Source organism: Methylobacterium sp. W2, from assembly GCF_020662345.1.
Taxonomy (GTDB): domain Bacteria; phylum Pseudomonadota; class Alphaproteobacteria; order Rhizobiales; family Beijerinckiaceae; genus Methylobacterium.
Window position 1 is genome coordinate 1 of record NZ_VMOA01000042.1, and the last position, 48,142, is coordinate 48,142.

General features: G+C 66.6%; 47 protein-coding genes and 3 pseudogenes. 30 read left to right on the forward strand and 20 right to left on the reverse strand.

The genetic code is table 11. The features are described from left to right. Positions 1-115, reverse strand: a pseudogene (locus FPV16_RS20020) (IS3 family transposase); the annotation flags it as partial. A gap of 129 nt (positions 116-244) precedes the next feature. Here FPV16_RS20020 and FPV16_RS20025 point away from each other — a divergent pair. The 12 genes and pseudogenes from FPV16_RS20025 to FPV16_RS20080 all read left to right on the forward strand — a co-directional run bounded on the left by FPV16_RS20025 (position 245) and on the right by FPV16_RS20080 (position 12,044). After that, complete coding sequence (locus tag FPV16_RS20025) at positions 245-1,582, forward strand: TonB-dependent siderophore receptor (RefSeq protein WP_227440124.1); 1,338 nt, start codon at positions 245-247, stop codon at positions 1,580-1,582. Positions 1,583-1,784: 202 nt separating this feature from the next. Beyond that, positions 1,785-3,893: an ABC transporter ATP-binding protein/permease gene (locus FPV16_RS20030; protein ID WP_227440125.1), complete on the forward strand. Its 2,109-nt coding sequence runs from the start codon at positions 1,785-1,787 to the stop codon at positions 3,891-3,893. 43 nt (positions 3,894-3,936) lie between these two features. Beyond that, positions 3,937-5,058: a PLP-dependent cysteine synthase family protein gene (locus FPV16_RS20035; protein ID WP_227440126.1), complete on the forward strand. Its 1,122-nt coding sequence runs from the start codon at positions 3,937-3,939 to the stop codon at positions 5,056-5,058. A 224-nt stretch (positions 5,059-5,282) separates the two neighbouring features. Continuing rightward, positions 5,283-6,305 (forward strand): tonB-system energizer ExbB, encoded by a 1,023-nt coding sequence (gene exbB / locus FPV16_RS20040; RefSeq protein WP_227440127.1) that lies wholly within the window; start codon positions 5,283-5,285, stop codon positions 6,303-6,305. Positions 6,306-6,311: 6 nt separating this feature from the next. Beyond that, positions 6,312-6,749: a TonB system transport protein ExbD gene (gene exbD / locus FPV16_RS20045; RefSeq protein WP_227440128.1), complete on the forward strand. Its 438-nt coding sequence runs from the start codon at positions 6,312-6,314 to the stop codon at positions 6,747-6,749. After that, positions 6,746-7,609, forward strand: a complete 864-nt coding sequence (locus tag FPV16_RS20050; RefSeq protein ID WP_227440129.1) for a TonB family protein — start codon at positions 6,746-6,748, stop codon at positions 7,607-7,609. Before exbD ends, FPV16_RS20050 begins: the two co-directional genes overlap by 4 nt. A 43-nt stretch (positions 7,610-7,652) precedes the next feature. Beyond that, entirely contained in the window at positions 7,653-8,966 is a 1,314-nt protein-coding gene (locus FPV16_RS20055; RefSeq protein ID WP_227440130.1) for a M16 family metallopeptidase, read from the forward strand. Between the two features lie 20 nt (positions 8,967-8,986). Further along, positions 8,987-10,270, forward strand: coding sequence for a M16 family metallopeptidase (locus tag FPV16_RS20060; RefSeq protein ID WP_227440131.1), 1,284 nt, complete (start codon positions 8,987-8,989; stop codon positions 10,268-10,270). Between the two features lie 218 nt (positions 10,271-10,488). Beyond that, positions 10,489-10,743, forward strand: a complete 255-nt coding sequence (locus FPV16_RS20065; RefSeq protein WP_227440132.1) for a hypothetical protein — start codon at positions 10,489-10,491, stop codon at positions 10,741-10,743. Between the two features lie 243 nt (positions 10,744-10,986). Then, positions 10,987-11,259: a transposase gene (locus FPV16_RS26460; protein WP_227440133.1), complete on the forward strand. Its 273-nt coding sequence runs from the start codon at positions 10,987-10,989 to the stop codon at positions 11,257-11,259. Continuing rightward, positions 11,208-11,494 (forward strand): annotated as a pseudogene (tnpB, locus tag FPV16_RS26330) (IS66 family insertion sequence element accessory protein TnpB). The gene FPV16_RS26460 and the pseudogene tnpB overlap by 52 nt, the downstream one beginning before the upstream one ends. Positions 11,495-11,606: 112 nt before the next feature. Next, positions 11,607-12,044, forward strand: coding sequence for a transposase (locus tag FPV16_RS20080; protein WP_227440134.1), 438 nt, complete (start codon positions 11,607-11,609; stop codon positions 12,042-12,044). On the opposite strand, the gene FPV16_RS20085 is transcribed toward FPV16_RS20080, so the two are convergent. Beyond that, positions 12,028-12,270: a hypothetical protein gene (locus FPV16_RS20085; protein WP_227440135.1), complete on the reverse strand. Its 243-nt coding sequence runs from the start codon at positions 12,268-12,270 to the stop codon at positions 12,028-12,030. The genes FPV16_RS20080 and FPV16_RS20085 overlap by 17 nt on opposite strands. A 144-nt stretch (positions 12,271-12,414) precedes the next feature. Between FPV16_RS20085 and FPV16_RS20090 the strand changes: the two genes are divergently transcribed. The 5 genes from FPV16_RS20090 to FPV16_RS20110 all read left to right on the forward strand — a co-directional run bounded on the left by FPV16_RS20090 (position 12,415) and on the right by FPV16_RS20110 (position 17,933). Further along, entirely contained in the window at positions 12,415-13,494 is a 1,080-nt protein-coding gene (locus tag FPV16_RS20090) for a YeiH family protein (RefSeq protein ID WP_227440136.1), read from the forward strand. A gap of 126 nt (positions 13,495-13,620) precedes the next feature. Next, positions 13,621-15,501, forward strand: a complete 1,881-nt coding sequence (locus FPV16_RS20095; RefSeq protein WP_227440137.1) for an MHYT domain-containing protein — start codon at positions 13,621-13,623, stop codon at positions 15,499-15,501. 35 nt (positions 15,502-15,536) lie between these two features. Further along, complete coding sequence (locus tag FPV16_RS20100; protein WP_319802260.1) at positions 15,537-15,950, forward strand: response regulator; 414 nt, start codon at positions 15,537-15,539, stop codon at positions 15,948-15,950. Between the two features lie 10 nt (positions 15,951-15,960). Next, positions 15,961-17,010, forward strand: coding sequence for a response regulator (locus tag FPV16_RS20105; protein WP_227440139.1), 1,050 nt, complete (start codon positions 15,961-15,963; stop codon positions 17,008-17,010). A 95-nt stretch (positions 17,011-17,105) separates the two neighbouring features. Then, complete coding sequence (locus FPV16_RS20110; protein WP_227440140.1) at positions 17,106-17,933, forward strand: 3-keto-5-aminohexanoate cleavage protein; 828 nt, start codon at positions 17,106-17,108, stop codon at positions 17,931-17,933. A 59-nt stretch (positions 17,934-17,992) separates the two neighbouring features. On the opposite strand, the gene FPV16_RS20115 is transcribed toward FPV16_RS20110, so the two are convergent. The 5 genes from FPV16_RS20115 to FPV16_RS20135 form a co-directional block, all read right to left on the reverse strand. Then, positions 17,993-18,412 (reverse strand): FKBP-type peptidyl-prolyl cis-trans isomerase, encoded by a 420-nt coding sequence (locus FPV16_RS20115; protein WP_227440141.1) that lies wholly within the window; start codon positions 18,410-18,412, stop codon positions 17,993-17,995. Positions 18,413-18,470: 58 nt separating this feature from the next. Further along, a complete protein-coding gene (locus tag FPV16_RS20120; RefSeq protein ID WP_227440142.1) occupies positions 18,471-19,622 on the reverse strand; it encodes a GNAT family N-acetyltransferase in 1,152 nt (383 codons plus the stop codon). Next, a complete protein-coding gene (locus FPV16_RS20125; RefSeq protein ID WP_227440167.1) occupies positions 19,619-20,938 on the reverse strand; it encodes a lipopolysaccharide biosynthesis protein in 1,320 nt (439 codons plus the stop codon). Before FPV16_RS20125 ends, FPV16_RS20120 begins: the two co-directional genes overlap by 4 nt. A 224-nt stretch (positions 20,939-21,162) precedes the next feature. Then, positions 21,163-22,113, reverse strand: coding sequence for an SGNH/GDSL hydrolase family protein (locus tag FPV16_RS20130; RefSeq protein ID WP_227440143.1), 951 nt, complete (start codon positions 22,111-22,113; stop codon positions 21,163-21,165). Further along, complete coding sequence (locus tag FPV16_RS20135) at positions 22,083-23,171, reverse strand: OpgC family protein (protein ID WP_227440144.1); 1,089 nt, start codon at positions 23,169-23,171, stop codon at positions 22,083-22,085. Before FPV16_RS20135 ends, FPV16_RS20130 begins: the two co-directional genes overlap by 31 nt. 228 nt (positions 23,172-23,399) lie before the next feature. Between FPV16_RS20135 and FPV16_RS20140 the strand changes: the two genes are divergently transcribed. Continuing rightward, complete coding sequence (locus FPV16_RS20140) at positions 23,400-24,944, forward strand: ATPase domain-containing protein (protein ID WP_227440145.1); 1,545 nt, start codon at positions 23,400-23,402, stop codon at positions 24,942-24,944. Further along, complete coding sequence (locus FPV16_RS20145; RefSeq protein ID WP_227440146.1) at positions 24,931-25,971, forward strand: sensor histidine kinase; 1,041 nt, start codon at positions 24,931-24,933, stop codon at positions 25,969-25,971. Before FPV16_RS20140 ends, FPV16_RS20145 begins: the two co-directional genes overlap by 14 nt. Positions 25,972-25,981: 10 nt before the next feature. Here FPV16_RS20145 and FPV16_RS20150 read toward each other — a convergent pair whose 3' ends face one another. The 6 genes from FPV16_RS20150 to tpiA form a co-directional block, all read right to left on the reverse strand. Next, a complete protein-coding gene (locus tag FPV16_RS20150) occupies positions 25,982-26,368 on the reverse strand; it encodes a hypothetical protein (RefSeq protein WP_227440147.1) in 387 nt (128 codons plus the stop codon). Continuing rightward, complete coding sequence (locus FPV16_RS20155) at positions 26,365-27,969, reverse strand: S10 family peptidase (RefSeq protein WP_227440148.1); 1,605 nt, start codon at positions 27,967-27,969, stop codon at positions 26,365-26,367. The genes FPV16_RS20150 and FPV16_RS20155 overlap by 4 nt, the downstream gene beginning before the upstream one ends. A 31-nt stretch (positions 27,970-28,000) precedes the next feature. Further along, complete coding sequence (locus FPV16_RS20160) at positions 28,001-28,453, reverse strand: DNA polymerase III subunit chi (protein WP_227440149.1); 453 nt, start codon at positions 28,451-28,453, stop codon at positions 28,001-28,003. A 341-nt stretch (positions 28,454-28,794) separates the two neighbouring features. Then, positions 28,795-30,423, reverse strand: coding sequence for a CTP synthase (locus FPV16_RS20165; RefSeq protein WP_027172415.1), 1,629 nt, complete (start codon positions 30,421-30,423; stop codon positions 28,795-28,797). Between the two features lie 159 nt (positions 30,424-30,582). Beyond that, positions 30,583-30,951 (reverse strand): preprotein translocase subunit SecG, encoded by a 369-nt coding sequence (gene secG, locus FPV16_RS20170; protein WP_227440150.1) that lies wholly within the window; start codon positions 30,949-30,951, stop codon positions 30,583-30,585. 155 nt (positions 30,952-31,106) lie between these two features. After that, a complete protein-coding gene (tpiA, locus tag FPV16_RS20175; RefSeq protein WP_227440151.1) occupies positions 31,107-31,868 on the reverse strand; it encodes a triose-phosphate isomerase in 762 nt (253 codons plus the stop codon). A 194-nt stretch (positions 31,869-32,062) separates the two neighbouring features. On the opposite strand from tpiA, the gene FPV16_RS20180 reads away from it, so the two are divergent. Together FPV16_RS20180 and trpE are read left to right on the forward strand one after the other, a co-directional pair. Further along, positions 32,063-33,964 carry a peptidylprolyl isomerase gene (locus tag FPV16_RS20180; RefSeq protein WP_319802258.1) on the forward strand — a complete coding sequence of 634 codons (1,902 nt, stop codon included), beginning with the start codon at positions 32,063-32,065 and terminating at the stop codon, positions 33,962-33,964. Between the two features lie 7 nt (positions 33,965-33,971). Next, positions 33,972-35,492 carry an anthranilate synthase component I gene (trpE, locus tag FPV16_RS20185; protein ID WP_227440153.1) on the forward strand — a complete coding sequence of 507 codons (1,521 nt, stop codon included), beginning with the start codon at positions 33,972-33,974 and terminating at the stop codon, positions 35,490-35,492. Positions 35,493-35,496: 4 nt separating this feature from the next. On the opposite strand, the gene FPV16_RS20190 is transcribed toward trpE, so the two are convergent. Then, positions 35,497-35,826, reverse strand: a complete 330-nt coding sequence (locus tag FPV16_RS20190) for a hypothetical protein (protein WP_227440154.1) — start codon at positions 35,824-35,826, stop codon at positions 35,497-35,499. A 533-nt stretch (positions 35,827-36,359) separates the two neighbouring features. On the opposite strand from FPV16_RS20190, the gene FPV16_RS20195 reads away from it, so the two are divergent. The 7 genes from FPV16_RS20195 (at position 36,360) to glp (ending at position 42,917) form a co-directional block, all read left to right on the forward strand. Beyond that, positions 36,360-37,247, forward strand: coding sequence for an alpha/beta hydrolase (locus tag FPV16_RS20195; RefSeq protein WP_227440155.1), 888 nt, complete (start codon positions 36,360-36,362; stop codon positions 37,245-37,247). 3 nt (positions 37,248-37,250) lie between these two features. Then, positions 37,251-38,606 carry an MFS transporter gene (locus tag FPV16_RS20200; RefSeq protein WP_227440156.1) on the forward strand — a complete coding sequence of 452 codons (1,356 nt, stop codon included), beginning with the start codon at positions 37,251-37,253 and terminating at the stop codon, positions 38,604-38,606. A gap of 71 nt (positions 38,607-38,677) precedes the next feature. After that, a complete protein-coding gene (locus FPV16_RS20205) occupies positions 38,678-39,292 on the forward strand; it encodes an anthranilate synthase component II (RefSeq protein ID WP_227440157.1) in 615 nt (204 codons plus the stop codon). A 34-nt stretch (positions 39,293-39,326) separates the two neighbouring features. Then, entirely contained in the window at positions 39,327-40,340 is a 1,014-nt protein-coding gene (gene trpD / locus FPV16_RS20210) for an anthranilate phosphoribosyltransferase (RefSeq protein ID WP_227440158.1), read from the forward strand. Positions 40,341-40,351: 11 nt separating this feature from the next. Further along, a complete protein-coding gene (trpC, locus tag FPV16_RS20215; protein WP_227440159.1) occupies positions 40,352-41,209 on the forward strand; it encodes an indole-3-glycerol phosphate synthase TrpC in 858 nt (285 codons plus the stop codon). Then, on the forward strand, positions 41,206-41,691 hold the full coding sequence (gene moaC, locus FPV16_RS20220; RefSeq protein WP_227440160.1) for a cyclic pyranopterin monophosphate synthase MoaC: 486 nt from the start codon (positions 41,206-41,208) through the stop codon (positions 41,689-41,691). The genes trpC and moaC overlap by 4 nt, the downstream gene beginning before the upstream one ends. Then, positions 41,688-42,917, forward strand: coding sequence for a gephyrin-like molybdotransferase Glp (glp, locus tag FPV16_RS20225; protein ID WP_227440161.1), 1,230 nt, complete (start codon positions 41,688-41,690; stop codon positions 42,915-42,917). Before moaC ends, glp begins: the two co-directional genes overlap by 4 nt. 23 nt (positions 42,918-42,940) lie before the next feature. On the opposite strand, the gene FPV16_RS20230 is transcribed toward glp, so the two are convergent. The 3 genes from FPV16_RS20230 to FPV16_RS20240 are packed head-to-tail and all read right to left on the reverse strand — an operon-like array spanning position 42,941 to position 44,506. Then, a complete protein-coding gene (locus FPV16_RS20230; protein WP_227440162.1) occupies positions 42,941-43,636 on the reverse strand; it encodes an alpha/beta hydrolase in 696 nt (231 codons plus the stop codon). 34 nt (positions 43,637-43,670) lie between these two features. Next, positions 43,671-44,039, reverse strand: a complete 369-nt coding sequence (locus tag FPV16_RS20235; protein WP_227440163.1) for a YybH family protein — start codon at positions 44,037-44,039, stop codon at positions 43,671-43,673. Positions 44,040-44,062: 23 nt separating this feature from the next. Next, a complete protein-coding gene (locus tag FPV16_RS20240) occupies positions 44,063-44,506 on the reverse strand; it encodes an OsmC family protein (protein WP_227440164.1) in 444 nt (147 codons plus the stop codon). A gap of 405 nt (positions 44,507-44,911) precedes the next feature. On the opposite strand from FPV16_RS20240, the gene FPV16_RS20245 reads away from it, so the two are divergent. After that, positions 44,912-45,355 (forward strand): PAS domain-containing protein, encoded by a 444-nt coding sequence (locus FPV16_RS20245; protein WP_227440165.1) that lies wholly within the window; start codon positions 44,912-44,914, stop codon positions 45,353-45,355. Between the two features lie 125 nt (positions 45,356-45,480). Then, positions 45,481-46,731, forward strand: coding sequence for a formyl-CoA transferase (frc, locus tag FPV16_RS20250; protein ID WP_027172399.1), 1,251 nt, complete (start codon positions 45,481-45,483; stop codon positions 46,729-46,731). Positions 46,732-47,028: 297 nt separating this feature from the next. On the opposite strand, the gene FPV16_RS20255 is transcribed toward frc, so the two are convergent. The 3 genes and pseudogenes from FPV16_RS20255 to FPV16_RS20265 form a co-directional block, all read right to left on the reverse strand. Next, on the reverse strand, positions 47,029-47,400 hold the full coding sequence (locus FPV16_RS20255) for a DUF2867 domain-containing protein (protein WP_319802259.1): 372 nt from the start codon (positions 47,398-47,400) through the stop codon (positions 47,029-47,031). A 99-nt stretch (positions 47,401-47,499) separates the two neighbouring features. Then, entirely contained in the window at positions 47,500-47,817 is a 318-nt protein-coding gene (locus FPV16_RS20260; protein ID WP_227440166.1) for a hypothetical protein, read from the reverse strand. Between the two features lie 106 nt (positions 47,818-47,923). After that, positions 47,924-48,142: pseudogene (locus FPV16_RS20265) on the reverse strand (oxalate/formate MFS antiporter); the annotation flags it as partial.

Below are 48,142 nucleotides of genomic sequence, written 5' to 3' on the forward strand. Positions count from 1 at the left end.
AGATCCCCGCCTCCCGGCACGCTATCGCCAAACTCTTACCCTGGGCCGTCTGCACCTCAATCTGGCGCAGCTTCAGCACCACCTGCTCCGCACCCGTCTTCTGACCTCGCTTCATGTCCAGCTCCTTTAGTCCTGGCTGATCCTCTCAATCAGCCCGGTCCAAAGCCAGCCGGTCAGGTCACAGGCTCCGAACCTGTACACGATCATTCCGAACCGGGCCTTTGGCGGCACGAGCATCGCGAGAGTGCGGCGTGACGCCGGATTGATCAATGAAAGATTACACGCGGATATCGAGTCGACGACAATCTACTCGAAATTCTCCCATAATCTCGGGACGTTTGGCGGACTGGACCTCACGATCAACAACAGCTTCAATAAGAACTGGAGCTTCAGCAACGGTATCCAGCCAAATATTTATGATGCCAATCGTTTTTTCGAGGGTCCGGGGATCGGTGCCGCTCAATTGGCGCGCTCGGATCGCTACACCGACCTGACCAACCAGTTCGACATCACCGGAACCTACGATGCCGGCTTCGCCAAACAGACGCTGAAGGTCGGATACGATTTTCAACGCGGCGACCAATTGTTCAAATCGTCGCTTAACTTTGAGGATAGGGCCATCGTTCAGAGTATCAATCTGATACCGCGGCAGCCACTTTTTAGGCCAGACGAGCTGTACTTTGGTTTCGACACAAAATACACGACGCAGGGCGTTTATTTCCTCGACAAGATCGATACGCTCGACAACCGACTCCATATTCTGGGAATGGTCCGCAACGACTGGTTCCTGCAGTCGCTCGGTCAGAACCAGTTCAATCAAGTTGGCGACGACTTCGTGCTTTCCTACGGGGTCGAAAAGAACAGGGCCTCGACCTTATCCTGGACGGCTGGAGCGGCCTTCGACGTCACGGACTGGCTGACCGTCTATGGCAGCCGTAACACTGGTTTCAAGGCGAACCCCATCAGCCGTTCCGGCGTCCTGCCGCCGCAATACAGCGACCAGGCAGAGGCGGGCCTGCGTACCTTCTGGTTTGACAAGCGCCTCACCGTCAGCGGCGCCTTCTTCGACATCGCCCTGACCAACGTGGCCGTGCCGGACCCGTTCGACATTGAGCGGGCACGCTACATCCTCGTCGAGGGCCAGAAGAACCGCGGTTTTGAGGTCGAGGCACAGGGCGAGATCCTGCCGGGCCTCAACCTCATCGCCAGCTACGGCTTCGTCAACGCGACCTACAGCGGCAAGGTGAATGGCGGCGCGCCGGCCAGCGGCATCCCGAAGAACACGTTCAGCACTTGGATCACCTACACGGTCCAGGATTCGCCCTATGCCGGTCTCACCTTCGGCTTCGGCTCGCGCAGCCTGACGGACAGCATCATCAACGAGTTTACCGGGGTCCTTTACAAAGTCCCCGGCTACACGGTCTTCAACGCCATGATCGGATACGAGAAAGACGACTATTCGATCAGTCTCAAAATCAACAACCTGACCAACGAGTATTATTTTCAGCCTTCCTACCTCGGTGACTACGTCGGCGTCGGCCAGGGCCGTAGCGCACTGCTGACGGCGCGGTACAAGTTCTGAGGCCTCATCGCGTCGGGCCAGGCTTGGCCCGACGACACGACGACGTTCCGTCGATGTCGCGGACCTCCCGGGGAGGCCGCCGCTTCGGCGGTTTTCGGGCGGTCCGGCCCTCAAAGGTCTGCACAGCCTGACGGAAAGCCACACGAAACCGGGGCGCCGTCGCGCGCGGTCTTCGCGCGTGGATCCTCCGCGAGTGGGACACATGATCATCATCGCTTCGGCCATGGCCTGTCTCGGTCTTCTGACCTGCCTCGTCGCCGATCAGGCCGTACGCCCGGATCTCTACATCGTCGCGGGGTTCGTCGCCGCCGCCGCCGCCGCGGTCGGATGGTCAGGCGGCCTCTCCATCTATCTGAAGATCATCCTCCGCTTCTTCGCGATCGAGACGCTCGTATTCGGGCTCTGTGCCTGCGCGGACGCCGCCGGACTTTGGCCCGAGAGCCTAGCGGGCCTTCGGGTTCCGGCGAGTCTCGTCGGCTCGGTCGCGATTTTCAGCATCCTGGTCCATCTCGTGACGCGTATCGCAATCGTGCGGCGCGCCATGACCGTGGTCGACCGGTACTTTCGCAACGACGATCGTCTCAAGATCCGCTTCGTAGGCGCCCTGCGCGAGCGCTCCGTCGCCGCCACCCTCCTCGCCCTGAGCATCCTGTTCGTCCAGCTGAGAGTCTTCTTCTCGATCCAGCTGCTCCTGCTCTTCAGTTCCACGTCCGATGCGATGATGACCGGTGATTCGGCTACGTATTGGCGCACGCTCCTTTGGGACCTTCCTGTGCTGCTGGTCCCCTTCATGATTTCCGAGACAATCGATTACTACACGACCCAGCATCTGGCGTTCCGCTGGCGCAACTGGCTTACGACGGACTACGCAGATCGCTGGCTCGGGTCCGATGCCCATTACCGCCTGTCCCTTGGCGAATTGGAGGCCGACAACCCGGATCAGCGGATTCAGGAGGACATCCCGCGCTTCATCAATGGCGGACTGCACGGCGGACACGGCGTCCATAGCCTAACGATCGCGCTGATCTCCCAGGTGAGTTCGCTGTCGGCCTATACGATCATTCTGTGGGGGCTATCCGCCAAGGTCACCGATACCATCCCGGTGCCGGGCTTCTTCTTCTGGATCGCCTTGCTCTACGCCATCGTCTCCACAGCCGGCATGCTGATCGCCGGTCGGCGCTTGCCGGTCCTGGCCTTCGAGCGCCAGCACATGGAGGCCGATTACCGCTTCGGCCTCTCGCGCTTGCGGGAGTACGGCGAGCAGATCGCCCTCATGAAGGGGGCGCCGACCGAACTCCAGTTGATGGCCGGTAAGTTCGGCTTGGTCCGAGCGAATTTTTACGCGTTGACGAGAGTCAATACGTTGATTGACTTCTTCCGCTCCCTATTCGAACGAACTAACGTCTACATACCCCACATCGTGATCGGTGCCTTCTTCTTCACCAAGCAGATCACCCTCGGTGAGGCCGGTCAGGTGTCGAACGCCTTCTTCGCCGTTACGATGGGCCTCTCCTTCCTGATCTCGGCGTTCCCCGCCATGGCGGAACTCAAATCCGTCCTCGATCGGCTCACCTCCTTCGACACCGCCCTCTCAGTGGTCCACAGGCCGATGGGCGGGACCGTGACAACCGGGGAGGCCGACGCGATCACCCTGACCAATGCCGAGATCCGGCTGCCGGACGGGACGATCCTCTCGCGGATGCCGTCGCTGCGCCTCGCCGCCGGGGAGAACGCCCTGATCACGGGCCCGTCCGGCACCGGCAAATCCACATTGTTCCGGGTCCTGGCCGGCATCTGGCCTTCCTGGAGCGGAACCCTGACCCGGCCGCGCGACGCCGACATCCTGGTCCTGCCGCAGAAATCCTACCTGCCCTCCGGCACTCTCCTGACCGCCGTCAGCTATCCTCGCCCCGCCGGGGCCTATGACGATGACGCGGTGGTCGAGGCCCTGCAGGATGTCGGGCTCGGCCATCTTGCGCCGGACCTCGACCGCGACGACATCTGGGCGCAGCGCCTCTCCGGCGGCGAGCAGCAACGCCTGGCGATTGCGCGGGCGATCCTGAGCCGGCCCGCCTGGCTCTTCCTCGACGAGGCCACGGCCGCCCTGGACGACGCCTTCGAGCAGCAGATCTATGCCGCCCTGGCGCGCCGTCTGCCCGAGACCACCCTGATCTCCATCGGCCATCGCGAGAGCCTCACGGCGTTCCACCCACGCCGCATCGCACTGAAACCGAGCCTCGATCCCGCGCTCGATGCGCCACGCGACGGCCGTCAGGCGGCCGAATCCGCGCGAACCGTCGCGGCCGAATGAACCACCGCACACACTGTCCATCTCGCGAAACCCGGAACGCAGCATGTCCCCGACCGCAATCCCCGCCCGCGCGGACGGCGCCCCCGTGGAGCGGGCCTGGCTCTCCGAAGCCCTCGCGCTGATCGCAGCCGAGGCCGCCCGGAGCGCCGATACCCACCTGCTCCGGGTGCCCCTGGGCGGCCTGCCGGGCATCGATCTCTACGTGAAGGACGAATCCGCCCACGCCACGGGTAGCCTGAAGCACCGCCTCGCCCGCTCGCTCTTCCTCTACGGCCTCTGCAACGGCTGGATCGGCCCACGCACCACCATCGTGGAGGCATCGAGCGGCTCGACTGCCGTCTCGGAAGCCTATTTCGCAGAGGCTCTCGGCCTGCCCTTCGTCGCGGTCATGCCATCGAGCACGGCGGCCGAGAAGGTCGCGGAGATCACCCGCTACGGCGGGCGCTGCCACTTCGTGGAGGATCCAGGCGCGGTCTACGTCGCGGCGGCCCGGATCGCCGCCGAGACCGGCGGCCACTTCATGGACCAGTTCACCCATGCGGAGCGCGCCACCGACTGGCGGGGCAACAACAACATTGCCCAATCGATCTTCGACCAGATGTCCCGCGAGCGATTTCCAATTCCGCGCTGGCTCGTGGTCGGCGCCGGTACCGGCGGCACCTCGGCCACGATCGGCCGATTCGTGCGCTACCGGGGCCATCCCACGCGACTGTGCCTCGCCGATCCGGAAGCCTCGGTGTTCCACCGCCATCTCTCCGATCCGGCGGTGACGACGGTCTCCGGCCCCTGCTCGATCCTCGAAGGCATCGGCCGTAGCCGCCTCGAACCCTCGTTCCTACCCCAGCTCATCGACCGCTGGATCGCCGTGCCGGATGCCGCGAGCCTCGGCGCCGCCCGCGCCCTCGCCGAGAAGCTCGGGCGCTCATGCGGCAGCTCCACCGGGGCAAATCTCTGGGCGGCCGCCCTGCTGATCCGTGACATGGCGGAGCGGGGCGAGACTGGTTCGGTGGTGACGCTGCTCTGCGATTCCGGCGATCGCTATCGCAGCACTCATCTCGACGAGGCCTGGACGCGGGCGCGCGGCATCGACTGGAAAACCCCGTATACGGGCATGGTGGCCTTCCTCGCCCACGGCAGCTCCCCCGACACGAAGACCGACGCCTGAGACCCGCGAGATCGGCGCGCCCAGGTGGTCGTCGATAAGGCCAAGCCCTGCACGTGCGATTCCGGCGCCCCGTTCAGTCGCCGCCAGCTCACGTGAAACCCCAAGTCCGGATCTGTTCCGGGCAAGGGATAAAAAATCGTTCCGGGCGCTGTCGCTTCCGCCGTCTCGTCTCACAACAGCATTGAAACCCTGATGACGGCAGGATTGACGGAGGTTGGAACGCGATGCCGATTTCGAAGCGCGCAAACCCGAACGGGCCGGAAAGCACCGTCGTCCGATCCATCCTCCGGATTGCGGCGGTGGTCTTGCTGGTGAGTGGAGTCGGTCTCGCCCCAGTCCTTACCCCAGCCCTGGCACAGGATGTCCGCCCAGTTGGGACGGCCGAGGCGCCCGCTGTCTCGAGCGGTCCGGCCATCCCCGTTGCGACCATGGAGCCAGCCGTTCCGGTGGCCCCGGAGGCCGCTCCCGCAGCGCTTTCGTCCGGTCCTGTCGCGGTCGCCGGCGAGGCCCCCGCGTCCGCCAAGGCGGTTCCGGTTAAGCAGAAGTCCCACGACCTCTCCCCGATGGGTATGTTCTGGAACGCGGACCCGGTCGTGAAGGCCGTGATGATCAGCCTGGCGCTGGCCTCGGTGGCGACCTGGACCATCCTATTCAGCAAGATCGTCGGGCTGGTCCTCGCCAAGCGTCGCCTCAACCGGGCCGTGGCCTCCATCCGCACCGCCGCAAGCCTGTCCGAGGCCTGTACCCGCGTGCATCGCGGCGTCGGCCTACGCCTGCTCGTGGAGACCGAGGAGGAACTCGGGCTCTCTCAAGGCCTGCCCAGCGAGGGTATCAAGGAACGCGTCGCCATCGCCCTCCATCGCGTTGAGGTGGCCGAGAGCAAGAGCATGGCAAGCGGCACCGGTATTCTGGCCTCGATCGGCTCGATCGGTCCGTTCGTCGGCCTCTTTGGCACGGTCTGGGGCATCATGGGCAGCTTCATCGGCATCGCGAATTCCAACACGACCAACCTCGCCGTGGTGGCACCCGGTATCGCCGAGGCCCTGCTGGCGACCGGTATTGGCCTCGTTGCCGCCATCCCGGCGGTGGTCATCTACAACGCCCTGACCCGCTCCATCGGCGGCTACCGGACCCGGATGGGCGACGCGGTGGCGCTGATCATGCGGCACCTCTCCCGCGACCTCGATCGGCGCGAATCCGGTCTCTACCAGAACCGGCACGCCGGCGTGCGCCTCGCAGCGGAGTAACCGAACATGGCCGTACGTCTTGGTTCCGATAGCAGCGACGATTTGGTGGAGAATTCCGAGATCAACATCACGCCGTTCATCGACGTGATCCTCGTCCTCCTCATCATCTTCATGGTCGCCGCTCCGCTCTCCACCGTCGACGTGGCGGTGGAACTGCCGACCTCGGCCGCCCCCCAACAGCCCCGGCCGGAAAAGCCGATCTTCGTCAGCGTCAAGTCCGATCTCGCCCTCGCGCTCGGTGAGGAGATCGTCGCCCGTCCGGCCCTGGGACCTGCGCTGGATGCGCTGGCCAAGGGCAACAAGGACGAGCGTATCTTCCTTCGGGCCGACAAGGGCGTCCCCTACGGCGAGCTGATGCAGGTGATGAACCTGCTGCGGGCCGCCGGATACCTCAAAGTGGGCCTCGTCGGTCTCGAGGACGTTTCAGGCGGCACGCAGCCATGATCCAACCGCCGCCCGGGTCCTTCATCCTTCCGCGGGTGACGCCGCGGGTTCTCGATGACGAGGCCTCGCGTCTGGTGCGTTTCCTGATCTGGGGCGCCACCGCCTCCGTGACCCTCGGACTGCATGTGGGGCTCTATCTGTTCCTCACCCGCACGGGGACTCCACCGGAGCCGACGCCGCAGATGCCCGCGGCGGTGATGATCAACCTCTCGCCCATCGCCGTCTCGGCCAAGTCGGAGGTCGACAACGCCTCCGAGACGCCGCCGACGGCGGAGAGCCAGAAGGTCGAGACGATCGAGGCGGAGGAGCCACCCCCGCCAGCGCCGGAACTGATTCCCGACGCGCCGCCCCCGCCGCCGGACGTGGTGTCACAGGCCGTGCTCGCGCCGAAGCCGCTCGAACCCCCGAAGAAGAAGGTCGAGAAGCCGCCGGAGAAGCCGATCAAAAAGCCGGTGGAGAAGAAGGACAAGCCGAAGAAGCCCGAGGAAAAGCCCCGGGTGGCTTCGAAGAGCGGCGGCGGTCCGAAATCCGACCGACAGACCGCCGACGTCACGGCCGCCTCGGCTGCCGGCTCCGCAGTCAGCGAGGCGTCTCGCGCAAGCTGGCAGAACGAAGTCCGCAGCAAGATCGTGCGGGCGAAGCGCTTCCCCTCGGATGCATGCGGGCAATCCGGCGTCGCCGTGATCAGCGTAACCTTCGGCGCAAATGGCGGCGCCTCGGGTGTCCGGCTGGTGCGCTCCTCGGGGAACGCCTCTCTCGATGCGGAGGCCGTCGCGGTGATGTACCGCGCCGCGCCCTATCCGTCCCCGCCGGGGGGGAAGACCACCGTGCTGACGGTACCCCTGAACTTCCGCCAGTGAGCGGCACCCCACACATTCACCAATCGCGAGACGTGAGTTTTCGATGACACAGTCCCTGACGCGCCAGACCCGACCCAGCCCCGCCCAGGGCGAGGCCGACCCGGTCGCTGTCGCGACCCGCCGCCTCGAGAACGGGATGGACATCGTGGTCATCCCCGACCGGCGCAGCCCGATCGTGACGCACATGGTCTGGTACCGGAACGGTGCGGCCGAGGATCCTATGGGCCAGTCGGGCATCGCCCACTTCCTGGAACACCTGATGTTCAAGGGCACCGAGCGCTATCCCCCCCGGCAGTTCAGCGATCGCCTCGCCGCCATCGGCGGGCAGGAGAACGCCTTCACGTCGCATGATTTCACGGCCTATTTCCAGCGGGTCCCGGCGCCGTACCTTACGATGTGCATGGAGTACGAGGCCGACCGGATGACCAACCTCGTTCTCAGCGACGCGGTCGTTGCCTCCGAGCGGGATGTCGTCCTGGCCGAGCGCGGGATGTCCTGCGAGGCCGATCCCGCCGGTCTCCTCGAGGAAGCCGTGCAGGCGGCGGCCTTCCCGGCCCATCCCAGCGGCCGGCCGGTGATCGGATGGCGGCACGAGATCGAGGCCCTCGGACGCGCCGAGGCACTGGCCTATTACCGGCGCTACTACACTCCCTCGAACGCCATCCTGGTCGTGGCCGGCGATGCCGATCCGGAGGCGGTGTTCGACATGGCGGCCCGCATCTACGGTGCGAAGGCCGCGGCCGTGGCCGCCCCCCTGCGCGGACGCGTGCAGGATCCGCCGGTACGGACCCATCGGGCGATCACCCTGCGGGACGCTCAGGTTCAACAGCCACTCCTGCAGCGGCTCCACGCGGTTCCCTCGTCCCGTACCGGAGCGCCCGGCGAGGCCGAGGCCCTGGAGGTCCTGGCCTTCCTCCTCGGCGGCGACGAGACCTCCTTGTTCCACGAGCGCCTCGTGCGCGGCCTCGGCTGCACCAGCATCCATGCCGTCTATTGGGGTACGGCCTACGATCAGGCGAGCTTCCACATCCACGGGACGCCCGCCGCCGGGATCGCGCCAGACGTCCTTGACCGGGCCGTCGACGGGGCTCTGCTCGCCGCGCAGACCGACGGCTTCGCCGCGGAGGACATCGCGCGGGCCAAGACCCAGATCGTCGCGAGGGCCCTCTATGCCCGCGACAGCCAGGTCCAGCTCGCCGAATGGTACGGCATGTCGCTGTGCTGCGGCCTCTCGATCGCCGACCTCGACGCCTGGCAAGACACTATCGAGGCCGTAACACCCGAAGCCCTAGGCCATGCACTCCGGATGCTCGACCGGCAAACCGGTGTGTCCGGCTACCTCTTGGAAGCGGCCTGATCCGCATGAGACCCCTGACCATGAATCTTTCCGTCGATCCGGCCGCCATGGTCAGATCCTATGCCGATCGTGTGCAGCGCGTGACGAGTCCCGGGGGCGTGTCGGCCTGGCTCTTCGAGGATCACACCCTCCCCATCCTCTCGATGGGCTTCGGCTTCCGTGGCGGCGCCGCCCGTGACCCCGCCGGCAAGGCCGGCACGGCCCGGATGCTCGCCGACCTATTGACCGAGGGAGCCTCGAACCTCGACGGCAGCGCGTTCCGGCGCGCCTTGGGCGACAGCGCCGTCCAGCTGTCCTTCTCGGCCCAGACCGAGAGCCTGCGGGGATCGCTTCGGACCCTCGCCCGCAACGCGAACCAGGCCTTTCACCTTCTCGGCTTGTCGTTGCGCGATCCGCTCCTGACGCAGACCGATCAGGACCGCATACGGGACGCGGCCTGCGCCCAGGTTCGGAGTGCTCAGGCACAGACCGATCACGTGGCGATGACCGCGCTGTTCGCGCAAGGGTTTCCCGACCATCCTTATGGGCGCCCGACCGGCGGTGACCTCACCTCCCTCCCGGCGATCACCCGGACGGACATCGTCGCGCTGAAGGAGACCCTGCTCACACGGGACAACCTGGAGATCGCGGTGGTCGGCGCCGTCAGCGCCGATGCCCTGGGACAGCTCCTGGACAGCGCCTTTGTCGAGCTTCCCGGCGGCGCGATGCCCCCCTTGCCATCCTGCGCCCTGGCGCATGTGGGGGAGCGCTTCGTGATGTCGATGCCCTCGCCGCAGACGGCGATCTATTTCGGCCGCCCCGGCCTGCCGCGAGCCGACGAGGACGCCATGGCCTCCGTGGTGGTCAACCATTGCCTCGGCGGCGGAGCCTTCAGCTCCCGCCTGTTCCGGGAGGTCCGCGAGGCGCGCGGGCTCTGCTACTCGGTCTGGTCGATACTGCGCTTCAATGACGGAGGCACCACCTTCCTCGGCGCCACCGCGACGCCGAACGAGCGGGCGGGGGAGGCCCTAGGCGTGATCCAGGGGGAGGTCGCTCGGCTCGTGCAGGAGGGGGTCGGCGCCGATGAACTCGAAGCGGCCAAGAGCTACCTCACCGGCTCCTACGGCCTCAACTTCGACACGTCCCGCTCGATCGCCAATTTGCTGCTCGGGCTGAAGTTTGACGGGCGCGATCCGAGCTGGCTCGACGAGCGCAACCGGCGGATCGCGGCCGTGACCGAGGCGGACGCGGCCCGCGCCATCGAACGCCTGTTCGGCGACGGGGCGCTGCTCGTGACGGCCGCCGGCGAGCCGGCTGGCTTGTGAACCGGACGACGCCCGGTCTGGGCAGTCTCGACAGTGGGCAACCATCCTGGCCACGGCCACGGAACGGAGAGTAAGATCATGAAAACGATCATGACGGCAAGCCTGGGCATGATGATGGTGCTGCGAGCGCGGCCCTGGCGCAGAACCGGACACCGCCGCGGCCGCCGGAACTCGCCGAGGCCGAGCGCACGGGGATCGAGCGGACGCGCAGCGCCCTCGTGTCGAACCCGGCCGAGGTTCCGCTGGAGGCGCCGGTCGGCAAGGTGGGCCGTTCCTTCGGACCCAACGTGATGGGCGCGATCTTCGCACCGGTCGGTATCATCGTCGCTCCGATCAACGAGGGCCTGCGCGCCATCGATACGGCCATCGCGCCGATCAACGTCGCTCTTCGGCCGCTGACCGGCCGCATCGCGGTCCCGGCCGGCGAGCCCTCCGTGATCCCGGCTGCTACGGTCCCCGGCCCACGCAAGTAGCGTGATCCGATCACTCCTGAAGCCGTTTCCATCGAGGGAGCGACAGCCAAGTCGTCGACGTATCCAGCGTGGGCATCCGGCGATGGCCGCGCTCGACGGCATCGCGCACTCGGCTGAAGGCTGACCTGAATGCTGGCGTTGAGGTCAGCGGGTCGGGTTATTGGTGGGGACCGAACGACGGCGGCGCGGGTCGTTTGAGGACAAGGTGCGGATCGTCGAAGCTCGTACGCGGTCAGGGTATCGGTGTGTTCGGTGGCACGCCGGCACGGGATCGCCCAGGGTCTGCTGTCCACGTGGCGACGCCAAGCTCGGCAAGGCCGTTTGGGCGGGGACGAGCAGGCCCCGGTCTTCGTGCCCGTTACGATCACCCCGGAGCCGTCGCCGGTACTTCCGGCTTTGCCGTCGAATGCCCCTGGTGCTGCGGCCCAGCGCCGTCGCGCGCGGCGTTTAAGACCGGTGTCTGGCTGGCGACCGGCCACACCGACATGCGCAAGGGCTTCTCCAGTCTGGGCCTGATCGTCCAGAAGACGTTGAAGCGCGATCCCCATTGCGGGCACCTGCTCGTGTTCCGGGGCTGGCGCGGCGAAAGGCGATCTGGCACGATGGCCAAGGCGCGTGCCTGTACACCAAGCGACTCGACCGCGGCCGTTTCCTGTGGCCAACGGTGGCGGACGGAGCCGTGGCGATCTCGACGGCCCAACGCGGCTGCCTCCTCTCGGGTATCGACTGCCGGATGCCTCAGCAGAGCTGACGTCCAAGCGCCGTTGACTGAGGATAACGCATTACAACAACTGAGCAATATGCTCTTCGCGGTGCGTGCCCGACGCGCCTGAGCCGTCACCGATCTCGCCGCCGCCGACGCCATGATCCTAGCCGAGCGGGCGGCGCGGCTTTTGTCCGAGATCGCGGTCGAACGGCTGAAGCAGGAGGTCGCCCGGCTGCGATGGAAGCGCTTCGGGACCTCCTCGGAACGCAGCGCCCGGATCGACCGGCTCGAACTGACGCTGGAGGATCTGGAGGACACGCTGGCCAACATGGACGCGGAGGCGACCAGCAAGCCCAAGGCACACGCCGCCACGACGTCCTCCCTGCGCAAGCGTGCGCGTGGCCCCTGCCCGAACATCTGCCGCGCTAGCGCCTCATCCATCCCGGCCCGACGACCTGAGCCTACTTTGGCGGAACACGCCTGCGCCCTCTCGGCGAGGACGTCATCGAGACCCTGGAGCCGATCCCGGCACGCTGGGTCTCGCAGCCCCCTGTTGATCGGTGGTCCTACACGTCACGTCAGCGGATTGCCGTAACAAACGACTCAATCTGCGCCTGGGCAAGGGCCAGGGTCTGGCCAAGTGGATGATCGCTAAAATAGATCCGGACCGTAATCAGTGTCAGGGCCAAGGTCCAGAAGACAACGATAGCGGCATTGCGTGCCCGCCAATCACCCTGCACCATGAGTGGGGTGCGATCTTCTCCCAACGGCTCACCGTATGGGTCGAAGCTGATGGCGTTGACGTTTGAACGCGTGGTCATGACCAGAACATCGGGCTTTGCCTGCTACCGATCAATGGATGAGCTTTTTGAATTTCCGACGGTATAGAGAGTGGTTTTCTCTTTTTAACGATCGGGGCAGAAGTTCCTTTCTGGCGAGCAGGCAGGCATCTCCGAGCAGGTAGAATGTGCGTGAAGGCAACCTCGAATCCGACCGTCTCGGCAAGGGCAGCCACATCGCGCAGGCGATCGACGCTTCTGCCAGGCATCGCCCTCTGCCTCGCCGTGACCGGAATCGCCATGACCATCCAGGCCTGGGAGGAGCGCGCTACCGGGCATCCTTATATTGAAGCGCTGGTCATCGCGATCCTGTTCGGCATCGCGATCCGCACCGTCTGGATGCCGGGCGAGCGCTTCCGTACGGGGATCGCCTTCAGCGCCAAGCAGCTGCTCGAACTGGCCGTGACGCTGCTGGGAGCCTCCGTCAGCCTCGGCGCCATCGTCGCCTCGGGACCGGCATTGCTCACCGGCATCGTCGGCACGGTGTTCCTTGCAATCACCGCGAGCTACGCCATCTGCCGGGGCCTCGGCCTGCCGGCCCGGATGGCGATCCTCGTGGCCTGCGGCAATGCCATCTGCGGCAACTCGGCCATCGCCGCCGTGGCGCCGGTGATCGGGGCCGACAGCAAGGACGTCGCCGGCTCCATCGCCTTCACCGCCGTGCTCGGTGTGCTAATGGTCCTCGGCCTGCCCCTCTTCATTCCTCTCGCCGGTCTATCGGACCACCAGTACGGAGTGCTGGCGGGCCTTACAGTCTATGCCGTGCCTCAGGTGCTCGCCGCCACCGTGCCCGTGGGGCTGCTCAGCACCCAGGTCGGCACCTTGGTCAAGCTGGTGCGGGTGCTGATGCTCGGGCCCGTCGTCATCGCGTTCTCGCTCATCGCCCATCGGCTGCCCCCGGAAGACGGTGTTCGGACGACGCCGCCGGCGCGGCTCGGCTTCACCAAGCTCGTGCCCTGGTTCATCCTCGGTTTCCTCGGGCTGGCGACCCTGCGCTCCCTCGGCCTGATCCCCGAGGCAGCCTCCGGTCCGGTCAAGCAATTCGCCGGTTTCCTGACGATCATGTCCATGGCCGCCCTCGGTCTCGGCGTCGATGTCCGGGTCCTGGCGCGCATGGGCGGCCGGGTGACCCTGGCCGTCACCGGCTCTCTCGCCGTCCTCCTGGCCATCAGCCTGATCCTCATCCGGGTCCTCGGCATCTCCTGACCACTTTATCTGCGGTGAGAAGACAGCGTGCCGAGCCGACCGGGAGTGGTGACGTTGGCGGCGACCGGGTACGGATCGCATCTCCGTGCGCAACGCGAACCCGCATCTTGCTGAATCGGTCGTCCGATGGTCCATACCGCCTACAATCCCGCCCTCGTCGCCCTGTCCATCGCCATCGCCATCTTCGCCTCCTACACCGCCCTGGACCTCGGATCGCGGGTGAACGGTGCGTCGGGAGGGCGTCGCTTCGCCTGGATCGGCGGAGCGGCGTTAGCGATGGGCGGTGGCATCTGGTCGATGCATTTCGTCGGGATGCTCGCTTTCGAGATGGGGATACCCGCCGCTTACGATGCTGGTCTCACCCTGATCTCGCTGCTCATCGCCATCGGCGCCACCGGCGCCGCCTTCGCCTGGGTCGGCCGGACGGGCGCCGGGACCCGCGATGTCCTGGTGAGCGGTCCCCTCATGGGAATCGGCATCGCCGGCATGCACTATACCGGCATGGCGGCGCTGCATGTGCCCGGGAGCCTGGCCTACAGCCTCTCCATCGCCGCGTTATCGGTTCTGATCGCGGTGACGGCGGCGACCGTGGGTCTCTGGTTGACCTTCCGGCATCACGGAGTCTGGCAAAAGATCGTGGCGGCCTTCGTGATGGGATTCGCGGTTGCCGGGATGCATTACACAGGCATGGCCGCCGCGACCTTTACCGCCGGGGAAGCAGGCGCCCATGCAGGCCATGTCTCCGCCCTCGCGCCGAACCAGCAGAACCTCGCCCTCCTCGTCGGCGGCGCGACCTTCCTCATCCTGTTCCTCGCCATGCTCGCCTCTTCCATCGACCAGCAGCGCGTCCAGCGTGAGCTGAGCGCCAGCGAAGCACGGTTCCGTGCCGCGGTTCAGGCCGTGCGCGGCGTGCTCTGGACCAACGATGCCAAGGGTCGGATGGTCGGAGAGCAGCCGGGTTGGTCGGCGATCACCGGCCAGTCGCGGGAGGAGTACCAGGGTTTTGGATGGGCCGACGCCGTGCATCCGGACGATTCCGGGCCGACCATTGAGGCCTGGAACGCAACGGTGCGGGATAAGCGCACCTTCGTCCACGAGCACCGTGTCCGCGCGAGCGACGGGACGTGGCGGCATTACGCCATCCGCGCGGTCCCGGTTCTCACCCCTGACGGGGCTATCCGCGAATGGGTCGGCGTGCATACCGACATCACCGAGCAACGCCAGGCCGAGGCGGAACTTCGGGAATCGAACGAGGAGATCCAGCGATACGCCTATATCGTCAGCCACGACCTTCGCGCACCGCTGGTCAACGTCATGGGTTTCACGAGCGAACTCGATGCGACGCGGGATGAGATCCGCTCCGCCCTCAAGGGTCACGTGGACGCGGCCAGGATCGATGCGGATTTCGGCGAGGCCCTCGGCTTCATCAGCGCGGCGGTCACCCGCATGGAGAGTCTGATCGCCGCCATCCTCAAGCTGTCCCGTGAAGGGCGGCGGAGTTTCAGGCCGGAATCCCTCGATCTGAACGCGCTGTTCCAGCGTCTTGCCGATGCGCATCGCCATCAGACCGACGCCGCCAGTGCGGAGGTGATCGTCGCATCCGATCTGCCGAAAATCACCGCCGATCGACTGGCAATGGAGCAGATCTTCGGTAACCTTCTCGATAATGCGGTGAAGTATCTCGATCCCGCGCGAACCGGCCGCATCGCCATCACGGCCACGGCCGTCGGGGCGAGAATCCGCATCGACATCAGCGATAATGGCAGGGGCATCGCCGAGCGCGACCATGCCCGGGTCTTCGAACTCTTCCGCCGCTCGGGCACACAAGACCGGCCGGGTGAAGGAATCGGTCTCGCGCATGTGAAGGCCCTGGTCCGCTCGCTGGGCGGACGAATCGACGTCACCTCCAAGCTCGGGGACGGCACCACCTTCAGCGTGACGCTGCCTCGCGGGAGCGCTACAGCATTGAATGAGGGTGCCCGAGCGACGTCCCTCGCAGCAGAATGAGGCGTGGTCCGAACGTGCAACCCGTCAGTATCGTGATGATCGAGGATGACGAGGGCCATGCCCGCCTCATCGAGCGCAACATTCGCAGAGCGGGCGTCAACAACGAGATCATCCCGTTCCGGGATGGGACGTCGGCACTTGCCTATCTGCTCGGCCCGGATGGCTCGGGGGAAGCGAGCGCCAAACGCGCGCTTCTGATCCTGCTCGATCTCAACCTCCCCGATATGACCGGCATCGATATTCTAGAGAAAGTGAAGGCGAATCCCCATACGCGGCGCTCGCCCGTGGTCGTCCTCACCACCACCGATGACAACCGCGAGGTGCAGCGCTGTTACGATCTCGGCGCCAACGTCTACATCACCAAGCCGGTGAATTATGAGGGCTTCTCCAACGCCATCCGTCAGCTCGGGTTGTTCCTTTCCGTGATGCAGGTGCCCGAGAATCCATGACGGTTTCAGCATGAGCGCCCCCGTCCCCCCGGAGCGCGGTCGCATCCTCTACGTCGACGACGATCCCGGTCTCGGGCGCCTCGTGCAGAAGGGCCTGAACGCGCGCGGCTATTCCGTGGAACTCGCTGCCACCGGCGACGAGGGGCTTGCGCGCCTGAGCCGGGGCGGTATCGATCTCGTGGCCCTCGATCATCACATGCCCGGCCAGACCGGTCTCGACGTGCTGCCCGCCATCCGCGCCATGCCCTTCGCCCCGCCGGTGATCTACGTCACCGGGTCCGAGGACAGCCGCGTCGCGGTCGCCGCCCTGAAGGCCGGGGCCGTCGATTACGTCTGGAAGGATCTGCAGGGACAGTTCCGCGAACTCCTTGGCGAGGCGATCGACACCGCGTTACGCCAGGAAGCCATGCGGCGCGACAAGGAACGGGCCGAGGCGGAGGTCCGTGAAGCCCGCGACCGGGCGGTCATGCTGCTGCGCGAGGTCAACCACAGGGTCGCCAACTCGCTCGCCTTGGTAGCGGCGCTGACACATATGCAGACCAATGCGGTCTCCGACCCGGCAGCGAAGGCGGCCTTGCGTGAAATGCAGGCGCGGATCTCCGCAATCGCCGGCATTCACCGCCGACTCTACACCTCGGACGACGTCGAGGCGGTGGAACTCGATGCCTATCTTGCGAGCCTCGTCGAGGAGTTGCAGGGGGCCATGAAGGCGGCGGGTCGCGACCACGCCATTCGCCTCATCGCGGAGCCTATCCGCCTCCCCACCGACAAGGCGGTTTCCGTCGGAGTCGTCGTCACCGAGCTCGTCACGAACGCCTACAAATACGCCTATCCACCGGACGTTCTGGGCGAGATCCGGGTCGTGGTAGGCAGCGATGGCGCGGAGAGCGTGCGGCTGACCGTGGAGGATGACGGCATCGGCTGGACCGGCGAGGGCCAGCCTCGCGGGACCGGTCTCGGCTCCCGCATCGTCAAGGCCATGGCCTCCAACCTGCGCTCTGCGCTGGTTTATCGGGAGACGGGGATCGGAACCAAGGCGACGCTACTGTTCCAGGGGTGAACGGTCAGCCCATTTGAAGGCGAACCCGGCGCTTCGCTTCCCGCGTGAAATGCCCTATTTCCTGTGCGCTCTCCGTTAGATATCCGGGGCAGATCATGAGACCTGTTGTCGTCGCCGTCGCCATCACCGGCTCCGTCCCGCGAAAGGCGGACAATCCGGCCCTTCCGGTGACGGTCGCCGAACAGATTGCATCGACGCGCCAAGCCTACGAGGCAGGCGCGGCCTTGGTGCACATCCATGTGCGCAACGACGACGAGACGCCCTCCTCCGATCCCGAGCGCTTCGCAGCCGTGCAGGAGGGAATCCGCCGCCATTGCCCCGGTATGATCGTGCAGTTCTCCACGGGCGGACGCGGACGTGATCGAGCGAGCCGTGGCCTGTCGCTCCGCCACCGGCCGGACATGGCCTCGCTCTCCACCGGCTCAGTCAATTTCCCGACTATCGTCTATGAGAATCCGGCGAGCCTCGTGACCGAACTTGCGGGCCAGATGCAGGAGTACGGCATCCGGCCGGAGATCGAGATCTTCGACCTCTCTCACCTGCATGGTGCCCGGCGGCTGGTGGATGAGGGGCTGATGAATGCCCGTCCCCACGTCCAGTTCGTCATGGGCGTTGAGAACGCTCTCCCGGCTAACGAGCGCCTGCTCGACCTGCTTCTCGGCGAATTGAGGCAAATTCTGCCCCAAGCGACTTGGACCGCCGCCGGCATCGGCCGGCATCAGGCCGAGGTGATGGATTGGGCGCTGGAGCGCGGGGCCGATGCGGTGCGGACCGGATTGGAGGACAACATCCGGGTCTCGAAGCACCAGTTGGCGGCGAGCAATGCCGAACTCGTCGGGCTTGCCGTCGAGCGGGTGCTTCGCTGCGGCCGAACCATCGCGACGCCCGTCGAGGCCCGCGCCGTGCTCGGGGTACCGCCCTGAGCGCTGACCGGGCCGAAAACCGGACGATGCCGAGGCTCGTCCGGGTCGAAGGGTTGCGGTCAGTTCACGCCAAGAAGTTCGACGTCGAAGATGAGCGTGGCGTTCGGCGGGATCAGGCCACCAGCGCCGCGTGCGCCATAGCCGAGGTCCGAGGGGATAATGAGCGTGCGCTTGCCGCCGACCTTCATTGTGGCGACGCCCTGGTCCCAGCCGCCGATGACTTGGCCGATGCCGAGGGTGAAGCTGAAGGGCTGCCCGCGGTCGCGCGAGGAGTCGAATTTCTTGCCGGGCTTGCCACCATCATCGAGCCAGCCGGTGTAGTGGACGCTGACCTTCTTGCCGGTCTGCGGCGAGGGGCCGGCGCCGACGACTTCGTCGCGATATTGCAGGCCCGAAGGCGTGGTCACGGTCTCGGCGGATGCGGAAGCGGTCATGGCGATCAACAAGGCTCCGGTGAGGGCAAGAAGCGGACGACGCATGCGGATGGTTCCTGTCTGGCGTGCCGAACCGGCCGAGTAGCACGGCTGTGCCCGCGCGTCAGCGCCTGCCCAAGATCCGCTTGATCAGCGCCTTGGCGTCCCGTTCGATCATGGCGAGGCGAATTCGCCAATCTACCGGGAGCAGGCGGGGCGCCCCGCTCGGTGCAGCGACGATCTCGCAGATCGTCTCCCGGTCGGGAAAGATATCCTCCAGAACAGAACCTGCCAGCGTTGCCGAGTCGAGGCGCCGGGCGAACTCTGTCTCGTGCAGCGCCTCGATGATCTGTGCCTCCAGCAGGAGTCCCGGAGCGCTGGAGCGCTCGGTCTCGTCATAGGTCGTCTTCAGAAGCGTGACCGTGCCGCCCGCCAGGAGGGCGAGGCTGATTGAAAGGGGGCGGCCGTCGAGCCGAAGGATATCGGCGCGCAGGCCGACCGGGCCGCTCGCATCGGCGAAAAGGGCTCGCGCAAAAGACTCGTGCTGGGGCTGACAGGCAAGCGCCGTCCCGGCCCTGCCCTTCCATCCCGCCCGTTCCAGGGCGAGGAAACTGGCGACGGCATCACGCAAGGACGGACCGTGGCTGGCGACATCAAAGCTGAGCGTGCCACGCTCCGATAGACGCCGACGGCGGCGGTGCAGATCCTTGATGCGCGACCGGTGCGGATGGCCCGCGAGGAAGGCGTCGTATGAGGTGCGGCGCTCCACGATCGGTCGCTCGAAACGGTGGGCGATACCGTGCTGCCAGCCTGCCCGATCCATCGCTGCGAGCAGTTCGCCACCGAGCTTCGTCGAGGTGGGAAGCAGCGGCCAGCGCCAGACTCGGTCAGCGGAGGCAGATCGCAGACCCGTCACCAGCAGGTCGAGAGTTTCCGACAGGTCCGGGTCGTCGGCGACGAGCGGGCTCGTCTGCGTGACGAAGGGTGAGAGGAAGGGCTGCGCCACCTTCGCTCCGAGCCCGCTGACGTCGCGCTTGCATGCGAACGGCAGTAGAGCGTCGAGGCCGCTCGGCCCCTGGACCGCAACGAAGGCGAGGTTCGCATCGACGAGCCCCGCAGCATGGTGGGCCGCGATGACGTGGCGGCTGTAATGCGGATGCGTGGTGAGTGCCCGGTCCATCAACGCGTCCCAGGCATCGGGATCGGTGGCCAATTCCGAATAGGTGACGATCGAGACGGAGCGTTGGCCGTCCGCTCTTTGTGGCTCCGTCTTCATGAACAGGCGCGGCCCGAGAACGGAAAGGCCGGTGTGACGATGCCGTGCACGAGGAAGGCCGCCAGCGCCATACCGACTCCGCGAAGGGTGGTGGCCAGCGCCATGGCGATGGCGGCCCCCATGACGCCCATTGACGGGATCAGGCCCACACACAGGAGGGCCGCGAAGGCCAGCATTGCCAGTGTGATGCCGGCGCTGAGACGCTCGCCGTCGATCATGGTCAGCAGATCCTCGCCGGGCCCGAACAGGCTGGCGCCGACATTGCCGGCGATCAGCACGGCGAGGAGCGGGAAGCTCCCTCCGAATTCCGGCCCGAACATCGCGAGCAGGAACGGCCCCGCTGCGACGATAATGAGTCCGACCGTCACTGTGGCGGCGAAGGTGAGTCGCGCCTGCGCGCAGACGAAACGTTTCAGGCCCTCGGCATCCCCCGATGCATGGATGGCGGCGAAGCGCTGGGCGGTGGCTGCGGACGCCGCATAATGCACGAAGGGGACGAATTGCTGGATCCGCGTGGCGACGAAATAGAGGCCCACCGCCATCGGCGGCATCAGCATACTGAGGATGACGACGTCGATCATGTTGAAGGCCGAATGCGCGAGATCGGCCGCCGCAATCGGGAGGCAGGCCCGGAGCCAGGCCCGCCAGCGATAACGCGGGATCTCCGAGGGCAGGACCGCGCGCAGGCGCAGGATGAGGAGCGACGCCTGGATCGCCAGGGCGATGCCCGTGGCCGCCAGGGTGCAGGCCACAGCGACCCACGCCTCGGCCGGCGCTCCGATGGTGACCGCACCCAGCATGGCCGCCATGATGAGGCCCTGGCGCAGGAGATAGGGTGGCGCGATGGCGAGCACCGCCCAGTTCTGGCTGCGGGCGACGCCCTCGAAATAGTCCTGCAGGGTGAAGAGCGGCAGTACGAGTGCGGCGAGAAGCAATGGCCCGCCATACGGCCCGTCGAGAAGGGTACCTTGCATCCAGACCAGTGCGAGGCCGAGGCATGCGACGACGCAGGCGCTCGCACCGGTCACCCATGCGCCTCCGATGAGGAACCCTCGGACATGGGCGAGGTCGCCCCTTGCTTGATCGGCGGGCAGAAAGCGGCAGGCGCCCTGGGCGAATCCCAATGTCGAGGAATGCCCGAGGATGGCGATCCACACCCAGATCGAGGCGAAGATACCGTATTCCGTCCGCCCCATGAGGCGCGCCATTAGCACCTGCGCCCCGTAGGCGAAGACGGCAGCGACAATACGAATGGCAAACACGTCGAGGGCCGCCCCCGCAGGACCTGCGCGGAACGTCTTGAGGCGGCCAATCATCGCGCCGAGGATGCGCCCCTTCGTCCCGTCCGTTGCTAACCCCACTTCGCCCCTCTGAGATCTGAAGTCGGGCCCTGGTGCATCATTCCGGAAACGGGGGGCCTTTTTTCGGAGATGGTCTCGCGATACCGGGACTTTTACGGCATCGTTCCGGTGTTGCGGTGGACGGCGACGCCCATCGGTGCTCGGCTAAAAGAAACAGTGCGAGTGAGATGCGGTGCGCGTCATGGTTTGTCCTTGATCAATGCGCCGCCGCCTCGTGGCGGCGATGGCGGCTTGATCGACGCATCCTTCGGCGGCGCGACGATCACGGCCGGCGCGCCGGCTGTCCCCGTTGCGGCCGGGTCGGGCTGGAGCAGGGAAAGAGTGATCGCCCGCGTCACATGTTCGGCCATGCAGCGCAGGCCGAGATCGTTGAGGCGAAACTGACGCCCCAGCATGTGCGCTTCGCCCTTGTCACTGTTGCCGGACAGGTAGCGCATCGCCTCGTAGCGCTGCACCAGTGGAACGCCTTCGCGCAGGGCCACCTCCTGCACCTTGCGGACGATGCTGCTGTAATACTCGTCCTGAGCCAGCGACGCCGTATAGACGGGATTGACCAGCACCACGTCGATATCGTGCGACTTGATCCACTGAACGGTCTCGTCGAGGGCGCTTGCAAAGGCATCGAGATCGACGCGGGCGAGTGCATCGTGGGTGCCGACCTGCCAGACCACGAGGTCGGGCTCCACCTCCGCCACCATGCCGCGCAGGCGCTCCGCCGCGCCGGAGGCGATTTCGCCCTGCATGCCCCTACTCTCGACCTCCACATCCACATTGGGAAGCGAGCGCTCCAAGGCCGTCTCCAGCTTGACCGGATAGGTGGCGGATGCTCCGGCGCCGGCCGAAGACGATCCGATGGCGAGTACGCGCACCGGACGCTTCTCCTTGAGCGCCGCTTTCACCGAACTCAACCGGGCAAGGGTGTAGAGTTTGGAGCCGGGAACCCGGCATTCAGGTGACAGGCTCACATCAACGGCCTCCGACGCCTCGCCGCCGGGAGCGGGCGCCGCCACGGTCGGCGGTGAGATGATCGTCGCACCGCCTTCCGCCCCGGCCTGCGATGATCCGATGATCATTCCCAGGGAGGCGAGGCCGAGGGAGATCAGGAGTGCCGAGGTTTGCGCGAGCGCCATTCGACGAACCATGCAGTAAAGCCCAGAGCGAACAAACCGAATCCCATGACGCCGACATCCACCAGGATGCCGCCCCCCGTCCAAAACCGCACGAGTTGTGCGGCAAGGCTCAGGAGCGAGCCGATGGAGAAGACTGCCAGTGAATTACGACCAAGTCCCGTCAAATATCGACCGACCGCACCGACATGCGGGACGACGAGCGCGTAGACGCCCTGAAAGGCCAGCAGCACACCGATGAAATGGATCAGCCGCGCGGGCGACAGGTAGGTCTTGTCGAAGGAGAAGATGAGTCGCGGATCGGGGACGAGCAACGGATCGGGCCGGAGGTCGAACACCGACAGGACGATTCCGAGCACGACGATGACGACACCCAGGGGCATCAATCGCCGGGACCAGCGCCGGAGCGTGTCGGATTCGCGGTTCAGATCCTGCCCGACGAATCCGAGCACGAGCAGCAATTGCCAGCACAGCGGATCGAAGAACCAATCCCCCTCGCCCGGCCAGGATGGCAGGTTCCATTCGAAGACGAGGCTTGCGGCATAGAGGGCGAAGGACAGGCCGAGCGCCGCGATCCGGCTCAGCCGGGCGAGCAGGATGAAGACGGGGGCAATGCCCAGGAGCACGACGTAGAGCGGCAGGATATTGAAGAAGCCGAGCTGATGCGTGAGCAGCACGAAACCGACAGTGGTCTGTATAGGGTCCGCGAAGAATCCGCCGGCATTGTGCCATTCGAGTAGAAGCGGGTTGTCGAGAAGCAAAGCCGTTCCGGCGATCATGGCCAGAGCGATCGCCATCGTCGTAATCTGCGCACGGTAGACTTCGATCGTGCGTGAAAGGAGGCGGAGAATGCTTTTCAGGCGCGGTTCCGGTTGCCCGTCGCGCCCGCGCGTGGCGATCCCGATCGACCATCCGGCGAGGAACACGAACAGTTCCGCCGCATCCGAGATGCCGTATTGCGAGTAGGTGTAGCGCTCGAACGTGTTGCCCGGGATGTGGTTCACGTAGATCGTCACGAGGGCGAGGCCGCGCCAGAAATCGATCGCGTTCGGTTCGCGCATAAGGGATCCGAACTCCGGAATGTCGGGCGGGGTGGAGGAGCGCGAAGCGGAATCGGTAGCCACCTCGCAGCGCAACGGCACGGTCTGATAATGCGGTACGCGGCAATCTGCAAAGGCCGTATCCAATCCGTCCGGTACGGGATGAATTCGCACTGTGGCCGATTTGTCGGGGACAGGGCCGGCGGGGAAACTTATGATGTGATCATGCCGTACCCACCGGACACGACGATGTCAGCCAGTCCCGCCCCCGATGCCCAGCCGATTCCCACGGGAGTTCCGGGCCTCGATGCGATCCTGTCGGGAGGATACGCGGCCCAGCGCGCCCATCTCGTCGAGGGACGGCCCGGTGGCGGCAAGACGACCCTCGGCCTCCAGTTCCTTCTCGACGGCGCCGCGCGCGGCGAGACATGCCTCTACATCACCCTGTCGGAGAGCCGCCGCGAGCTGATGTCCGTATGCGAGCGGCATGGCTGGTCGCTGGAGGGGATCGAGATCTACGAACTCGTTCCACCGGAACTCAGCCTAGATTCGAAGCTGCAGCAGAGCCTCGTCCATTCGTCCGACCTCGAACTCGGCGAAACCGTGCGGATGGCCCTCAGCGAGATGGAGCGGGTGAAGCCGAGCCGCGTCGTGTTCGACAGCCTGTCGGAGATCAGGCTTCTGTCGCAGGGGTCGCTGCGCTACCGGCGCCAGGTGCTCGCACTGAAGAGCTACTTCCTCCTCAACGACATCACCGCGCTGATGCTGGACGATCTCAGCGCCGAGCACGACGACCTCAACCTGCATTCCATCAGCCACGCGGTGATCCGGCTCGATCAGATCACGCCGGCCTATGGTGCCCCGCGGCGGCGCGTCCACGTCATCAAGATGCGGGGCACGGAGTATCAGGGCGGCTACCACGATTTCGTCATCCGCAAGGGCGGCATCCTGGTGCATCCGCGCCTGATCGCGAGCGACCATCCGAGCAGCTTCGAGACGGGCACGGTGGAAAGCGGCGTCGCCGAACTCGATCGGGTCCTGGGCGGCGGCCTCGACCGGGGGACGACGAGCCTCATCGTCGGGCCGTCGGGCGCCGGCAAATCCACGCTCGCCATGAGCTACCTGGTGGCGGCCCTCGACCGTGGCGAACGCGGACTGATCATCAGCTTCGACGAGACGCGCGGCATCCTGCTGCAACGCGCCCAGAGCGTGGGAATGCCCCTGGCGGATTTCATCGAAGCCGGATCGCTGCAGATCGAGCAGATCGACCCCGCCGACGTGTCGCCCGGCGATTTCGCGGGGCGCATCCGCGATGCGGTGGAGCAGGATGGGGCCAGGATCGTCATCATCGACAGCTTGACCGGCTACATGACCGCCATGGCGGGCCAGCCCTATCTCGTCATGCAGATGCACGAGCTCGTCACCTACCTGAACCAGCAGGGCGTGGTGACGATCCTGATCCTCGCCCAGCACGGCATGGTGGGGAAGATGGAATCGCCGGTGGACCTGACCTATGTCAGCGACACCGTCGTGATGCTGCGGTTCTTCGAGGCCGGCGGCCGGGTTCGCCGGGCCTTGTCCGTTCTCAAGAAGCGGACCGGTCCGCACGAGGACACGATCCGCGAGTTCAAGATCGACGCCGGCGGATTGCGGGTCGGCGAGCCCCTGCGAAAATTCCGCGGCGTCCTGACGGGCGTGCCCACCTATGACGGGAGCGGCGACACTCTCCTCGTCGAACGGATCGGGGCGAATGGAGAAGCCTTGGACGAGCCCGGACGCGATGCCGCATCCTGAACCGGTCGTCCTGATCCTCGCCCCCCTGGGACGTGACGCGACGGTGGCCTCGGCGATCCTGGCGGAAGTCGGTATCGCCTCGGAATCGATCTCGACTCTCGACGCCCTGGTGGCCGGCCTCGATGGCGCCGCCTGCGCGGTGATGACCGAGGAAGCCTTGCTGCACTGGGACCGCAACGCCATCGCCCAATGGGTCGAACGGCAGCCGCCCTGGTCGGACTTTCCCTTCGTGCTGCTCAGCTCTCGCGGCGGCTCGCCGGATGTGCGGCTGACCGATCTCCTGGGCAACGTGACCGTGCTGGAACGTCCCTTCCACCCCGCGGTACTGGCCAATGCGGTGCGCTCCGCCCTGCGCGCCCGGCGGCGGCAGCGCGAGGTGCAGGCCTATCTGGAGGAACGCCAGCGGACGCACGAGCGCCAGGCCCTGCTGATCCGCGAGCTTCACCACCGCGTCAAGAACACGCTCGCCACCGTCCAGGGGCTTCTCGGAGCGACGGCGCGCTCCACCAAGGACGTCAACACGTTCTATCATTCGTTCTCGGACCGGATCGTCTCCCTGGGCAAGACGCACAACCTGCTCACCGAGGATTACTGGCAGACGGCCCCGCTGCGCGAGCTGCTTCAGAACGAACTCGGTCACTACAACGATGCGACCACCAGCCGGATCGTCTTCGATGGACCGGCGATCGAACTGGCCGCGGACCTCGCCGTCCCCACCGGCATGGCGATCCACGAGCTGACCACGAATGCCACCAAGCACGGCGCGCTGTCGCTGCCATCCGGGCGGATCGCGGTGCGCTGGAGCGTCGACCGGCGAGAGGCCGGGCGGGTCCTCGATCTGAGCTGGACGGAAACGGGCGGCCCCCCGGTGAAGCCGCCGGAGCGCAAGGGCTTCGGCTCGACGCTGCTCCAGCGCGTGCTCGCGCAGCAATGCAACGCCGAAGTCGTCATCGCCTATGAGGCCGAGGGGCTGCGGTTCCAGATGGTCGCCCCCCTGCCCGAAGACCGGCTGGTGCCCGCTTACTGACCCGTCGGGATCAGGATTTCACGATCCGGTCGAGGCGGCCGTTGACGAAGAAGTACAGCTCCTTGGCTCCCGGCTCGCTGTAGAGGACCTGGACCTCGCGGCCGGAACGCCCCTCTCCGACCAGCACGTCCGTCGCGGGTTTTCCCTTCAGCCGGACGAGATCGCACTCGCCAATCCCGGGTTCGATCACGGTCGCGGTACCCGGCGCGGCCTGGCTGCAGCTTCCATCGGCATTGAGCACCGGCCCCGTGACGCTCGGCGACGGGGCCGGCGTGACGGCGACGGAAACCGGCACTCGCACCGGCGCTTCGCGCTCACTGGTGGTGCAGGCACCGAGGAATGCGAGGGTCGCGAGATACGCGGCGGCCATTCTCGGGCGAGGCGAGGCGTTCGTCACTTGACGTCCTTCGAAGTACCGGCCCGCGCCTTCAGCGCAGCGGCGTAGAGATCAGAGACGTCCTTGTGGAAGGCCGCACGCGAATCCGGCCGCGAATAGAACATATGGCCGCCCGGATACACCGCGAGGTCGATCCGCCTGTCGCCGCCGAAGGCCGGCAGCTGGTCGATGAGGAGCTTCGAGGTGAAGTACGGTGTCACGAGGTCGGTGAAGCCGTGGGCCACGAGGACGCGCAGGTTGCCGTCGAGGGCCATGACGCCGCGCAGGGCACCGAGGGATTCCGGCGCCATACGCCCGGAGCCCCAGCCCCAGCCCCAGCCCCGGCTGACCGCGCCGTTGAGGAGTTCGTAGCGCAGGTCGGGCACGCGATAGTTCAGCTTCGCGCCGTAGAGTTCGATCATGGCGCTGGTCAGCGGCGCCTGCATCGCGGTGAGCAGCGGGTCTTCGAAGCCCGAGAAGGTCGCGGCCGGGTCGGGATCCCATCCGGTGATGCCGGTATCGTAGGCGCTGGCGACACGGCCCTCATCCGCGCCGATCTCGCGCTGGACGCTGTTAGAGCTCAGGCGACCGGCCTGGCGCCGGACGAAGGCCGGATCGAGACCGGTGATGGCTCCCACCCTGTCGCCGAGCCGGGCGATGGCCGCCTGGTCGGAGGGGCCCTTCAGGAGGTCGGCGAGGTAATCGCCCGTGGCATAGGCCTCGGTCTCGGCCAGAGCCTTCCGGCTCGGCGTGCCACCGGCGCGCTCGATGGCGGCGGCGGCATAGGACGGCAGCTTCGTCACGTGGCCCCAGGGGGTCGAGCGCGGCGATTGCAGCCAGGCGAAATCGAGAACCGGCGACAGGAGGACCATGCCGGAGAGGCCGATGCCGATCTCCTCCTGCAGCTTTGCGGCGATGAGCGGCCCGCGAAAGCCGCCATAGCTCTCACCGACGAAGAATTTGGGCGCTGCGATCCGGTCGTTCGTGCGCAGCCAGCGGGCAATGGTCGAGGACAGGACCGATGCATCCGCATCGACGCTCCAGTAACGCTTGGCATCGCCATCCGCCGTGCGGCTGTATCCCGTCCCCACTGGGTCGAGGAAGACGAGGTCGGTGAAATCCAGCCACGTGCCGTCGTTGGGAACGAGGCTCACGGGCGTGGACGGGCTGATGCTCGTGCCGTCGAGGGGGAGGCGCCAGGGGCCGATCGCACCGATATTGAGATAGGCCGAGGCCGCGCCGGGGCCGCCGTTGATCGCGAAGGTCACAGGCCGGGTCGCCTCGCTCCTGTCCGCGAGACGATAGGCGATGAAGGCGATCTCGGCCTGGAGCTTGCCGCCCTCATCCACCAGGGGCAGACTGCCGGCCGTGGCTGTGAAGCGCAGGATGCGGCCACCCGGCAGGGTGACGCTGTGCTCGGTGGTGACGTCGGAGGGAAGCTTGCGCCCTTCCGGGCCTCGCTGCTCGACGGCCCGCCGTTCCTGCGGCCTGTCCCCCGCCTGGGGCGCTTGCGCCATGCTGGGCTGGGCGGTGACGAGGAGAACAGCGGACAAGGCGAGGGCGAGACGTCTTGCGCCGCCATCGCGACTCCTCGGGGTCGAGACGATCGAACCTCGGATCATGCGGCTTCCTTTTCGGTGAAAGGCAGGGCAGTCACGCCTTCTTCTGCCAGCGCCCGGATTCGTCCTGCTGCCAATAGGCGATGGTATGGCCCGCCTCCTTGGCCTGCTTCCACTGCGCCCGCGCACCGAGCAGCGCGTCCTGATCGTTGCCGTCGAACAGGACGCAGATACGCTGATACTCGGACGCATCGGACGGCAGCGGCGCGCCGTCCACGAGAAAACGGATGGCGGCGGCGTTGGGATTGCCGTCCTGCAGGGTCAGCACGACGGGCTGGCTCGCCGCCTGCGGGTCACGGTCCGTCCCGTGGGGCAGGAAGCTGTCGTCGCTGTAGGTCCAGAGATGATCGTCCAGCGCCTGAAGTCGATCCTCCCCCGAGACCTGGATCGCCGCGCGCCATTGGCGCTCCAACGATCGCTCGACGAGGTTCGGCAGAACCTTTTCGAGGGGCTGCTGCTGGAGGTGGTAGAACAGGATCTCGGTCACAGGGGTCAGGATAGGCCAATGCCGCCGTTTTGGAAGCGGGGGGATGCCGCTCTTCAGGCGGGCTCGATGAAATGGGGGACGTCAGGCATCGAAGCGAGGATCGCCGTCCGACGAACCGCTCCCTCACCGCCCGATGCAGTACGGTCCCGAATGGAGGATCGAGCTTGATCGTTTAGATCCGGCGGCGACAGAGTTCGCCGATCGCCGGTTCAGGAGGTTATCGAAGCCGCGCTGACAATGCCGTCTGCCAGGCACGGAGCGGCGATCTCACCGCGCTCAATGCAAGATAGGCGATGAAGGCGGGCAGGCCCGAGATCGAGACCATGGCGCCCGCCCCTCCCTCAGACCAGCCGGCTCTGCACGATGGCGGCGGAGATGAAGCTCTTGAACAGCGGGTGCGGCTCGAACGGCCGCGACTTCAGTTCCGGGTGGAACTGCACGCCGATGAACCAGGGATGGCCGGCATGTTCCACCGTCTCGGGCAGGAGACCGTCCGGAGATAGCCCCGAGAAGCGCAGGCCCTTAGCTTCCAGCCGCTCGCGATAGGCCATGTTGACCTCGTAGCGGTGCCGGTGACGCTCGGAAATCTCGGTGCCGCCGTAGATCTCGGCGATCTTGGTATCCGCGCCGAGTGTCGCCTTGTAGGCGCCGAGCCGCATGGTGCCGCCGAGATCGCCCTGGGCGGCGCGCCGCTCCAGTTCGTTGCCCTTGAGCCATTCGGTGAGCAGGCCGACCACCGGCTCCCCGGTCTCGCCGAACTCGGTGGAATTGGCGTCCTCGACGCCGGCAAGCGAGCGGGCCGCCTCGATCACGGCCATCTGCATGCCGAAGCAGATGCCGAAATACGGGATCTTGCGCTCGCGGGCGAAGCGGGCCGCGCGGATCTTGCCCTCGGCGCCGCGCTGGCCGAACCCGCCGGGTACGAGGATTCCGTTGATCCCCTCGAGGAACGGCGCCGGATCCCCGCCCTCGAACACCTCGGACTCGATCCATTCGAGGTTCACCTTCACCCGATTGGCGATGCCGCCATGGGTGAGGGCCTCGGACAGGGATTTGTAGGCGTCCTTGAGGCCGGTATACTTGCCGACGATGGCGATGGAGACCTCGCCTTCCGGATTGCGCACCCGCTCGGAGATCGTCGTCCAGCGCGCGAGATCGGGCTCGCCCTTGGGCTCGATGCCGAAATGCGCCAGGACTTCCCGGTCGAGGCCGGCTTCGCGGTAGGAGAGCGGCACGTCGTAGATCGAGGCGACGTCGCGCGCCTCGATGACGGCGGTCTCGCGCACGTTGCAGAACAGGCCGAGCTTGCGCCGCTCCTCCACCGGAATCGGACGGTCGCAGCGGCAGAGCAGGATGTCCGGCTGGATGCCGATGGAGCGCAGTTCCTTGACGGAGTGCTGCGTCGGCTTGGTCTTCAGCTCGCCGGCCGAGGGGATGTAGGGCAGCAGGGTCAGGTGGACGAAGGCGACGGTGCCGCGCGGCAGTTCCTGGCCGAGCTGGCGGATCGCCTCGAAGAACGGCAGGCCCTCGATGTCGCCCACCGTGCCGCCGATCTCCACGAGAACGAAATCGAACGCCTCGTTGCCCTCGAGCACGAACGCCTTGATGGCGTTGGTGACGTGCGGGATCACCTGGATCGTCGCGCCGAGATAATCGCCGCGCCGCTCCTTGGTGATGATGTCGAGATAGATCCGGCCGGTGGTGATGTTGTCGGCCTTGGTGGCGGCGAGGCCCGTGAAGCGCTCGTAATGGCCGAGGTCGAGGTCCGTCTCCGCACCGTCGTCGGTGACGAACACCTCGCCATGCTGGGTCGGGCTCATCGTGCCCGGATCGACGTTGAGGTAGGGGTCGAGCTTGCGCAGGCGGACCGTATGGCCGCGTGCCTGCAGGAGGGCCGCGAGGGCCGCGGAAGCGAGGCCCTTGCCGAGCGAGGAGACCACGCCGCCGGTGATGAATACGTACCGCGTCATGGGCTTCGGCTCATAAACAAGGGTGGGTGATTCGCCAAACTTCAAACGACCCCGCCGCCAACGGCGGCAGGGCGAAATCGACGCGAACTGTGGACAAGGCGGGCCGGCGACGGTTCGAAGCGAGGTGCGACCGGTCCGGCACGCCTCGCCGAGCCGTGATCAGCGCGACTGGGGCGCCTCGGGGGTCGCGGGCTGGGCCGCGCCCTGACCCGGACGTAGGGTCTCGAGCAGGTTGCCGTTGGGCGCCACCGGCTGGGTCGTCGCGGCTCCGTCGAGGATCGACTTCGGCGCGGCGCTCCGGTGGGAGATCACCGCCAGCGTCATGCTGGTGGTGAAGAACAGAGCGGCCAGGATCGCGGTAGCCCGCGTCAAGGCGTTGGCCTGTCCCCGCCCGGTCATGAAGCCCGATACGCCACCGCCGCTGCTGCCACCGCCGAGCCCGAGTCCGCCTTCGGAGCGCTGCAGCAGGACCACGGCGATGAGGGCGAGAACCACGATGAGGTGAATGGAGATCAGGACGGCATTCATGGCGATTCAGTCCGATGTTCCTGGGTCCGTGAACCACGAAGGCCGCCATCCGGCGACCGGCGCGGCCCGTCGAGGAACGTCTGCGAAGGGCAGGCTCCTACACGAGATGGTGTCCCGCGCCAAATCCTGCATGGAGTTAATGAAAGGAAGTCGCCTCAGGCGTAAGCGGCCGCGATCCCCAGGAAGTCCGAGGCGACGAGGCTCGCGCCACCCACCAGCGCCCCGTCGACATTCTCGACCGCCATCAACTCGCGGGCGTTGCCGGGCTTGACCGAGCCCCCATAGAGGATGCGCACCTTCGCGGCTTCCGCCCCGATGAGCTGGCCGAGCATTTCGCGAAGCGAGGCATGGACCTCGGCGATGTCGGCGGGTGTCGGGGTCAGGCCGGTGCCGATCGCCCAGACGGGCTCGTAAGCGATGACCGTGTCGGAGGCCTTGGCACCTTTCGGCACGCCGATGGCGAGCTGCGCGCGGACGATGTCGAGGGTGCGGCCCTCTTCGCGCTCTTCCTGCGTCTCGCCGACGCAGATGATGCCGCAGAGGCCGGCTCGGCGGGCGCCGAGCGCCTTGGCATGGACGCCGTCATCGGTCTCGTGATGATAGGCGCGCCGCTCCGAATGCCCGACGATGACGTAGGTCGCGCCAAGATCGGCCAGCATCTCGGCGGAGATGCTGCCGGTGAAGGCGCCGCTGGCCTTGGCATGCAGGTTCTGTCCGCCGATGGACACGGCCGACCCGTAGACGGCCGCCACGCAGGACGAGATCAGGGTCGAGGGCGGGCAGATGAGAACGTCGATGCGAGAGGTGAGTTCGGGCGAGAGCCCGTCGCGGATGGCCTCGACCACCGGAACCGAACTGCGCAGGCCGTTCATCTTCCAGTTGCCGGCGATCAGCGGCCGCCGTCCCGACTTCGACATCGTATCCCTCGCGCTCAGATGATGCTGGTCCGGGTTCACCGGATCGTGAGCGGGGCCGTAACAGAGCCGACTTGCCGGCGCAAACATGGGCCCGTGGATTGCCCCGGCCTTTGCTGGGGCGAGCGGATGGTCTATCGCGGGCGGCTTGGAGCCGTGCCCCGGCACGCCATCACGACGGATTTTCGAACGTTCCGATGCTGCAGAACATGCGTAGTGCGAGCCAGCATTGGCTCGGCAAGATCATTCTCACGGTGGTCTTCACCTTCCTCATCGCCGGCGTCGCGATCTTCGGCGTGGAAGATTTCTTCCGCTCGAATTCCGCCACGACCGTGGCCACGGTGGGGAAGACGCAGATCACCTCGGAGGCAGTGCGCTCGGCCTACCAACTGCAGCTTCAGCGCTATCAGAGCCAGCTGCAGCGCAGTCTGACGCCCGATCAGGCCAGGGGCCTCGGTCTCGACCGGCAGGTTCTCTCGCAGCTGATCAGCGAAGCCTCCCTCGACCAGCAGGCCAAGGATTTAGGTCTCGTGATCCCCGATTCGGCGGTGCTGCGCGCGATCCAGGAGGAGCCGACCTTCAAGGGGGCCAACGGCTCCTTCGACCAGACCCTCTTCTTCCAGACGCTTCAACGCGCCGGCATCAACGAGGCGATGTTCGTGCGCGACCAGCGCGCCGCCGCCGGACGGCTCCAGATCGCCGAGGCCGTGGCCGCGGACATCCACGTCCCCGCCGCCCTGCGCGAGGCCGTGCATCGCTACACCACCGAGCGTCGCGCGGCGTCCTTCCTGATGCTGCCCCCGTCCGTGGCGGGCGACATTCCCGCACCGACGGACGAGGAGGTGAAGGCCTTCTACGACGAGAACAAGAGCGCGTTCCGCGCGCCCGACTACCGGGCTGTGACCCTTCTCGCCCTCGATCCGCAGGCAATGGCCAAGCCCGACGCGGTCACGGACGAGGACGTGCAGAAGCGCTACGACCTCGCCAAGGCGCAATACGGCACGCCGGAGCGGCGCACGATCCAGCAGATCGTGTTCCCCGACGAGGCCTCCGCCGAGGCGGCGCGCAAGGAAATCGAATCCGGCGAGAAGCCGTTCGAGGCCGTCGCCTTGGCGCGTGGCGTCGATGCGAAGGAACTGTCCCTCGGGAACCTGACGAAGGCCGAACTGTTCGACCCGGCCGTCGCCGATGCCGCGTTCGCGCTGGCGCAGAACAGCGTGAGCGCCCCGGTCAAGGGTCGCTTCGGTACCGTGCTCCTCCGCGTCACCGCCATCGAGCCCGAGACGCGCAAGCCCCTCGCCGACGTGGCGCCGGAGATCCGCAAGACGATCGCCCTCGAGCGCGCCAAGACCGCCGTCGAAAAGGACCACGACACGATCGAGGACGAGCGCGCCAACAGCAAGCCCCTGGCCGAGATCGCCAAGGAGCGGGGCCTCACCCTCGTGACGGTACCGGCGGTGAGCGCCCAGGGGGTAGACCCGTTGGGCAAGCTCGTCGACTCCATTCCGGATCGTGAGACGACGCTGCCGATCGTGTTCCGCTCCGAGATCGGGAGCGACACCGAGGCGCTTCGTCTCAAGTCGGGCGGCTACGTCTGGGTCGACGTCACCGGCATCGACCACGCCCATGACAAGCCCCTCGACCAGGTGCGCGATCAGGCCGCCGCCCAGTGGCGCGCCGCCGAGGTGGCCAAGCGCCTGTCGGAGAAGGCCCGCAGCCTGACCGAGCATCTGGACAAGGGCGAGGCTATCGACACGCTGGCGACGGAAGTCGGCGTGCAGGTGCAGACCTCCACGGACATCGCACGCAGCCAGGCCAAGGACGGCCTCTCGGCCGACGTGGTCAACCGCCTCTTCGCCGTCCCGGTGGACAAGGCCGTCTCGGTGGAATCCGGCGAGGCGCGCGTGGTGGCCAAGGTCACGGCGGCGACGATGCCCGCCTTCGTGCCCGGCAGCCCCTCCGACGAGGCGATCGCCAAGCGGTTCCAGGCGACCCTCATCGACGATATCCTCGGCGAGTACATCGCCGACGTTCAGAAGAGCGTGGGGATCACCGTCAACCAGACGGCGTTCCGGCGCGCGATCGGCGGCGAGTACTGAACCGACCATGTTTCAGGAGCCGGATTACGCCGCCTTCGCGGAAGCCTACGAGGCAGGGCGGCCGACCCTCCTCAACCTGACCCTGGTGGCCGATCTGGAGACTCCGGTCGCGGCTTTCCTCAAGCTGCGTGCGGTTCATACCGGGCCGGCCTTCCTCCTCGAATCCGTCGAGGGCGGTGCGGTGCGCGGCCGCTACTCGATGATCGGCCTCGACCCCGACCTCGCCTGGCGCTGCCGCGACGGCCGGCCGGAGATCGCGCGGGGCAGCGACCTGTCGGTATTCGCGCCCGATGACGCCTCGCCGCTGGCGAGTCTCCGGTCGCTCATCGCCGAGAGCGCCATCGGAGCCGATGACGGCACCGAGCTTCCCCCCATGGCGGCGGGTCTCTTCGGCTATCTCGGCTACGACATGGTCCGGGCCATGGAACGGCTCGGGGAGTCGAATCCGGATCCCCTCGGGGTTCCCGACGCGATCCTCGTCCGGCCGCGCGTCATGGTGGTGTTCGATGCCGTGCGCGACATCATCACTGTCGTCGGCCCGGTGCGACCGAGCGCGACTGTATCGGCGCGTTCGGCCTATGAGGGTGCCCTCGCCCGACTGGAGCGGGTGGCCGATGTTCTGGAGGGCCCGCTTCCGGTGGAATCGCGGATCGACCCCCGCTCCATCGCCCATCCCGAGCCGGTCTCGAACACCTCGCCCGACGCCTATCTCGACATGGTCGCGCGGGCAAAGGAGTACATCGTCGCCGGTGACGTCTTCCAGGTCGTCCTGTCCCAGCGCTTCGAGGCGCCGTTCACGCTGCCGGCCTTCGCCCTCTACCGTTCCCTGCGGCGGACCAACCCCGCCCCCTTCCTGTGCTACCTCGACTTCGAGGCGTTTCAGGTGGTGTGCTCGTCGCCCGAGATCCTGGTGCGGGTGCGTGAGGGTCGCGTCACGATCCGCCCCATCGCCGGCACCCGCCGGCGCGGCGCCACGCCGGCCGAGGACAAGGCTCTGGCCGAGGAGCTGCTGGCCGATCCGAAGGAACGGTCCGAGCACCTGATGCTGCTCGATCTCGGCCGCAACGATGTGGGCCGGGTCTCGCGCATCGGCAGCGTGACCGTGACGGGGTCGTTCTTCCTCGAATATTACAGCCAGGTCATGCACATCGTCTCGAATGTCGAGGGCGATCTCGACCCGAGCCACGATGCGCTCGATGCCCTCGCGGCCGGGTTTCCCGCGGGCACCGTCTCCGGTGCGCCGAAGGTCCGGGCTATGGAAATCATCGACGAGTTGGAGCGCGAGAAGCGCGGACCCTATGGCGGCTGCATCGGCTATTTCGGCGCGCGCGGCGAGATGGACACCTGCATCGTCCTGCGCACCGCCATCGTGAAGGACGGTCGGATGCATGTTCAGGCCGGCGCCGGCATCGTCTACGATTCCGATCCGGCCTCCGAGCAGCAGGAATGCGTGAACAAGGCGAAAGCCCTGTTCCGCGCGGCCGAGGATGCAGTGATGTTCGCCAGCCGGGCGCGTCGGGGGCAGTAAGGCTTCATTGGTTTCGGCGGGAGGCCAGCCAATGGCGCAGTTCCAGGCCCGCGAGGATAAGCGCCAGAACAATCAAAAAAGGGCCAATGAACAGATAGTTCACCGCGCCGCCCCAAAACAAAAGGTCGCTTTCCCAACCGAATGATATCTTGCGCCCCGGCAAAGCAAGTTGCAGACGTGCGATTATCCCGTCCGTTTCAGGCAGATCGCGAGAAATGACTGCCCCGAACTGATAATTCCCAGGCGCAAGCGCTATAGGTCTGGTGATAATCCTGTATATCTCCGTCTCGCTATAACCGTCTCTGCCAAAAGTACTCCCGTCGCCTGACGCCACGGTTTGTCCAGAGGGAGTGGATAGCGACCATTGTATGGGAACGTCTATTCCCGACGGTCGGGTCCGCTGTCCATCCTTTCCGAGAGGCGAGTATCGGCCGATTAGTGCCATCGCTTGCTTACGTGGGCGTGTGCCAATCGCAAACTTGAAGCTCAGTTCGTGAGGGCCCTCCATCCTAACCCGAATGGTTCGTTCCACTTGTCCGGCCGGTGAGAGCGAGATGGGCTCATCCAGAGGAGCGCTGGTTATCTCATTCGACCAAATTGCGAACCCGCTGAGCCAAATCACTAGAACGAGCAGCACCACAATCAGTGACCGGCGCCTTTGGAAGAAACGCGTCATATGCAGCAACTCGGCCCCGACGACGCCCGGCCAAGTCGGCCCGAGCCTTCCGGGGCACTCGGTGTAGAGCCACCGTCGTGAAGGATTACTCCCATGTTTCAGGGTTGGACGTCCATTTCGGATAGTCTGCGAACTCCGCTTGCATGTGTCCGTCGATATCGCATGATCACATCGCAAGGTGGGAGAGCGTGATGGCCGGGACCGAGATCGACGCCATCAGGGCTCTCCTCGCGGCCAGTCCACGGTCATCGAACCTCGCCGAGCGCCGCGAACGGCTCGACGGGTTCGGTGCACATTATCCCGTCCCGCACGATGTGACGGTCTTGTCTGTCGATGCCGGCGGGGTGGCGGCCGAATGGACCGTGAGCCCGGAGGCCGACCCGACCCGGGTCGTCTTGTTCCTGCATGGCGGGGGATACGTCTCCGGTTCGCTCAACAGTCACCGGCACATGATGGCCGAGACGGGCCGCACCGCCGGAGCGCGCACGCTGGCCCTGGATTACCGGCTCGCACCGGAACATCCGTTTCCCGCGGCCCTCGACGACGCCCTGGCGGGTTACCGCTTCCTGCTCGATTCTGGCGTCGCCCCCGGAAACATCGTCCTGTCCGGGGAGAGCGCTGGCGGCGGGCTCGCCGTCGCCACGGCCCTCTCGCTGCGTGATGCCGGCCTGCCGCTTCCGCGCTGTCTTTGGCTCATGTCGCCCTGGGTCGATCTGGAAATGACCGGCGCCAGCATGGCTACCAAAGCGGCGGTCGATCCCCTGATCCAGCGGGAATACCTGATGGAACTCGCCGAGGCCTATCGCGGAGGAAGGGATGCGGCGACCCCACTGATGTCGCCGCTCCACGCCGATCTGACTGGCCTGCCGCCCATGCTGATCCAGGTCGGCACCGCCGAGACCCTGCTGGACGATTCCCTTCGCCTCGCCGAGGTGGCCGCCTCGGCGGACGTCGCGGTGACGCTCCAAGTCTGGCCGCACATGATCCACGCCTGGCACATGTTCTATCCGCAGCTCGCCGAGGGGCGGCAATCGCTGGCGAGCGCCGGTGCCTTCATCCGCGCGCATCTGGTGCCCTGACCGGTGCAAGAGGCCGCTCGGGGCCGCATCGTCGTCGCCGCGTCCTGCCTCGGCATGCTCTGTCTCGGCGCCAACGGCACCGCGATCATGGCCGCCTTGCCGACGATGCGCAGGGACCTCGCTCTCAGCGAAATCGACGTGGAATGGGCGGTGAACGCCTATCTCCTGGCCTCGGCGGCTTTTATCATCCTCGGCGGCAAGATGGCGGACCGGACAGGCGCCGGCCGCGTCGCTCTTGCGGGACTCGCGCTCTTCACTCTGTCCTCCTTCGTCATCGCACTCGCCGGCTCGGCGTCCTGGGTCTTGGTCGGACGGGCGTTTCAGGGCGTGGCGGCCGCCTTCGCCGTTCCGGGAACGCTGACTCTCGTCGGCAAAGCGGTACCCGTCGAAGGGCGCGTGGCGGCGATCGGAGCCTGGGCCGGGTTCCTGATGCTCGGCTTCAGTCTAGGACCGCTGATCGGGGGCACACTCACCCACCTGTTGGAATGGCGCGACATCTTCTGGCTGAACGGCGCGGTGATGTTCGGCGGCGCCACCGGCATCGCTCTCTCTGCACCGCTGCGGGCGCCGCCGGGGAATGGCTCCCCTCCCCGCCTCGACCATGTCGGACTTGTCCTGCTGGCGATCCTGATGGTCGCCGCGATCGTCGCACTTCAAGGTATGCGGGTGATCCTTGAAGCGCCCGCGCGCTGTCTCGTCCCCGCCGCCGTGGCGATTGGATCCCTCGTCCTCTTCGTCAGGGCCGAGCGACGCCGGGACGCCCCCTTCGTCGATCTCCACGTGCTCGCACACCCCGCTTTCCTGCGCGCCACCGCGACCGGTGCGGTCGCCATGTTCTGCATTCTTCCCCTGCTGATGTTCCTCAACATCGATCTGCAGGGATCGGATGGGCTGGCACTCACCCCGGTGGAGGCCGGCCTCGCCACACTGCCGATGAGCGCCGGGTTGCTCGCCGTCTCGCTCTTCGCGCCGGTGCTGGTGCGCCGTTTCGGTGCGCGCCTGCCGATGATGGTGGCGATGCTGGCCATCGTCGGGGCGAGCCCGGTCGTGGCGCTGGCGGCCGAGGACAAGGCGCTCGTTCCACTCGCCATCGGGCTCCTGCTCATCGGAGCGGGCCTCGCATTGCCCTACGCCACGGCACCGCGTCTCGCCCTGGCCACCCTCCCCCCGGAGAGCGCGGGGCTGAGCTCCGGCCTCGTCAATGCCGGGACGTTCCTCGGGGGCAGCCTCGGCGTCACCATCAATGCACTCGCCTTCGCGACAGGCGGCCTCGCCGCCGTCATGGCGGTGATCGCGGGCGCCGGAGCCTTGGGCTTCGCAGTGTGCCGCGCCATGCCACCGAACGATCCGCATCGATGAGGCGCAAGGTCGAAAGGCTTGACCCTCCCCCCTCACCTCGTCACACGAGGGAGACCAAGAGAAGCGCGATCATGGCCAACGTCCTCGTCATCGACAATTACGATTCCTTCACCTGGAATCTCGTCCATCTCATCGGGCCGCTTTGCGGATCGATCGATGTTGTACGCAACGACCGGATCACCATCGACGAGATCCGCGAGCGCGCGCCCGACGCGGTGGTGCTGTCGCCCGGGCCATGCACGCCCAACGAAGCCGGGGTGTGCCTCGACGTGGTGCGCGACCTCTCCGGCGAGGTGCCGATCTTCGGGGTCTGTCTCGGCCTGCAGGCGATCGGGCAGGCCTTCGGCGGCGACGTGGTGCGCGCGCCAAAGCCGATGCACGGCAAGGTCTCGAGCATTACCCACAGGGCCACGGGGGTCTTTCGCGGTCTCAACGGCCCCTTCGATGCCACGCGCTATCACTCGCTCGTGGTGGAGCGCGCCGGGTGTCCCCAGGATCTCGTCGTCACGGCGGAAGCGGACGGGCTCATCATGGCGCTGGAACACGCCACGCTGCCGGTCCACGGCGTGCAGTTCCACCCGGAGAGTATCCTCTCGCATCACGGCTCGCAGATCCTGCTCAACTTCCTCGACATCGCCACCGCGTGGAACGCGGGACGTGACAAGCGCGGGTCCGGCGTGCATTGACGCATCGATCAACGCTGATTGACGCCTCCGAGCCATGGACACCTTCAAGCCGCTCCTCGCGAAAGTCGCGGCCGGGTCGAGTCTCGACCGGGCGGAGGCGCGCGCCGCCTTCGATGACCTGCTCTCCGGCGAGGTGACGCCGGTCCAGGCCAGCGCCTTCCTCATCGCCCTGAAGGTGCGGGGCGAAGCCGAGGACGAGATCGTCGGCGCGGTGGAGGCCATGCGGGCGCGGATGGTGCGCGTGGCCCCGGTGCCCGGCGCCATCGACATCGTCGGCACCGGCGGCGACCATTCGGGCAGCTACAACGTCTCGACTCTCGCCGCGATCCTCACCGCCGCCTGCGGCGTGCCTGTGGCCAAGCACGGCAACCGCGCGGCTACTTCGCGATCCGGCGCAGCCGATGTCCTCGTTTCCCTCGGCGTCAGGATCGGTCTCGACCCGGACGGGCTGGCCCGCTGCCTCGCGAAAGCCGGCCTCTGCTTCATGTTCGCCCAGACCCATCACGGCGCCATGCGCCACGTGGCGCCGGTCCGCTCCGAACTTCCGACGCGGACGATCTTCAACCTGCTCGGGCCGCTCTCGAATCCGGCCGGTGTCGAGCGCCAGCTTCTGGGTGTCTCTACCGAGGCCTGGGCCGAACCCCTGACGCGTGTGCTGGGCGAACTCGGCAGCACGCGGGTCTGGACGGTGCACGGGTCGGACGGGCTCGACGAGATCACCGTCACCGGGCCTACGCCCGTGGTCACCCTGGAGAACGGGCGGATCGGCCGTTTCACCATCGATCCGCGCGACGTCGGCCTGCCGCTCTGGACCCTCGAGGATCTGCGCGGCGGCGACCCCGACCATAACGCGCACGCGCTGAACGCCGTCCTCGCCGGCGAGCGCAACGCCTATCGCGACATCGGCGTTCTCAATGCGGGGGCTGGTCTTGTCGTCGCCGGTTCCGCACAGAATCTGGCGGAAGGCGTGGCGCGCGCGGCATCTGCCATCGATGACGGCGCGGCGAGAGCCACCCTTGCGCGCCTCGTCGCGGTCTCGAACACATGAAAGAGGCCCCGATGAGCGAGGCGAAACCCGTGGCGGACGTCGGTACGGCCCCGGCCACCACCGACCGGCGAGACGTGCTCGCGCGGATCGAGGCGTACAAGCGCCGCGAGATCGCCGAAGCCAAGCTGCGCGTACCCCTCGCGAAGCTGGAGAAACGCATCGAGAAGGTGGCTCCGGTTCGGCCCTTCGCCGATGCCATCGCTGCCCATATCGCGGAAGGGCGCCCCGCCCTCATCGCCGAGGTGAAGAAGGCCTCGCCGTCCAAAGGTCTGATCCGCGAGGATTTCGATCCCGCCACCCTTGCGGCGGCCTACGAGGCGGGAGGCGCCACCTGTCTCTCGGTGCTCACCGACACGCCCTCCTTCCAGGGCAAGCCAGAATACCTCACCGAGGCGCGGGACGCCTGTTCGCTGCCGGTGCTGCGCAAGGACTTCCTGTTCGAGCCGTACCAGGTGTTCGAGGCACGGGCCTGGGGCGCCGATTGCGTCCTGGCCATCATGGCCTGCCTCGATGACGACGAGGCCCTGGCCCTCGTCGAGACCGCACACGATCTCGGCATGGATGTGCTGGTGGAGGTGCATGACGATGAGGAGCTCGCCCGCGCCATTCCGCTGGGCACCCGGCTGCTCGGCATCAATAACCGCGACCTGAAGACCTTCGAGGTTTCCTTCGATACGGCGATCCGCGTGGCCAAAGGCGTGCCGTCCGACCGTATCGCCGTCGCCGAGAGCGGCATCACCGGCCATGCCGACGTCCTCCGCCTGGAGAAGGGCGGTCTCCGCACCATCCTCGTCGGCGAGAGCCTGATGCGGGAGGCGGACGTGACCAAGGCGACGAAGCGCCTCCTGTTCGGCAAGGCCGGCAAATGAGCGCGCTCACGCATCTCGATGCGGCGGGCGCCGCCAACATGGTCGATGTCTCCGACAAGGCCGCCACCTCCCGTACCGCCCGCGCCCAGGGCGTGGTGGTGATGCTGCCCGAGACCCTGCGCCTGATCCGCGAAGGCGATGCCAAGAAAGGCGACGTGATCGGCACGGCGCGGCTCGCCGGCATCATGGCCTCGAAGCGCACGCATGAGCTCATTCCGCTCTGCCATCCGCTGCTGATCTCCAAGGTCCGGGTGGAATGCGTGCCGGACGACTCGCTACCGGGCCTTCGCGTCACCGCCGAGGTCAAGGTGATCGGTCCGACAGGGGTCGAGATGGAGGCCCTCACCGCCGTCTCGGTCGCCTGCCTGACGATCTACGACATGGTGAAGGCCGCCGATCGCGGCATGCGGATCGAAGGCATTCACCTCCTTGCCAAGGACGGCGGAAAGTCCGGCTCGTACCGGGCCGAGGACGCCTCGTGAGCAAACTCATTCCGGTGGAGGAGGCGCTCGCGCGCATCCTCGCCAGTGCCGCCGAGCCGGTGGCGGCCGAGACGGTGGCGGTGGCCGAGGCTTTTGGCCGGACACTGGCCGAGGATGTGGCTGCCCTGCGCACGCAACCGCCCTTCCCGGCTTCCGCCATGGATGGCTATGCGGTGCGCGCCGGGGATGTCGCCACCGTTCCGGCGACCCTGAAGCTCATCGGCATGAGCGCGGCGGGCCATGGCTTTTCCGGCACGATCGGCCCCGGCGAGACGGTGCGGATCCTGACGGGGGCTCCGGTTCCGGCTGGAGCCGACACCATCCTCATCCAGGAGAATGCCGAGGTTTCGGACAACGTGGTCACGGCCATGGAGACGGTGGCCGCCAAACGCCATATCCGCGTTCCGGGCCTCGACTTTCAATCCGGTGATCCACTTCTGAAGGCAGGCGAAAGCCTGGATGCCCGCCGCCTCGCCCTCGCGGCGGCCGGCGGTCACGCGACCTTGTCGGTTCGCCGCAGGCCGCGCGTGGCGATCCTCGCCACCGGCGATGAACTCGTAGCGCCGGGCGAACCGGCCCGCTGGGACCAGATCGTCGCCTCGAATGGATTGGCGGTGGCGAGCCTCGCCCGCGAGGCGGGCGCCGAGCCGATCGATCTCGGCATTGCCGGCGACAGTCTCGCATCCCTCGAAGCGGCCCTCGGACGGGCGCGGGACGCGAAAGCCGATCTCCTCGTGACTCTCGGCGGCGCCTCGGTCGGCGATCACGACCTCGTCCAGGCGGCTCTGCATCGCGAAGGCCTCGAACTCGGCTTCTGGCGCGTCGCCCTGCGCCCCGGCAAGCCGCTGATGCATGGCCGCCTCGGGCCGATGATGGTCATCGGATTGCCGGGCAATCCGGTCTCCGCCGTGGTCTGCGGCCTGCTCTTCGTCGTGCCGGCGATCCGCGCCCTCCTCGGCGACCCCAAGGCCGGGGCCGACCGCAGCGAGCCGGCGATTCTCGGCGCCGACATGCCGGCCAACGATATCCGCCAGGATTACATGCGCGCCAGGGTGGAGGCCACGACGGACGGCTTTCCTACGGTCTTCGCCGAGACGCGCCAGGATTCCTCGATGCTTTCCGTGCTCGGCCAGTCCGAAGCGCTCCTCGTGCGCCCGCCCGGCGCCCCGGCGGCAAAGCGCGGCGACCCGTGCCGGATCATTCGCCTAGACCGGACGCTGCTCTGATCGACGCCTGCCGGTGATCGGCGCTAAGGACGGTCGCCCTCCGGTCCGAACGCGAAGTCGACGGCCTGTGCCACGATGGCCGGCTGGTAGGCATGCGGGCCGTCATACTCCACCGACGTCACGTCGTAGCCGGCCTCTTTCAGTTGCGCCGTATGCACCCTCGCACTGCGATCGATGGGGATCTGCTCGTCCCGTGTCCCATGCGAGAGGAAGATGCGCGGCGACCCGGATTGCAGGTGCACCGACAAGAACCCCGCCGACGACACGATGAGGTGGGTGACCACATGCCCATTGGCGAGGCCGGCGGAGAGGGCGTAACTGCCCCCATCCGAATGGCCGGCGAAGACGATGTGCAACGGATCGAGCATGAAGTGTGACGCCACGTCGGTCAAAGCGAGGTCGAGCCGTTCGCGGTCCGGCCCATGACCGCCGATGACGAGATCCCAGGTCGGGAACAGGGATTGCGGGGCAAGAAGCAGAAAGCCGCGCTCCGCCGCGTGCGCCTCCAGCATGGGCAGGATTTTTTCTGCGCTCCCGCCTCCGCCATGAAAGAGCACGACGAGCGGCGTCGGACGGCGCGGATCGATCCCCGGCGGAACGATCAGCACGGCGTCGCGCTCATCGAACAGGCCGAGGGGATGTCGGCCCGGCGGCATCGGTTCTCGGGTCGGGAGGCGATGCGCGAAAGTGAGCCGCCCAGCAAGTTGCGGATCGATCATGCGGTGAACCTCGCGGCGGCCTAGTCGTGATGCGCTATTCGGGCTTGGCCTCGGCCGCCGGCTTGATCTTCAATTGATCGATGATCCACAGCCAGCCGCCATCGTCCTGCAACCGCGCCGTCTCCACCGAGATCGTGCCGTTCGGCAGGCGCGCGAAGGTCATCGCGACTGACCCGTTACGGATGCTGGGCAGTGCCTCGGCGGCCGGGAACTCGGAGCGACGGGCGAGCAGGTCGGTGTAGAACGCGCGGATCTCCTGCTGCCCCGTCGCCACCACCTTGCCGGCGGCGAGCACGGCATCCGGTTCGTAGAGGGCGACCAATCCCTCCACGTCGCCGGCATTGGCCCGCTCGTGGAAGAGACGGGCAAGGTCTTCGGGTGATTGCGCGAGCGCGTGAGCCATGGCGTTTCCTTCCTCTTATTCGGCTATTTCAACAGCGTTCCGTCCGAGTCGCGCACCGCCACGGTGACGGGAATCCCGGCTTTGACGCTCTCGGATACGGTGCAGAAGCGCTCGAACTGTTCGAGGACCTGATCGAGACGCGGCATCGTACCGGCGGGGGCGCCAAGGGCGATCCCGACCTCGATCCCGCTGATCCTCAAGCGGCCCTCCGCATTGCGCTCCACACGAAAGCTCGATCGCGCGGCGAGTCCGGGGGCGTCCTGTTTGAACTTGCCCAGAGCGAAGACCAGGCTGGCACAAAGGCAGTTGGTGACGCCCGCGACCAGGATCTGCTCGGGGAAAGGCCCCTCCCCGCTGCCATAGGGCGGAGCCTCATCGACGGCGAGGTTCGGGAAGGCCTCCCCGAAATCGATCTCGAACCGATAACCCTCGATCTGCCTGATGGTGATGCTGCCGTCACTGCCCATGCGGGGGGGCTCCTCGAGGCTCGCGTGGCTGCCGCGCGCAAGGCGTGGCGGCAGGGCAACGACCGGGGAGCGAGGGCGAGTTCCATCTCATGCCCCACTTCTCCTCCCATGTTGACAGCCTGTGATCGTTGGCATACCAAATACCAACAGTAGACGCACAGAAAAAGCAAGTGCGCGGAACATCTCTCGGGCGGGGTTTGACCTGTCCGCGAAATGGAGGAAGCGATCACGATGATGCATTGCAGCATTCGCAACCGCAATATGTCTTGGGCTAGAGCCGGGCGTTCGATGACAACTTCCGGCTTGGCGGCACGGAGCCGCTGCGAAACGTTCCATCGCGCCTGACGGCCGGGCCGGCCGGCGAAGTCGATGAACACAGTGTCAATCGAAGACGCGAAGCAAGCCATGTCGGACCAAGCTGTTCCCGCCGGCATCGACATTTCGCAACTGGTGGAAGCCGCCGGAGATGCCATCGTCGTCTCCGATCCCGATGGGGCCATCGTCGTCTGGAACGCGTCGGCGGAGCGGATCTTCGGGTTCTCGTCATCCGAGGCGCTCGGCCAATCCCTCGATCTGATCACCCCCGAACGCCAGCGTCAGCGTCACTGGGATGGTTACGCCAAGACGATGCGGACCGGCATCACCCGCTACGGCACCGAGGTGCTGCGCGTGCCGGCGCTCCACAAGGACGGCCGATCGCTCTCGATCGCCTTCACCGTCGGCCTCCTCCACGGACCCGACGGCACGGTGACCGGTATCCTCGCCATCATCCGCGATGAGACCCGGCGCTGGAACGACGAACGCCAGATGCGCAAGCGTCTGAGCGAGCTCGAAAGCGCCGCCGCTTAAGTGGAGGCGCGCAGGTTTGAAGTTTTCGCCCGACTACGGGCCAACACGAGCTCCGGATCAGAACCGGACAGTCGAACTATCCGATCCATTATCGTTGCATGACGATCGAAAGGGAGAACGTCCAGATGAGCAAGCCGCTTGAAGGCACCAAGATCATCGATTTCACGCACGTCCAGGCGGGCCCCGCCTGCACGCAGCTCCTCGCCTGGTTCGGCGCCGACGTGATCAAGGTCGAGCGTCCCGGTTCCGGCGACGTGACGCGCAACCAGCTTCGCCACGTGGAGGATGCCGACGCGCTCTACTTCACCATGCTCAACTCCAACAAGCGTTCGCTGACGCTGGACACCAAGACCCCCGAGGGCAAGGAAGTCCTCGAGACCCTCATCAAGCAATCCGACGTCATGGTCGAGAATTTCGGCCCGGGCGCCCTCGACCGCATGGGCTTCTCCTGGGCGCGCATTCAGGAACTCAACCCGGGCATGATCCTGGCCTCGGTGAAGGGCTTCTCGGACGGCCACCATTACGAGGACCTGAAGGTCTACGAGAACGTGGCCCAGTGCGCCGGCGGTGCCGCCTCCACCACCGGTTTCTGGGACGGCCCCCCCACCGTGAGCGCGGCGGCACTCGGCGATTCCAACACCGGCATGCATCTCGCCATCGGCATCCTCACGGCGCTCCACCAGAAGAACAAGACCGGCAAGGGCCAGAAGGTCGCCGTGTCGATGCAGGATTCGGTGCTGAACCTCTGCCGGGTGAAGCTGCGCGACCAGCAGCGCCTCGACGCCCTCGGCTATCTCGAGGAATACCCCCAGTATCCGCACGGCGAGTTCACCGACGTGGTGCCGCGCGGCGGCAATGCCGGCGGCGGCGGCCAGCCCGGCTGGGTGCTGAAGTGCAAGGGCTGGGAGACCGATCCCAACGCCTACATCTACTTCACCATCCAGGGCCATGCCTGGGCCCCGATCTGCAAGGCGATCGGCCGTGAGGAGTGGATCGACGATCCGGCCTACAACACCGCCCGTGCCCGGCAGGACAAGATCATGGACATCTTCGGCACGATCGAAGAGTGGCTCGCCGACAAGACCAAGTTCGAGGCCGTCGACATCCTGCGCAAGTTCGACATCCCGTGCTCGCCGGTCCTGTCGATGAAGGAGCTCTCGGTCGATCCGTCGCTCCGCGCCAGCGGCACCATCGTCGAGGTCCAGCACCCGAAGCTCGGCACGTATCTCACCGTCGGAAGCCCGATCAAGTTCTCGGACATGCCGGTGGAGATCAAGTCGTCGCCGCTCCTCGGCGAGCATACCGACGAGGTCCTGCTCGACCTCGGCTACACCCAGCAGCAGATCGAGCGCCTGCATCAGGCGCACGCCGTCTGAGACGGATGCGCGGCGGCCCGTCCCAGGACGGGCCGTGGGACCGAACAAAACGGCGCGCCGCGAGGCGCGCCGTTTTCTTGTGGAGTGAGACCAGATCGACCCATCCTCATGGCCGCCCGTGACAGGGCTCGGCGATCGGCAGGCCCTGTCCGAGTGAAGGATCTACGTGCAGGAACCTGTGGCTTCCTGCCCCAACGACGTCCCCAAGTGCCGCAGGTCGGCGGCGAGGATCAAGCGATGGATCGGCGCGACCGGCACCATGTAGGCCCGGCCGAAGGCATTGCGGACGACGACCGACTAGGTGATCGTGAGACGATGACCGCAGGTCCCTAGACAGATCATAACGTCGAGGTGGCGATCCCGTGCGGTGAGGAGCAGCATGTCCGGGGCGCTGTGTTCCACAAGGAAGACATCCAGTCTGTCGCCCTCGCGGACATGCAGCCGTCGTTCTCCTGCAAAGCCGCCGATGGCCTTGACGCCGAAGCGTGCCGCGATCGCATCCCTCACGCGGAAGGCGAGCGCCAAGAGCGGTCGCGGCTCAGCTGAGACGACATCCCAGGCGTGGATCGGGGAGATCGCCGCGGGTAGGACGACCGACCGCGTGTCGTAGTCATCGCGTGGACGCGGAGGGCGGACCAGCGGGTCGGCAGCCACTCTCTCCCAACTCATCGCTGACTCGGCTTTAGCATATCCGGCGTGGAGAGTCGGGTCGGTTGATGGGCGGAACGGGCGCGACCTTGGCCATGCCGGGTCTGGTTGCCGTGCGGTCTATCCCCCGAAGGACGCGGTCCGGCCGTGCTGCCCTACGATGGGACGGGAAGCTGGGAGGCCGTGAGGTGGGGCGTCCAGCGCCGCCGCGTCTTTCTCTTCAGCCGCGAGTGCCTCGTAGGGGAGCCAACCGGCGAAAGGCTCCAAGGTGTCCGGCCCGGCCGGGCGGTACCAGCGCCAGATCTGCCGGGCCGCGCTCGGGGCGTACCAGCGGCCGGGGCGGCCCTCGGCCAGGATCGGGCCGAGGGTCAGGTGGTTGAGCCAGATCCGCTCGACAAGCTGCGGGGCCGTATGCATCGGGCGCCAGGTCGGCGGCATCGGACATCTCCTGCGGGGGCGATCACGGGAAGCTGAAACGGGCGCGGGGGCCAGGACTTGGCGTCCGGCCCCCGCGCTCTGTCATAGTCGGTGGCTCAGGCCGGGATCAGGCCGTGACCACGCGGGGAGCCGGCTTGGTCTCGTCGGAGACGGCCAGCGCCTGGGCCACCACCCGCTTGCGCCAGGGCTTGAGCACGCCGATGGCGAGGAGGGAAGCGAGGATGTTGGCGCCGGCCGCGACGAGGAAGACGCCGTCCCAGCTGTTGGTGGCCTGCTGGAGGTAGTTCGCCACGGGGACCAGGAGGGCCGCGGTGCCCTTGGCGGT

Coding starts and splice junctions, on each gene's coding strand:
- FPV16_RS20085 (WP_227440135.1), bottom strand. CDS start 12,270: ATGACCACGCGTTCAAACGTCAACGCCATCAGCTTCGACCCATACGGT.
- FPV16_RS20090 (WP_227440136.1), top strand. CDS start 12,415: ATGTGCGTGAAGGCAACCTCGAATCCGACCGTCTCGGCAAGGGCAGCC.
- FPV16_RS20130 (WP_227440143.1), bottom strand. CDS start 22,113: ATGGCGCTCGCGCAAACCTCGGCACTCCTGATCTCCCTCGGCCTCGCC.
- FPV16_RS20235 (WP_227440163.1), bottom strand. CDS start 44,039: ATGGCTCACGCGCTCGCGCAATCACCCGAAGACCTTGCCCGTCTCTTC.
- FPV16_RS20145 (WP_227440146.1), top strand. CDS start 24,931: ATGCCGCATCCTGAACCGGTCGTCCTGATCCTCGCCCCCCTGGGACGT.
- FPV16_RS20140 (WP_227440145.1), top strand. CDS start 23,400: ATGTCAGCCAGTCCCGCCCCCGATGCCCAGCCGATTCCCACGGGAGTT.
- FPV16_RS20180 (WP_319802258.1), top strand. CDS start 32,063: ATGCTGCAGAACATGCGTAGTGCGAGCCAGCATTGGCTCGGCAAGATC.
- FPV16_RS20105 (WP_227440139.1), top strand. CDS start 15,961: ATGAGCGCCCCCGTCCCCCCGGAGCGCGGTCGCATCCTCTACGTCGAC.
- FPV16_RS20195 (WP_227440155.1), top strand. CDS start 36,360: ATGGCCGGGACCGAGATCGACGCCATCAGGGCTCTCCTCGCGGCCAGT.
- trpD (WP_227440158.1), top strand. CDS start 39,327: ATGGACACCTTCAAGCCGCTCCTCGCGAAAGTCGCGGCCGGGTCGAGT.
- FPV16_RS20260 (WP_227440166.1), bottom strand. CDS start 47,817: ATGCCGCCGACCTGGCGCCCGATGCATACGGCCCCGCAGCTTGTCGAG.
- FPV16_RS20035 (WP_227440126.1), top strand. CDS start 3,937: ATGTCCCCGACCGCAATCCCCGCCCGCGCGGACGGCGCCCCCGTGGAG.
- exbB (WP_227440127.1), top strand. CDS start 5,283: ATGCCGATTTCGAAGCGCGCAAACCCGAACGGGCCGGAAAGCACCGTC.
- trpC (WP_227440159.1), top strand. CDS start 40,352: ATGAGCGAGGCGAAACCCGTGGCGGACGTCGGTACGGCCCCGGCCACC.
- FPV16_RS20030 (WP_227440125.1), top strand. CDS start 1,785: ATGATCATCATCGCTTCGGCCATGGCCTGTCTCGGTCTTCTGACCTGC.
- FPV16_RS20100 (WP_319802260.1), top strand. CDS start 15,537: ATGATCGAGGATGACGAGGGCCATGCCCGCCTCATCGAGCGCAACATT.
- FPV16_RS20125 (WP_227440167.1), bottom strand. CDS start 20,938: ATGATTGGCCGCCTCAAGACGTTCCGCGCAGGTCCTGCGGGGGCGGCC.
- FPV16_RS20155 (WP_227440148.1), bottom strand. CDS start 27,969: ATGATCCGAGGTTCGATCGTCTCGACCCCGAGGAGTCGCGATGGCGGC.
- exbD (WP_227440128.1), top strand. CDS start 6,312: ATGGCCGTACGTCTTGGTTCCGATAGCAGCGACGATTTGGTGGAGAAT.
- FPV16_RS20095 (WP_227440137.1), top strand. CDS start 13,621: ATGGTCCATACCGCCTACAATCCCGCCCTCGTCGCCCTGTCCATCGCC.
- FPV16_RS20240 (WP_227440164.1), bottom strand. CDS start 44,506: ATGGGCAGTGACGGCAGCATCACCATCAGGCAGATCGAGGGTTATCGG.
- FPV16_RS20205 (WP_227440157.1), top strand. CDS start 38,678: ATGGCCAACGTCCTCGTCATCGACAATTACGATTCCTTCACCTGGAAT.
- FPV16_RS20120 (WP_227440142.1), bottom strand. CDS start 19,622: ATGAAGACGGAGCCACAAAGAGCGGACGGCCAACGCTCCGTCTCGATC.
- FPV16_RS20135 (WP_227440144.1), bottom strand. CDS start 23,171: ATGCGCGAACCGAACGCGATCGATTTCTGGCGCGGCCTCGCCCTCGTG.
- FPV16_RS20165 (WP_027172415.1), bottom strand. CDS start 30,423: ATGACGCGGTACGTATTCATCACCGGCGGCGTGGTCTCCTCGCTCGGC.
- FPV16_RS20055 (WP_227440130.1), top strand. CDS start 7,653: ATGACACAGTCCCTGACGCGCCAGACCCGACCCAGCCCCGCCCAGGGC.
- FPV16_RS20255 (WP_319802259.1), bottom strand. CDS start 47,400: ATGAGTTGGGAGAGAGTGGCTGCCGACCCGCTGGTCCGCCCTCCGCGT.
- tpiA (WP_227440151.1), bottom strand. CDS start 31,868: ATGTCGAAGTCGGGACGGCGGCCGCTGATCGCCGGCAACTGGAAGATG.
- moaC (WP_227440160.1), top strand. CDS start 41,206: ATGAGCGCGCTCACGCATCTCGATGCGGCGGGCGCCGCCAACATGGTC.
- FPV16_RS20060 (WP_227440131.1), top strand. CDS start 8,987: ATGAATCTTTCCGTCGATCCGGCCGCCATGGTCAGATCCTATGCCGAT.
- trpE (WP_227440153.1), top strand. CDS start 33,972: ATGTTTCAGGAGCCGGATTACGCCGCCTTCGCGGAAGCCTACGAGGCA.
- frc (WP_027172399.1), top strand. CDS start 45,481: ATGAGCAAGCCGCTTGAAGGCACCAAGATCATCGATTTCACGCACGTC.
- FPV16_RS20080 (WP_227440134.1), top strand. CDS start 11,607: ATGATCCTAGCCGAGCGGGCGGCGCGGCTTTTGTCCGAGATCGCGGTC.
- FPV16_RS20115 (WP_227440141.1), bottom strand. CDS start 18,412: ATGCGTCGTCCGCTTCTTGCCCTCACCGGAGCCTTGTTGATCGCCATG.
- FPV16_RS20050 (WP_227440129.1), top strand. CDS start 6,746: ATGATCCAACCGCCGCCCGGGTCCTTCATCCTTCCGCGGGTGACGCCG.
- FPV16_RS20110 (WP_227440140.1), top strand. CDS start 17,106: ATGAGACCTGTTGTCGTCGCCGTCGCCATCACCGGCTCCGTCCCGCGA.
- FPV16_RS20230 (WP_227440162.1), bottom strand. CDS start 43,636: ATGATCGATCCGCAACTTGCTGGGCGGCTCACTTTCGCGCATCGCCTC.
- secG (WP_227440150.1), bottom strand. CDS start 30,951: ATGAATGCCGTCCTGATCTCCATTCACCTCATCGTGGTTCTCGCCCTC.
- FPV16_RS20245 (WP_227440165.1), top strand. CDS start 44,912: ATGTCGGACCAAGCTGTTCCCGCCGGCATCGACATTTCGCAACTGGTG.